Raw genomic sequence first — 55,212 nt, 5'->3', positions numbered from 1 at the left:
CCGAGGGGCACCTGCGCCGCCGCGAGCGCGGCGTCCGCCACCCGGTCGAGGACTTCCTGTTCGAGTACTACAGCCACCGCCCGGCCCGGCTGCGCCGCTGGCACCCGGGCGCCGGCACGGTGCTGCTCGGTCCCGAGGCCGCCGAGCGGGCGGGCTGGCGCTGGCACCGCACGGTGTCGGTGCCGGACCGCGGCGGCGGGCCGGCCACCGGGGTCGCCCTCGACGTGCCGGCCTTCCTCGCCGACCGCGGGCGCACCGTGGAGTTCGTCGCGGCGCTGCTCGCGGCGACGGCCGGCCGCCCCGGGCACTTCGGCTGCTTCGGCCTGCACGAGTGGGCGATGGTCTACCGGCTGCCCGCGGAGGAGGTGCGGCACGGGTCGCTGCCGCTGCGGCTCGGGGCCGCGGGGACCGACGCCGTGGTCGAGAGCCACCACGTCCGGTGCTCGCACTTCGACGCCTACCGGTTCTTCACCCCGGCCGCGCGGCCCCGCAACCAGCTGCGCCCCGAGCGGTCCCGGCAGGCCGAACTGGAGCAGCCCGGCTGCCTGCACGCCAACATGGACCTGTACAAGTGGGCCTACAAGCTCGAACCCGCTGTGCCCGGCGACCTCGTGGCCGACTGCTTCGAACTCGCCCGCGACGTGCGGGTCCTCGACATGCGCGCCTCTCCCTACGATCTCAGCGGGTACGGCTATGCGCCGGTCCGCGTCGAGACCGCGGCGGGCAAGGCCGAGTACGTCGCCGCGCAGCGGGCCTTCGCCGAGCGCGCGCGGCCGCTGCGTGAGCGGCTGCTCGGCGTCTGCCGCCGGCTGCTCGGCGCGGATCCCCGCTGACCTCCGCCGCGGCGCGGCGGGACGCGGAATCCGACCGGGTCGCCGGCCGTCGTACACTGAGGCAGCGAATCCGCAGGTCTTCATCGTCGCTTCCGGCAGCCGGCAGTTCCCTGCCCGCCTCAGCGCCCGGGTCACCGGAACCGTCCCCATGACAGACCCCGCAGTTGGAACACCGCCTTTCGGAGGACCCTGTGCGTACGCCTCGTTCCTGGCGTGGAGTGATCGACGAGTACCGCGATCGGCTCCCCGTCACGGACACGACTCCCGCCGTCACCCTGCTGGAGGGCGGGACACCGCTGGTACCGGCGCCCCGGGTGTCGCAGCTGACCGGCTGCGAGGTCCTCCTCAAGGTCGAGGGCCTCAACCCCACCGGGTCCTTCAAGGACCGCGGTATGACCATGGCCATCACGAAGGCCGCCGAGGACGGCGCGAAGGCGGTCATCTGCGCCTCCACCGGCAACACCAGCGCGAGCGCGGCCGCCTACGCCGTGCGCGCCGGCATGACCTGCGCGGTCCTGGTGCCGCGCGGCAAGATCGCCATGGGCAAGCTCGCGCAGGCGCTCGTGCACGGCGCCCGACTGCTCCAGGTGGACGGCAACTTCGACGACTGCCTGGAACTCGCCCGCAAGCTCTCGGTCGACTACCCCGTCGCGCTGGTCAACTCGGTCAACCCCTACCGGCTCCAGGGGCAGAAGACCGCGTCCTTCGAGATCGTCGACACACTCGGCGACGCCCCCGACGTGCACTGCCTGCCCGTGGGCAACGCCGGGAACATCTCGGCGTACTGGATGGGCTACCAGGAGTACGCCGCCGACGGCGTCGCCTCGCGCACCCCGCGGATGTTCGGCTTCCAGGCCAGCGGCGCGGCGCCGATCGCCAACGGCGCGCCGGTCGCCCAGCCCCGCACCATCGCCACCGCGATCCGGATCGGCAACCCCGCCTCCTGGAAGCTGGCCGAGCGCGCCCGCGACGAGTCGGACGGCCGGATCGACGCCGTCACCGACCGCCAGATCCTGGCGGCCTACCGGCTGCTCGCGGCGGAGGAGGGCGTGTTCGTGGAGCTCGCCTCGGCGGCCAGCGTCGCCGGCCTGCTCCAGTCGGTGGCGGCCGGGCACGTCGAGCGCGGCAGCCGCGTGGTGTGCACCGTCACCGGCAACGGCCTGAAGGACCCCGACTGGGCCCTCGCCGGCGCCTCCTCGGCGACCACGGTCCCGGTCGACGCGCACGCCGCGGCCACCGCGCTCAACCTGGCCTGACCCCCTGCCCGCCTGACGTCGAAAGTCCCTTCCATGCCACAGACGCGCCGTTCGGCGGTGCACGTCCGCACCCCCGCGACCAGCGCGAACCTCGGCCCCGGCTTCGACGCGCTCGGGCTGGCCCTGGCGCTGCACGACGAGGTGACCGTCCGGGTCCGCGACGACGACCGCGTCACGGTCCGCGTCGAGGGGGAGGGCGCCGGGGAACTGCCGGCGGACGCCTCCCACCTCGTCGTCCGCGCCGCGCGCGCGGCCTTCGAGGCGGCGGGGGAGCGGCCGCCGGGCCTGGACCTGCACTGCCGCAACCGCATCCCGCACGGCCGCGGCCTCGGCTCGTCGGCCTCCGCGATCGTCGCCGGCGTCAGCGCGGCCACCGCGCTGCTCGGCGGCGACCCGGCCGCCGGCGACCGCGACCGGGTCTTCGAGCTGGCCGCCGACATCGAGGGGCACCCCGACAACGTCGCCCCGTGCGTCTACGGCGGCTTCACCGTCGCCTGGCGCGGCGCCGGCGGCTGGCGGGCGCTGTCCATGGCGGCGTCGCCGCTGCTGCGGCCGGTGGCGTGCGTCCCCGACCAGCGGCTGTCGACCGAGCGCGCCCGCGGCCTGCTGCCGCCGACGGTGCCGCACGCCGACGCCGCGTTCACCGCGGGCCGCGCCGCGCTGCTCGTCGCGGCGGTGACCGCGCGCCCGGAGCTGCTGCTGGAGGCCACGGAGGACCGGCTGCACGAGTCCTACCGCGCCGCCGCCATGCCGGCCAGTGCCGAGCTGGTCCGGCGGCTCCGCGAACGTGACGGAGTCCCCGCGGTGATATCGGGCGCCGGACCCACCGTGCTCGTGCTCGGGCGGGCTCCGGAGACCGGCTCACCAGGCGCGGAGGGCGGCGCCGCGCCGGATCTCACGCAAATCAGTGCCGGGCCGGCGGATTCAATTGGCGAGCGAGCGGGTACTGGTTGGCACATACGCCCCTTAAGAATCGATCCGGCAGGGGTATGTATCAGTTCTCCCCGTTCATAGACTTGTGTCGAGGAATAGCTGTGGGCTCCGGTGATGTTAGGCTAGGTGAGGCACCAGATGCCCCAATGCGGGGCGTGTGCTCATCCGCCGCAGTGTCTTCCGCGCCTTCCGCACAAGTGGCCTCTTCCACGCGCGCGCTGTGCACGGTCGGCACTGTGTCGAGTTCACGGCGCTCCCGTGGCACTGCCCACTTCACTTCAATCCCGCATTCCGCACACAGGAACGACAGGATGATCCGCGGGCAGCACCAGCGAGCCCAACGCCCCGACGTCTGGTTGTACCCAGAGCCCGCCGCGATTGGGTAGGGAACCGCTCGTTCGACGGTTCCCGGCATCCACGTGGGGCAAGCCCGACCCGGCCCCTGCCGGTTCGCACCACCGGGCTGGCCGTTCAGCCATGATGACGGCCCCAGCCCGCTCCTTGGGAAGGACCCTTAGTGAGCGACACGACCGAACTCCACACGGACGCGGCGGTCAGCACGCAGAACACGACCGTGTCCGGTGAGGCCGGCGACGCCGCGCCCCCCGGCAAGAGCGCGCCCGCGCGGTCCCGGAGCCGTTCCGGCGGTACCGGCCTGGCCGCCCTGAAGCTGACCGAGCTTCAGCGTCTGGCGTCGAGTCTCGGTATCACGGGTACGGGGCGCATGCGCAAGAACGACATCATCACGGCCATCGAGGCCAAGGGCGGCCCGGTCGACGCGCCGCAGGCCGCGAAATCGGCGAAGTCCGCCGATGCCGCCGGCGCAGCCGGTAAGGTCGACGCCACCGACGGTTCGTCCTCGAGCCGGCGTTCCGTCAGGAAGGTCTCCGCGAAGAACGGCGAGGCCGTGCGGAACGCGACTACGGGCGAGGCCGGGGTGGCCACCGAGGCCCCCAGCGCGCCGAGCGAGGGGGCGGCGGACCAGGCCGAGCGCTCTGAGAAGCCCACCCGGGGCCGTCGGTCGTCCCGCAAGCGTGGGGACGAGCCCGGCGACCAGCAGGCGCCGTCCGACGGCACCGATTCCTCTACCTCCGCGAGCAGCGTGACCAAGACATCCAACACTTCGCAGACCAGCGGCGCCGAGTCCGGCCAGAACGGCCAGGGCGGGCGGGAGCGCCAGCGCAACCGCCGCAACCGCGACGAGCGCCGCACCAACCGCGACGACGGCTCCGGCGCCGACCAGCAGCCGCAGAGCGGCCACCAGCAGGGCGGCGGCCAGGGCCGGAACAAGCAGCAGGACGACGACGACGACTTCGGCGGCGGCCGCCGGCGCGGCCGGCGGCGCGACCGCCGGGACCGCCGCGGCGGACGCGACCGGCAGGACACCGAGCCGGTGATCAACGACGACGACGTCCTCCTGCCGGTGGCCGGCATCCTGGACATCCTCGACAACTACGCCTTCGTGCGCACCACCGGCTACCTGCCCGGCGCGAACGACGTGTACGTGTCGCTGGCCCAGGTCCGCAAGAACGGCCTCCGCAAGGGCGACGCCATCACCGGCGCGGTCCGCCAGCCCCGCGAGGGCGAGCGCCGGGAGAAGTTCAACGCGCTCGTCCGGCTCGACACCATCAACGGGATGGCCCCCGAGCAGGCCCGCCACCGTCCGGAGTTCTCCAAGCTCGTCCCGCTGTACCCGCAGGAGCGGCTGCGGCTGGAGAGCGAGCCGAACATCCTGACCACCCGGATCATCGACCTGATCGCGCCCATCGGCAAGGGCCAGCGCGGCCTCATCGTCTCGCCGCCCAAGGCGGGCAAGACCATGGTGCTGCAGTCCATCGCCAACGCGATCACCGAGAACAACCCCGAGTGCCACCTCATGGTCGTCCTCGTCGACGAGCGGCCGGAAGAGGTCACCGACATGCAGCGCACGGTCAAGGGCGAGGTGATCCACTCGACCTTCGACCGTCCGGCCGAGGACCACACCACGGTCGCGGAGCTCGCCATCGAGCGGGCCAAGCGGCTGGTGGAGATGGGCCTGGACGTCGTGGTGCTGCTCGACTCCATCACCCGGCTCGGCCGCGCCTACAACCTCTCCGCTCCGGCGAGCGGGCGCATCCTGTCCGGTGGTGTCGACTCCACCGCGCTGTACCCGCCGAAGCGGTTCTTCGGCGCGGCGCGCAACATCGAGAACGGCGGCTCCCTGACGATACTGGCCACCGCGCTGGTCGAGACCGGCTCCCGGATGGACGAGGTCATCTTCGAGGAGTTCAAGGGCACCGGCAACATGGAGCTCAAGCTCAACCGCCAGCTCGCCGACAAGCGCATCTTCCCGGCGGTCGACGTCGTGGCCTCCAGCACGCGGAAGGAGGAGATCCTGATGTCCGGCGAGGAGCTGAGCATCATCTGGAAGCTCCGCCGCGTGCTGCACGCCCTCGACACCCAGCAGGCGCTGGAGCTGCTGCTGGACAAGATGAAGGAGAGCAAGAGCAACACCGAGTTCCTGCTCCAGGTGCAGCAGACGACGGTGGGTCCGAACGACCGCTGATCGAGGTCGTGATCGGGGTCCGTTGCCCTTCCGCTTCAGGGTGGAAGGGCAACGGACCCGATTTTTTTACGCGCTCCGCCGCCACGGGGTAGCACCGGCGGCGATAATGCAGGAGGCGTCCCTCCCCACCTTCACTGGGGAGGGACGCCTCGGCTCGAGCGATCAGACCTGCTTGATGACCGCGTCCGGATAGAGTTTCCGGATGTCCTCGGGGTCAGAGGTCAGCACCGGCCACCCGGTTTCGCGGGCGATCAGGCTGACGTGGGCGTCGACGACGTCGGACGTCCCGGCATGGCGGAGGATTCGGCCGATCCGCCGTCCCACCTGGTAGTCGAGCGGGGCGACCTCGGTGGTCTTCAGCTTGAGCAACGAGTTGATCGCGGCCTGCTGCGGTGTCCCACGCCAGACCTGTGCGAACACCCCGGCCGGGATCACCAGCGGGCGGTTTTTGCGATGCGCATCGTCCATGACCCCGATGATGAAGTCCTGCCGTCGTTCCAGTGCGATGAGCGCCCCGGCGTCAAGCACGAATCCGATCACGCCGCGCCCGCCTCGCAGGAGCGTCCCTCAAGGCGCCGCTCCAGCTCGTCCACCCCGGCGAGGAAGTCGTCCAGTTCCGCCTGGACCTCGGGGGAGCGCCTGGCCTGGGACTCCGCCACCATGTCCATCCAGAGCCGGTCGCCTCGCTGCTCTTCGAGGCGCCGCTCAAGCAGCTCTGCCACCCAGCTGGAGACCGACTGATCGCCGGCCGCCTCCTTGATCTTCTCCATGAGCTCCTCCGGAATGCTGATGGTGAGCCGCTTGATCGCCATGCCTCAATCATAACGGCGTATGCATGACTGTCGAGGTGTGGTGACCTGCGGCTCCGTGCGGGATCAATCTAACGCGTAATTTCGTGGCTACTGACCGTGCTGACGCGTTCGAGTGGGGCGAACGGGGGTGAAGCGCGGCTTATAGGCAACGACGAGTGCCCCGCAAATCCGGACTTCCGGGCGGGAATGTGCCCTGAGTCACGATCACGTCTTTACGGCGCCCCCGTCACCGGTTTACCTTTCAACCAGTAACCAGCCGTGCACTCCCACCCCCAGGAGGCCGCCGGATGGACAACCTCGCCCTGCTCAGTCTGTGCGCGCTCGCGCCCATCCTCGTCGTGGGGGTGCTGCTCGTCGGGCTGCGCTGGCCGGCGAAGTACGCCATGCCGGTCGGGTACCTCGTCGTCGTGGCGGTGGCCGCGCTGGTCTGGCGGGTCGACTGGCTGGTGATCGCGGCCTCGACCCTCCAGGGGCTCATCCTCGCCGGCGGCCTGCTCTACATCATCTTCGGAGCCCTGCTGCTGCTCGCCACCCTCACCAAGAGCGGCGCCATCCAGACCATCCGGGCCACCTTCACCGGCATCAGTCCCGACCGGCGGGTACAGGCGGTCGTCATCGGCTGGCTGTTCGGCGGCTTCATCGAGGGCGCCTCCGGCTTCGGCACCCCGGCGGCCGTCGTGGCGCCGCTGCTGCTCGCGCTCGGCTTCCCCGCCATGGCCGCGGTCATGGTCGGCCTGGTCATCCAGAGCACGCCGGTGAGTTTCGGCGCGGTCGGCACACCGATCCTCGTCGGAGTGGCCGGCGGCCTGGAGGGATCGCCCGAGGTCGCCGCCCGCGCCGCCGAACTCGGCGTGACCGTGCCGGGGCTGGTGGACGGGATCGGCCTGCAGACCGTGCTGCTGCACGCGGTGTGCGGTTCCCTCGTCCCGGTCTTCCTGTGCTGCATGCTGTGCGGCTACTACGGCGGCCCGGGCGGGGTCGCGGAAGGGTTGCGCGTCTGGCCGTTCGCGCTGTTCTCCGCCTTCGCGCTGACCGTGCCCTCGGTCCTGTACAACGCCTTCCTGGGCGTGGAGTTCACCTCCCTGCTGGGCGCGCTGACCGGCCTGCTGATCGTGGTCGCCGCGGCGCGCCGCGGCTTCCTGCTGCCCCGGACCACGTGGGACTTCCCGCCGCGGGAGCGGTGGCCGGCGCGGTGGAGCGGCGGCCTGGACCCGGGGAGCGAGGACGTCGCCGTGGCCGACGACCGCCGGATGGGCCTGCTCCGCGCCTGGGCGCCCTACCTGCTGGTCGCCGCGCTGCTGGTGGCCACCCGGATGGTGCCACCGCTCACGGACGCGCTGACCGCCGTGCGGGTCGGCGCCGACGACATCTTCGGCACCGCCATCGGCGACGCCGTCCAGCCGCTGTACTCCCCGGGCGGCGTCTTCATCCTCGTGAGCCTCGCCACCTACGCGCTGCACCGGATGAGCCGCGAGCGGATCGCCGCCTCGTGGCGCATGGCGGGCGGCCAGATCGCCGGCGCCGCGGTGGCACTGCTGTTCGCGGTCCCGCTGGTGCGGGTCTTCATCAACAGCGGCGCGGAGTTCGGCGACACCGACCTCGCCAGCATGCCGCTCACCCTGGCCGAGGGCGCGGCCTCGATGGCCGGCGGCGCCTGGCCGGTGTTCGCCCCGTGGATCGGCGCGCTCGGCGCGTTCGTCGCGGGCAGCAACACCGTCTCCAACCTGATGTTCGCGCTGTTCCAGTTCGCCACGGGGGAGCGGATCGGGGTGCCGCCGGAGACCATGGTGGCGGCGCAGGCGGTCGGCGGGGCCGCCGGCAACATGGTCACGGTGCACAACGTGGTGGCCGCGTCAGCGGTGGTCGGGCTGGTCGGCCGCGAGGGCGACATGATCCGGCAGACCCTGGTCCCGCTCTGCTACTACCTGGTCCTCGCCGGTGCCGTGACCTACCTCGCCGTCTACGGTGCGGGGGCCAACCTGGGCACCCTCCTGGCGATCGCCCTCGCGGCGGTGCTCGCCGCGGTCGCGGTGCTCGTCCGCCGGGCCGGGCGGCGCCGCGCGGACGGGGGCCACTAGTTTCCCGCCGCGCCCGGTTTCACACCTCGCTCGGCCGTGAATCTGGTCACTCCCGCAGCCGATGCGGCGGTGTCCGAAACCGGCGGCACCGGGCGGCGCCGCCGCCCGGCAGCGCGCGGCCACGCCCCTGGGCAGCGGCGGGACCCGCCACCGGCCCCGCCAGCTGGCCGCGGCGGAGTCCGGGACCGCCTGCGCCGCCGGCCTTCGCGCGGTCCCGCGGTGTTCGCCAAATCGGGGGTTCCGTGCTTCGATTCCAGCGATGGTCACCAAACGAGGGGCCGTAGTCGCGGGCGTGGCCGCGGCGGCCGTCGGACTGGCGATCCTGACCCCGGCCCTCCATCCCCTGGAGTGGATCGAGCCCGGATCCGCCTCAGAAGCCACGCGGACACCGGCCGCACCGGAGACGACACCACCCCCGCCCCGGATCTCCGCGGCGGAGCGCGTCCGGCTGCAGCGGGCGCTCAACACGGTCGTCGCCGAGGGGTCCAGCGGCGCGGTCGCCGAGCTGGTCGAGACCAACGAGGGCGGCAGCGACACCTGGAACGGCGTCGCCGGTGTCGCCGACCGCACCACCGGCGAGCCGGTCGACCCGGAGGCGCACTTCCGGATCGCCAGCCTGTCCAAGCCGTTCGCGGCGGCGGCGCTGCTCCAGCTCGTGGGTGAGGGGAAGGCCGGGCTCGACGACCCCGTCGAGCGGCACCTGCCCGGCGTGGTCGAGGGCGGCGACGCCATCACGCTGCGGATGCTGCTGAGCCACACCAGCGGTCTGTTCAGCTTCAACCGCGCCATGCCCAGCGTGCTCGACGACCGCGACCGCGTATGGCGGCCCGAGGAGCTGGTGCGGGTCGCCAACGAGCAGGGGCCGGTGTTCGAGCCGGGGACCGACGTCGCCTACTCCAACACCAACTACGTCCTGGTCGCGATGGTCATCGAGGCGATCACCGGGCAGCCCTACGACGAGGTCGTACGGCAGCGCATCCTGGAACCGCTGGACCTGACCGAGACCTACATCCCCCGCGACTCCGCGATGCCCGAGCCGGCCATGCACGCCTACCTGGCGGTGCGCCCCTACGCGGGCGCCGAACGCCAGCCGGTCGACATCACCGAGTTCAACCCCACCCGGTGGTACGGCACCGCGCAGCTCGTCTCCACCGTCAGCGACGTCAACCGGTTCTACTCGGCGCTGTTCGGCGGGCAGGTCCTCGACGACGAGATGCTTACCGAGATGCTCGAGATCCAGGCCACCGACGACGAGGGCGTGGGGTACGGGCTCGGTCCGCGGCACTACACCCTCACCTGCGGGGTGAAGGTGTGGATGCACTCCGGCAACATCCCCGGGTACCGCAACTGGACGGTGCACAGCGAGACCCGGCACTTCACCATGTTCCAGGCCCGCTACGTGGCCAACCCCGACCCGCCGGCGTGGAGCGCCATCGAGACGGTGATGTGCCCGGACCCGGCCGCGCCGCAGACCGAACCGACGCCGACCGACTTCCCCAGCGAGCAGGTCACCGGGCCGGAGATGGAGCAGGGCGCGGGTTGACCCCTGCGTGGCGGGACGCGGGGTGCGTCTGCGTGGCGGAACGCATGGCACGTCTGCGTGGCGGAACGGACCCCGGGGAATACCAGCTGGACACGGGAGGTTTCAAGGTCTGGCAAACTGGTATATCGACCGCCGCGGTACCGGTTCGCGCATGCCCGAACACAGCAGCCACGCCTTTCGTGCTGCGCGTGCGTCCGGCGACCGCCACCAGCGAGGAGATCCACATGAAGGCCGACATCCACCCCGAGTACGTCGTGACCCAGGTGACCTGCACCTGCGGCAACACGTTCGTCACCCGCAGCACCGCGCAGGGCGGCAGCATCCGCGCCGACGTGTGCTCGGCCTGCCACCCGTTCTACACGGGCAAGCAGAAGATCCTGGACACCGGCGGCCGGGTCGCCCGCTTCGAGAAGCGCTTCGGCAAGCGCCAGTAGCGTCCTGCCCTCGGCGGCGCCGGCCACGGACACCGCGTGTGTCCGGTGGTCGGCGCCGCCGCAGTAGGCGGTTGACCACGGGGTCAGCGCGGCACGGCCGCGCGCCCGCTCGGCGAGCCGGGCGATCCGACGCTATCGACGGGACTGAGACGTGAAGCTGGACGACCTTCTGGGCGAGTACTACGAGCTGGAACAGCGCCTCGCCGATCCCACCGTGCACGCCGACCAGTCGCTGGCCCGCAGACTGGGGCGCCGGTACTCCCAGCTCACGCCGATCATCGCGGCCTACCGCGAGCTGCGGCAGGTCGAGAGCGACATCGAGGCCGCTGAGGAGCTCGCGGCCGAGGACTCCTCGTTCGCCGAGGAGGCCAAGCAGCTCGCCGTGCAGCGCGACGAACTGGTCGAACGGCTGCGCCGGCTGCTCATCCCGCGCGACCCCAACGACGACAAGGACGTCATCCTGGAGGTCAAGGCCGGGGAGGGCGGTGAGGAGTCCGCGCTGTTCGCCAGCGACCTGGTGCGCATGTACCTGCGCTACGCCGAGCGCCAGGGCTGGAAGACGGAGGTCATCGACGCCACCCACTCCGACCTGGGCGGCTACAAGGACATCACCATCGCCTTCAAGGCCAAGGCCGGCGCCGAACCCGGCCGGGGCGTCTGGACGCAGCTGAAGTTCGAGGGCGGCGTGCACCGCGTGCAGCGGGTCCCGGTGACCGAGTCGCAGGGCCGCATCCACACCTCCGCGGCGGGGGTGCTGGTGGTGCCCGAGGCCGAGGAGGTCGACGTCGAGGTCCACGACAACGACCTGCGCATCGACGTGTTCCGCTCCTCGGGGCCCGGCGGGCAGAGCGTCAACACCACCGACTCCGCGGTCCGCATCACGCACCTGCCGACCGGCATCGTGGTGTCCTGCCAGAACGAGAAGAGCCAGCTGCAGAACAAGGAGCAGGCTCTGCGCATCCTGCGGTCCCGGCTGCTGGCCGAGGCGCAGGCCGCCGCCGACGCGGAGGCGCAGGCGGAGCGCAAGAACCAGGTGCGTACCGTCGACCGCTCCGAACGGGTCCGGACCTACAATTTCCCCGAGAACCGCATCTCCGACCACCGGGTCGGCTACAAGGCCTACAACCTCGACCAGGTCCTCGACGGCGACCTGAGCGGTGTGCTCCAGGCCCTGATCGACGCGGACACCAAGGAAAGGCTGGAGCAGGCGTCGCAATGAACTTCCTGCTCGACGAGGTCGCGCGGGCCACGCTTCGGTTGGCCGAGGCGGGGGTCGCGTCGCCGCGCGCCGACGCCGAGGAACTCGCGGCGTTCGTGCACGGCGTTCGTCGAGGGGAGCTGCACAGCGTCGCCGACGGCGACTTCGACGCGCTCTACTGGGAGTGCGTCGCCCGCCGCGCCGCCCGCGAGCCGCTCCAGCACATCACCGGACGCGCCTACTTCCGCTACCTGGAGCTGAGCGTCGGGCCCGGGGTCTTCGTCCCGCGGCCCGAGACCGAGATCATGGTCGGCTGGGCCATCGAGACGCTGCGGGCCATGGACGTCGCCGACCCGCTGGTGGTGGACCTCGGCACCGGCTCCGGGGCCATCGCCATCTCCATCGCGCAGGAGGTGCCCCGCTCCCGGGTGCACGCCGTCGAACTCGACCCGGACGCGCTCGCCTGGGCGCGGCGCAACATCGACGCCAGCGGCCACGCCGACCGCGTCACCGCGCACCACGCCGACATGCGCACGGCGCTGCCGGCGCTCGGCGGCCGCGTGGACCTCCTGATCAGCAACCCGCCCTACGTCCCGACCGAGGACGCCCACCGGATCCCGCCCGAGGTGCGCAACTTCGACCCCGCGCCGGCGCTGTGGTCGGGCGGCGACGGACTGGACATGATCCGGGAACTGGAGCACGTCGGCCGCCGGCTGCTGCGCCCCGGCGGCGCCATGGCGATCGAGCACGGGGACGGCCAGGGCATCGACATCCCGCGGCTGTTCCCCGAGGAACTGGGCTGGCGCGACGTCCGCAACCGCAAGGACCTCGCGCACCGGGACCGCTTCGTCGTCATGCGGCGGGCCGACGACTAGGGAGCGCCGTTCGGACGCTCCGGGAGACCGCGATGACGCGAGGGACACGGCGCGCGCCGCCGGCGGGCCGGCCGGCTGCCAAGAGCCGGCGCGTCCGCACGGCGGGCCGCCGCGCCCGCGCGCAACGACCAGCCAGGAGGAGTGAGTTCGCGTGAGCCGCAGTTACGACTGTGCCGACGAAGAGGAGCGCACGAAGGGCATCGCCGACGCCGCCTCCACGGTGCGCCGCGGTGAGCTCGTCGTGCTGCCCACCGACACCGTCTACGGGATCGGCGCCGACGCCTTCAGCCCCGCCGCGGTGTCCGGGCTGCTCGGCGCCAAGGGGCGCGGGCGGGACATGCCGCCGCCGGTCCTCGTCGGATCGGTCCGGGCCGCGCAGGCCCTGATCGAGGACCTCGGGACGCGCGGCCAGGACCTGATCGAGGAGTTCTGGCCCGGGCCGCTGACGATCGTCTGCGCCGCGACGCCCAGCCTGTCCTGGGACCTCGGCGACACCAAGGGGACGGTGGCGGTGCGGATGCCGATGCACCCGGTGGCCCTGGAGCTGCTCAAGGAGGTCGGCCCGATGGCGGTGAGCAGCGCCAACCTCTCGGGGAGCCCGGCCGCCACGACCGCCGAGCAGGCCGCGGAACAGCTCGGCGACCGCGTCTCGGTCTACCTCGACGGCGGCCCCTGCGCCGACTCAGTGCCGTCCACTATCGTCGACCTCACCTACGCGGTACCCCGCGTGCTGCGGGCCGGCGCCATCCCGGTGGACCGGCTGCGCGCGGTGTGCGGCACCGTCATCGGCCTGTCCCGGCCCGTGGGCCGACCGGAGCCGTCGTCGGAGGAGGCGGCGGCCGAGCCGGGGGAGGACGGCACCGCCGTGCCGCCCACCAGCCCGCAGGCGGGCGCCGAAGGCGCCGCCCCGGCGGAAACGGGGAGCGGCGAAGGCGCCCGCGGCACCGAGGAGCGGAGGAAGCCGGGCGAGGGGTAGCCGTCCCCGGCACCGCCCGCGGTCCGGACCAGCGACGCGGGTCCGCGGCGGGGTGGTGGAGGGGGCTCCGACCCCGCCGTACCGGCCCGCAGGCCGGACGTGGCAGGCGCTCCGCCCCGCGCCCGCGGTGCGGGGCGCTCGCGGACCGGCTGCCGCGCGGCGCCACGGCGGCCGCGGGGACGGCCAGGGTTGGGGCAGACCGCGGCGCGGCCGCGTCCGCCGCGCAGAACCCGCACGGCGCCCTCGCAGAGTGGCTCCGCCACAGGAGCGGACGCCTCGGCGCCGCCGCCCGCGGACGGGGGACCGGCCGGCGGGCGGGATCGCCGATGAAGGACGCCGGTTCTCCTGCTCGCTGGTCGTGCACCCGGTCCATGGCCGCCGGACCGGAGCTCCGGTCAGCCGGTCGCGCCCGGTCGCGCCCGGTCGCGGTGCCGAGTGCCGCGGTCCGCTGGTGGAAGCGGACCCGCGGCCACCGCTCACGCGTGCGACGCGGCATCTCCGGCTCCAGCTGGTTCTCCGGCGTCGGAGCAGCGGTCCCGGACCTCCGGCACGGCCAGGAGAACACCGCGGCCCGGGGCCGAGGCCGTGCTGGCGGGCAGGCCGGGGCGGCAGAGGCCCGGGCCGGCAGCGGCGGGCTCGATCCCCGTCCCGGCAAGAGCCCCTGTCCTCCCCGGTCGCGGACGGCTCCGGCGCTGTCCGGCGTTGTCCGACGCAGTTGGAGCAGGCGCCCGGCCGGGCTCGGGCCGCCTTCGGCGCGTTGCCCGGGGGGGACATGGCCGTCGAGAGGAACGCGGAGCGCGGTGGGAAGGACGTCGGGGCTGGTCGTCCCACAGTCCTGGAATGCCCTTCGCCATGGGGGCGGCTGGTTCGGCGAACCGCCGGCGGCCCGGGTGGTGTACGGTTCCATGATCGGCGGCCGCGCCTCGGACCTGCCGCAGGCGGCTGCCTGCCCGGGGTCGGGTCCCGGCCTCCGGCCGCACCCGCCCTGGCGCTCCGGGGAGGCGGGCCGGAGCCCTCCCGTGGACAGCCGCACCGCGCGGGCCCCGGCGGGCCGCCGCGGCGGCCACCCCGTGACGGGCCCGGGCGCCGCTGCGCCGGGGAGCCGCCCTCGGCGGTGGTACACCCTTGCGGTCACGACCGGCGTGCGATTCCGCTTCCCTTGATCGTCGATCACGCGGAAAACGGAGTGGAGTAGTGCTAGCGTCGTTCCCATCCTCAGATCCGTCCCGCGTCGGCGTGCCCGATCGGCGCGGAAGGCCCATGGAAGGCTCCTGGAAAAGCCGTGCGTGAGTACGCGCTGACGTTCATCATCGCCGTGGCGGTCACCTACCTGCTGACCCCCTTCGTGCGGCGGGCCGCGATCGCCTTCGGGGCGGTGCCCCCGGTCCGCGACCGGGACGTGCACACCGAACCCATCCCGCGGCTCGGCGGTGTCGCCATGTACGGGGGGTTCGCGGCCGCGCTGCTCATCTCCGCGCAGCTGCCGCACCTCCAGGAGGTCTTCCTCGGCCCCACATGGCGGGGCCTGCTGATGGCGGGCGGGCTCATCACGGTCATCGGCATCATCGACGACCGCTGGGGCATGGGCCCCATCCCCAAGCTGGCCGGCCAGATCGCCGCCGCGGGCATCCTGGTCTGGCAGGGGGTGCAGCTGCTGTGGCTGCCATTGCCGGGGACCACTCTGCTGCTCGGCCAGGAGCTGGGGACCGTGCTGTCGGTCCTGATGATCGTCGTCACCATCAACGCGGTGAACTTCGCCGACGGCCTCGACGGGCTGGCGGCGGGCATCGTCGCCATCTCGGCGTTCGCGTTCTTCGCCTACTACTACGTGGTGGCCGTGGACCGGGGCTTCGACCGGCAGTCCTACCCGGCGATGATCGGGATCATCCTGGCCGGCGTCTGCGTCGGCTTCCTGTTCCACAACTTCAACCCGGCCCGGGTGTTCATGGGCGACACCGGGTCGATGCTGATCGGCCTGCTGCTCGCCTCGATCACGATCACGGTCACCGGCCAGTTCGACGCCAACGCCTCGCGTGACTTCAACGCCGGCGGCCTGGTGGTGTTCCTGCCCATCCTGCTCCCGCTGCTGGTGCTCGCGCTGCCGCTCGCCGACCTCGTGCTCGCGGTGGTCCGCCGGACGCTCGCCGGGAAGTCGCCGTTCGCCCCGGACAAGAAGCACCTGCACCACCGCCTGCTCGAACTCGGCCACTCGCACGCCCGCGCGGTGCTGCTCATGTACCTGTGGGCGGCGATCATCGCGTTCGCGTCGGTGGCGCTGTCGATCTTCAACGCCCCGTTCACGGTGCTGACCGTGACCGTCATGGTGGCGATCTGCGCGGTGGGACTCATCACGCTGCCGCGGTTGCGGCGCCGCCGGGAGCTCGCACGGGCGAAGGCCGCCGCGGGGGAGGTCGCATCGGATCGCACGTCCGCCGGCTGACCGCCGGGCCGCCCCCGGCCGGCCGCACCAACCGCCGAGACGCCGCCCACGCGCGGTGACATAACCGACAATGGTCACCAAAATCGCTGCTGTACGGGCCTTCACCTCCCCGGTAAGAGCGGGATAAAGCGCACCCTGGATCCGGGCCGAAAATCCTTGTGATAGCTTTCACGAGCAGGCACCCCACCGAACAGCACCGGAGCTTCTTCATGCAGGAACACGACGCCCGGATCCTCCGCGGCGCCGCGATTCCGACCGCCGTCGTCGGCGTGATCGCCACGGTCGTGGCGTTCGCGACGGCCGGTGTCCACGGGCTCACCGGCGCGGTTGCGGGCACGGTTCTGGTCATCCTCTTCTTCGCCGTATCCGCGATCGTCATCGCCTGGGTCGGCAAGAACTGGCCGCCCCTGGTCCTCATGGCCGGCCTGGCCACCTACACCGTCAAGGTCGCGGTCCTCGGCATCGTGCTGGTCCTCTTCGGAGGAACCACGGTGTTCGACGGGAACGCGTTCGCTCTCACCGCCGCCGTGTGCGTCGTGACCTGGCTGACCGGCCACTCCATCGGCAGCATGAAGGTGCGCCGGCTCTACGTCGAGCCCGAAGACTCCGCGGAGCGGGACGCCGATCCCGCGCCGACGGGCGGGGCCGATGCCGTCGAGGACAGACGGTGAGCCGGCGAGCTCTTCCCTTCCCCGCCGCGGAGGCGGTTCGGGGTGATGTGCGAACGGTGTTCACCTACTGCTATCTTCCGGAGCGAGATGAACGATCGTCCAGGCGCCGACGGGAAACCGGAGTCGCGCGCCGATGGAATGACGGTTGTCTCGTACCTGCTGGGAGGGCTGGCCGTCTGGGGCGGCGCGGGCTGGTTGGCGGACTGGGCGCTCGGGTTCGAGACGCCGGTGTTCCTGCCCATTGGTCTGATCCTGGGGCTGGTCGGCGCGATCTATCTGATCGTCACCCAGTACGTCCGGTCCTGACCGTCAACCCCGGTGCCGCGCGGCTCCCGCAAGAGCGGCGCGCCACCGCCCAAAACATCGAGGATTGAGTTGCGTCACGACGAAAGGGTTCGCCGTGAGTGCTGACGTGCGCACTGTGGTGGCCGCCGCGGCGGACGGCTGCGAGGACCCGCATATCTTCAACGACTTCGGATGCGGCTTCGAGGCCCCCACCACGAGCCTCTTCTTCCCGACGCCGTGGCTCGACTTCGGCCTTCCGGCCACCTCCGGGATCACGAAGTACACGGCGCTGCTGGTCGTGTCGGTACTCATCGTCATCGGCTTCTGGTTCTTCACCACGCGGCGGGCGAAGGTCGTCCCCGGCCGCGGGCAGAGCGTGGCCGAGATGCTGGTCGTCTTCATCCGCGACCAGATGGTCCGTCCCGGCATGGGCAAGCGGGGGGACGCCTACCTGCCGCTCATGGTCACGCTGTTCCTGTTCATCCTGACGATGAACGTCATGGGGATCATCCCCGGAGCACAGCTCCCGGTGACCAGCAACCTCGCCTTCCCGGCGGTGCTCGCGCTGAGCATCTACCTGCTGTGGAACATCATCGGCATCCGCGAGCACGGCTTCGCGGGCCACTTCAAGGGCAAGCTGGTCCCCGGCGGGGCTCCCGCCTGGATCCTGCCGGTCCTGGTGCCGATCGAGTTCATCTCCAACTTCGTCTTCCGTCCGGTGACGCACGCGGTCCGGCTCTTCGCGACGATGTTCGCCGGCCACATGCTGCTGGCCGTGTTCGCCGCCGCCGGCTTCTACCTGTTCAACCCGGACGCCGGCGGCATCCTCGGTGTGATCTCGGTGGGCTACTCCGGCATGGCGCTGGTCGGCTTCCTGGTGTTCACCGCCTTCGAGCTGTTCATCATGGGCCTGCAGGCCTATGTGTTCGTCCTACTGGCCTCCTTCTACATCGGTGAGGCCATCGAGGGTGCGCACTGACCCGTCGGTGCACGCCCCCTGTTGACCCCAGTCCGGTAATCCACGTCAGTTCGACGGCACCAATCGGCCCGTCGGCGCGTTTGATGTCAAAAAAGTAAAGGATCAATCGAAATGACCGGTACCCTCGCCACCATCGGTTACGGCCTCGCCTGCATCGGCCCCGGCATCGGCGTCGGCATCATCTTCGGTCTCGGTGTGCAGGCCATCGCCCGTCAGCCGGAGGCCCGCGGCATCCTGCAGGGTCAGATGATCCTCGGTATGGCCGTCATCGAGGCGCTCGCCATCCTCGGCTTCGTCCTGGCCTTCATCCAGGCGGGCTGATCGCACCCAGTCCGAAGTAGTACGAGCGCGAAGGGATGCCAGCCATGATCACTATGGCAGCCGAGCAGGAGAACATCCTGCGGATTCACTGGGATGAATTCACCTTCGGCCTCATCGCCTTCCTCCTCATCCTCGGTGTCGTCACCAAGATGTGGCCGCGGATGACGAAGGCGCTGGACGAGCGTGCCAACCAGATCGAGGGTGGCATCGAGCGTGCGAAGAAGGCCGAGGCGGAGGCCGAGGAGATTCGGCAGCAGTACCGCGAGAAGCTCGAGGAGGCGCACCGCGAGTACGCCCGCGAGCTGGAGAAGGCCAAGGAGCAGCGCGCCGCCATCATCGCGGAGGCGCGTGAGGAGGCCCAGACCGAGGCCCGCCGCATCCTGGACGCGGCGCATGCCCAGATCGAGGCCGACCGCCAGCAGGCTCTCGTCCAGCTGCGGGCCGAGATCGGGTCGCTGTCCACGGACCTCGCCGGCCGGATCGTCGGTGAGACGCTCAGCGACAGCGCCGCGCAGAGCCGGGTGATCGACCGGTTCCTCGCGGAGCTGGAGCAGGGCGAGAGCGCCGCGCAGCAAGCCGAGGTGCGCTGATGCGCGGTGTCAGCCGAGCTTCGCTGGACGAGGTGACGCGGCGCCTCGACGCCCTGCTGCCGTCGGCCAACGCCGCCACGCTGGGACACGAGCTCTTCGAGGTCGTGGCGCTCCTGGAGCAGGAGCACTCCCTGCGGCGGTGGCTGGCCGACCAGGCGAACGCCGCGGAGAGCAAGTCCGGGCTGATCGGCCACCTGCTGGAGTCGAAGGTGTCGCCGGCCACGGTCCTCGTGGTCAGCGACATCGTCCAGGCCAGGTGGTCGAACGCCCGCGACCTCGTCGACGCGGCCGAGCGGACGGCCGTCTACGCGACGGCCGCCGCCGCCGAGGGCGACCAGCGCCTCGGTGAGCTGGAGGACGACCTCTTCCGGTTCGGGCGGATCGTCGCCGCCGAGCCGGAGCTGCGCGCGGCGCTCACCGCCGAGGGCGTCGCCGTGGAGCACAAGCGGACCCTGGTGGAGAACCTGCTGTCCGGCAAGGTCGACGCCGCCACGTTGTGCCTCGTCACCGAGGCCGTGACCCGGCCGCGGGGACGTACCCTGGAACAGGGCCTGGACCACTTCGGTCAGCTGGTCGCCGAGCGCGCGAAGCGCTACGTGGCCGTGGTGCGCACCGCCGTGCCGCTGAGCGAGGCCCAGCAGACGCGACTGGAGGCCGTGCTGACCCGGGTGTACGGGCGGGCCATCCACCTGAACATCGAGATCGCCCCCGAGGTCGTGGGTGGGCTGTCCATCCGCGTGGGCGACGAGGTCATCGACGGCACCGTCGCCGGGCGGATCGCGGAGGTCCGGCGGCGCCTGGCCGGCTGACGCGACGAACCACGCAACCGACAGACGCACGGCGCCGGGGAACGCGGCGCCAACGAGAGCAAGGACATACGTGAGATGGCGGAGCTGACCATCCGGCCGGACGAGATCCGGGACGCGCTGCAGCGCTTCGTCCAGTCGTACGAGCCTGACGCCGCCGCACGCGAGGAGATCGGAACCGTCACCTACTCCGGTGACGGCATCGCCCGCGTCGGTGGCCTCCCCTCGGCGATGGCGAACGAGCTGCTGGAATTCGAGGACGGAACCCTGGGCCTGGCCCAGAACCTGGAGATCGGCGAGATCGGCGTCGTCGTCCTGGGTGACTTCACCAGCATCGAGGAGGGCCAGCCGGTGCGCCGCACCGGCCAGGTGCTCTCGGTGCCGGTCGGCGACGGCTTCCTGGGCCGCGTGGTCGACCCGCTGGGCCGCCCGATCGACGGCCAGGGCGAGATCGAGACCACCGAGCGCCGCGAGCTGGAGCTGCAGGCCCCCACCGTCATGCAGCGCAAGCCGGTGCACGAGCCGCTGCAGACCGGTATCAAGGCGATCGACGCGATGACCCCGATCGGCCGGGGCCAGCGTCAGCTGATCATCGGCGACCGGCAGACCGGCAAGACCGCGGTCTGCATCGACACGATCATCAACCAGAAGGCCAACTGGGACTCCGGCGACCCGGAGAAGCAGGTCCGCTGCATCTACGTCGCGGTCGGCCAGAAGGGCTCCACCATCGCCGGCGTGCGCGGTGCTCTGGAGGAGGCCGGCGCGATGGAGTACACCACCATCGTGGCCGCTCCCGCCTCCGACCCGGCCGGCTTCAAGTACATCGCCCCCTACACCGGCTCGGCCATCGGCCAGCACTGGATGTACCAGGGCAAGCACGTCCTGATCGTCTTCGACGACCTGACCAAGCAGGCCGAGGCCTACCGCGCGGTGTCGCTGCTGCTGCGCCGCCCGCCGGGCCGCGAGGCCTACCCCGGTGACGTGTTCTACCTGCACTCCCGGCTGCTGGAGCGCTGCGCCAAGCTCTCCGACGACATGGGCGCGGGCTCGATGACCGGCCTGCCGATCATCGAGACCAAGGCGGGCGACGTCTCCGCCTACATCCCGACCAACGTCATCTCCATCACCGACGGCCAGGTCTTCCTGGAGGCCGACCTGTTCAACCAGGGGCAGCGGCCGGCCATCAACGTCGGTGTGTCGGTGTCGCGTGTCGGCGGTGCCGCGCAGACCAAGGCCATGCGCAAGGTCGTGGGCTCGCTCCGCGTGGGCCTGGCCCAGTACCGCGACCTGGAGGCGTTCGCCGCCTTCGGATCCGACCTCGACGCCGCGTCCAAGGCGCAGCTGGAGCGCGGCTCCCGGCTCATGGAGCTGCTCAAGCAGGGCCAGTACAGCCCGTTCCCGGTGGAGCGCGAGGTCGTCTCGATCTGGGCCGGCACCACCGGCCAGCTCGACGAGGTCCCGGTGGAGGACGTGCGCCGCTTCGAGGAGGGGTTCCTGGACTTCCTCGGCCGCGAGCACGGCAAGATCCTCGACAACATCCGCGAGAGCGGCAAGTTCGAGGACGAGACCGCCGAGGCGCTGAAGGAGGCCATCACCGACTTCAAGCGGACCTTCCAGACCAGCTCCGGCAGCATCCTCGGCTCCGAGGAGGAGGCCGAGGCGCTGGAGGAGGAGCAGGTCGGCCAGGAGACCATCAAGGTAGCCAAGACCGGCGGGAAGTAGTCCATGGGAGCACAGCTTCGCGTCTATCGCCGGAGGATCCGCTCGACCAAGTCGATGGCGAAGATCACCCGCGCGATGGAGCTGATCGCCGCCACCCGGATCACGAAGGCGCAGCGGGCGGCCGAGGCCGCCGGGCCCTATGCCCGGGAGATCACCCGGGCGGTCTCGGCGCTCGCCAGCCGGGTCAGCGACCACCCGCTGCTGACCGAGGCCGCCAACCCCACCCGGGCCGCGATCCTCGTCGTGACCTCCGACAAGGGCCTCGCGGGCGCCTACTCGACCAACGCCATCAAGGAGGCCGAGAGCCTGACCCAGCTCCTGCGCGAGCAGGGCAAGGAGGTCCTCACCTACATGGTGGGGCGCAAGGGCGTGGCCTTCTACCGGTTCCGCGAGCGGCCTCTGGAGCTCAGCTGGGAGGGCATCACCGAGCGCCCGACCTACGCTGACGCCAAGGAGGTCGGCGCGACCCTGATGGAGAGGTTCACCCAGGACAGCGCCGAGGGCGGTGTGGACGAGATCCACATCGTCTCCACCGAGTTCGTGTCCATGCTGACCCAGCGCGCGGCCGCCCACCGGGCACTGCCGATGGAGCTGGAGGAGGTGGACGCCGCGGAGCTCGTGGACGACAAGGGCCGCGCCCTGCCGCTCTACGAGTTCGAGCCGTCCGCCGAGGAGGCGCTGGACCGGCTGCTGCCGCAGTACGTGACGAACCGGATCTACTTCGCACTCCTGGAGTCGGCGGCCTCCCAGTGGGCGTCGCGTAGGGCGGCCATGAAGGCGGCCACCGACAACGCCGAGGAACTTGTCAAGAACCTGACCCGCCAGGCCAACCAGGCCCGCCAGGCGGAGATCACCAACGAGATCAGTGAGATCGTCGGCGGGGCCGACGCCCTCGCTGCTGCCAGCGCGGGAAGTGAGTAGAGAAGTGACTGCGACTGTTGAAGGGACGGCCGCGCCTGGCACCGCCACCGGCCGTATCGCCCGGGTCACCGGCCCGGTCGTCGACGTGGAGTTCCCGGCGGACTCGCTGCCGGCGATCTACAACGCCCTCAAGACCGAGGTGACCATCGGGGGCCAGACCTCGACGGTGACCCTTGAGGTCGCCCAGCACCTCGGCGACAACCTGGTCCGCACCATCAGCCTCCAGCCGCAGGACGGCCTCGTCCGCGGCGCCGAGGTGCGCGACACCGGCGAGCCGATCAGCGTCCCGGTCGGTGACGTCGTCAAGGGGCACGTGTTCAACACGCTCGGCGAGGCGCTGGACGTGCCCACCGCGGACCTGAAGGTCACCGAGCGCTGGCCGATCCACCGCTCCGCCCCGGCCTTCGACCAGCTTGAGTCGAAGACCGAGATGATGGTGACCGGCATCAAGGTCATCGACCTGCTGACCCCCTACGTGCGCGGCGGCAAGATCGGCCTGTTCGGCGGCGCGGGTGTCGGCAAGACCGTCCTCATCCAGGAGATGATCACCCGTATCGCCCGCAACTTCGGTGGCGTGTCGGTCTTCGCGGGTGTGGGGGAGCGGACCCGTGAGGGCACCGACCTCTTCCTGGAGATGGACGAGATGGAGGTGCTCCAGGACACCGCCCTGGTGTTCGGCCAGATGGACGAGCCCCCGGGCACCCGTCTGCGGGTGGCGCTGTCCGCGCTCACCATGGCGGAGTACTTCCGCGACGTCCAGAAGCAGGACGTGCTGCTGTTCATCGACAACATCTTCCGGTTCACCCAGGCCGGTTCCGAGGTCTCCACCCTGCTGGGCCGCATGCCCTCCGCGGTGGGCTACCAGCCGAACCTGGCCGACGAGATGGGTCTGCTCCAGGAGCGGATCACCTCGACCCGGGGCCACTCGATCACCTCGATGCAGGCGATCTACGTTCCGGCGGACGACTACACCGACCCTGCGCCGGCCACCACGTTCGCCCACCTGGACGCGACGACCGAGCTCTCCCGGCCGATCTCGCAGAAGGGTATCTACCCGGCGGTGGACCCGCTGGCCTCCACCTCGCGCATCCTCGACCCGCAGTACGTGGGCCAGGAGCACTACGACGTGGCCCAGCGCGTGATCCAGATCCTGCAGCGCAACAACGACCTGCAGGATCAGATCGCGATCCTCGGTATCGACGAGCTGTCCGAAGAGGACAAGATCATCGTCCAGCGCGCCCGCCGCGTGGAGCGGTTCCTCTCGCAGAACATGTTCGTCGCCGAGAAGTTCACCGGCAACCCGGGTGTGTTCGTGCCGCTGGAGGAGACCATCGCCTCCTTCAAGGCGCTGTGCGAGGGCGAGTACGACCACCTGCCCGAGCAGGCGTTCCTCGACGTCGGCAACATCGAGATGGCCGTCGAGAAGGCCAAGACGCTGCAGGGCTAGTCAGGGCTGGGGACGGGGCCCGGGACGGCCGCCGGCGCGGCCGCCGGGTCCCGCTCTCCCGGTTCCCGCCCCCTACCAGAGGAGTTTGTGGCAGTGTCGAAGAAGCTTTTCGTCGAGCTCGTCTCGCCCGAGCGCGAGCTGTGGGCGGGCGAGGGCGACATGGTGATCGCCAAGACGGTCGACGGCGAGATCGGCATCCAGCCCGGTCACATTCCGGTGCTGGCGCTGCTGGCGCCGGGGGCGGTCGTGCGGGTGCTCGGCGGCCGGGAGAACGGTGAGGTCCGTGCCGCGGTGCACGGCGGGTTCATCTCCGTCTCCGAGCACAACCGGGTCTCGATCCTCGCCGAGATCGCCGAGCTGGCCGAGGACATCGACGTCGCCCGTGCCAAGGACGCGCTGACCCGGGTCGAGGCCGAGGGCATCAGCGCGGAGGACGTCGAGGCGCAGGAGCGCGCCGCGCGGGCGCGCAGCCGGCTCGAGGCGGCCGGGGAGGCCGCGCGGGCCTAGCCCGACCGAACGTGAGAGTGGGGGAGCCGCTGTCCAGCGCAACGTGGGTGCCGGTCGCCGAATGGCTGCTGTGCGCACTGCTCGTCCTGGTGCTGCTGGCCCTCGGCTCCGTGATCGTGCGGAGGTTCGTGCTGCAGCGCGGAGGCGGGGCCGTCGAGTGCTATCTGCGCTCCGGCGCCGCCGGGCGGCACGTCTGGCGGATCGGATGTGCGCGTTACGGCACCGAGGAGTTGCGCTGGTATCGGATCTTCTCCCTCTGGCCGCGGCCGACAGCAGAGCTGTCGCGCCGCGGTCTCGTCGTTATGGGCCGGCGCACCCCCACGGCCGAGGACCTGCGCGAGCTGACCCCCGATCTCGTCGTGATCCAGGTGGGGTGGGTGTCAGGCCGGGCGGCAGCGGAGCTGGAGCCGGCCCGGGCGGCCGGGGGGCCGGATGCGGCCCGGGCGGGTGTGGAGCGGCCGGCCTACGAGCTCGCCATGACGGAGGGGGCGCTGACCGGCTTCCTGTCCTGGCTGGAGTCCATGCCGCCGGGGACCATCTGGCAGTCCTGAGCGGCCGGCTCGCGCCGCGCCGGCCCCGCCGTGGTGCGGCCCGGGCCCGCCCCCCTAGGCTGGGCGCATGATCGTGGCATTCTCCGTGAGTCCGATGGGCGTCGGCGAGTCAGTGGCTCCGGCGGTCGCCCGCGCCGTCCGGGTGGTCCGTGAGAGCGGACTGCCGAACCGCACCGACGCCATGTTCACCACCGTCGAAGGCGAGTGGGACGAGGTCATGGACGTCGTGAAGCGCGCCGTCGCGGCCGCCGGCGAGGGTGCGGGACGGGTCAGCCTGGTGCTCAAGGCCGATATCCGCGAGGGCGTCACCGACGGCATCACCGCCAAGGTGGCGGCGGTGGAGGCCGAACTGGCCCGCGAGGACGGCTCCGGGTGAGCGCGGTGCGGCCGGAGGCGGCCGCACCGGCCGGCTCGGGCCCCGGCCGCCGGGCAACGACGGGGCCGTGCGGGGTCAGCGCTCGCCGCCCGGCTTCCAGAGCACCTCGCCGGTGCCCCGGGCCACCACCCGGCACAGGATGAAGAGCAGGTCGGACAGGCGGTTGAGGTAGCGCGCGGTCACCGGGTTGACGGTGTCGCCGTGCGCCTCGATCGCGGCCCACGTGCTGCGCTCCGCGCGGCGGGCCACCACCCGGGCCTGGTGCAGCAGTGCGGTGGTGGGGCTGCCGCCGGGCAGGACGAAGCTGCGCAGGGTGGGCAGGTCGGCGTTGTAGGTGTCGCAGGCTCCCTCCAGCCGGCGCACGTAGTCGTCGTCGATCCGCAGCGGGGGGAACTCCGGATCGGAAGCCGCGGGTGCCACCGGGCAGCACAGGTCGGCCCCGACGTCGAAGAGGTCGTTCTGGATCCGACCGAGCAGCGCGCGCACGTCGTCGGGCGGGTCGCCGAGGGCGAGCGCGGTTCCGATCGCCGCGTTGGCCTCCTCCACGTCGGCGTAGGCGGCCAGCCGGGGGTCGGTCTTGGCGGTCCGGGTGCCGTCGCCGAGTGCGGTGCTGCCGTCGTCGCCGACCCGCGTGTAGATCCGGGACAGCACGACCGGCTTGTCGGGGTCGCGGTTGCTCATGGCAGCAAGCCTAGAACGCGGGCCGTGCGGTGTCCTGCCCGGCCGCCGACCAGCTGCCGCCCGGTGCCCGGATAACCGTTGCGTATCGACGCGTGAAACAGATTCACGCCGCTGATACGGTGTGGAGTCATCGAGCTACGTTCCGTAGTGCTTCCAGGTGGAAGCGGCTGTGTCGGCGCTCCGGATGACGCGACGGGGGCCGTCCGAAGCGCACTCGACGCCGGTCGGGCACGGCCGCGGGACGCGGCTCGACGGGGGGCGATGCGGTGGGGGGCTGCGTCGCCCGCCCGGCGGAGGGGTCGCGGCGGTGCCGCCGCGACCCCTCCGGGGCGAGGCGGGTTCACGGGGTGGGCGGGCTGACCGCCGAGACCAGCAGCAGGTGGGCGCGCATGGCGTCGGCCGCGCGCTGCGGGTCGCCGGCCCGGATCGCGGCGGCGATCCGCTCATGGCCGGCCAGCGATGCGCTCGGCCGGTCGGGCTGGGACAGCGACTCCACCCGGGTCTCGGTGATCATGGGGGAGATCTCCGCCATCATGCGCCCGAGCAGCCGGGAGCGCGCCGCGTGCGTCACCGCGGCGTGGAAGCGCTCGTCACCGCTGACACCGCGGTCGCCGCCGCGGATCTCGGCGCGCATCTGCTCCAGTGCGGCGTCGATCTCGGCGAGGTCGGCCTCGGTGCGGCGCTCGGCGGCGAGCTCGGCGAGCTTGACCTCCAGCGCCTGACGGGCTTCGATGATCTCGGTCCGGCGGTTGTCGCGGTCGCGGAGCAGTGCGAGCACCTGCTCCTCGGCGACGGTGCGGCGGACGATGGCGCCGTCGCCGTGCCGCACCTCGATGACCCCCTGGACCTCCAGTGCGACGAGTGCCTGGCTCAGCGACGCCCGGCTCACGCCGAGGGTCACGGCCAGTTCCCGCTCGGGCGGCAGGCGGTCGCCGGGGGCCAAGCGGGCATCCCGGATGTACTCGCACAGCCGTTCCACCAGCCGCTCGTACAGGCGCGGGCGGGTGAGGGGGCGCGGGCGGGGCGTCGGCTTGGCGTGCATGGACGGCGTAGTCTCCTCTACCGGGGACATTCCGGGCTGAGTATTGACAAACGGGGCAACAGGCATATTGGCTAGGCCACCGAGTCACTTGATCTTGCTCACACTCAGTGGTGACTCTACTCGCCCTGCCTCTCAGTCACTGATCGGTCCGCTATGTCACCGGAAATCATCTCGATTCTCGCGCTGGTGGCCATGTTCGTGGTCGCCACGGTATTGCCCATCAACATGGGCGCGCTAGCGTTCGTCGCCGCGTTCCTGGTCGGCACGCTGGCCCTGGGAATGGACACGGACGCCATCCTCTCGGGCTTCCCCGGAGACCTGTTCCTCACCCTGGTCGGTATCACCTACCTGTTCGCGATCGCCCAGAACAACGGGACGGTGGACCTGCTGGTCCGCGGCGCCGTGCGGCTGGTCGGTGGCTACGTCGCCGCCATCCCGTGGGTCATGTTCGGCATCACCGCGGCGCTCACGGCGGTCGGTGCCCTCAGTCCGGCGGCTGTGGCGATCATCGCCCCCATCGCACTGGGGTTCGCCGCCAAGTACAAGATCAACCCCCTCCTCATGGGCATGATGGTGGTGCACGGTGCGCAGGGCGGCGGCTTCTCGCCCATCAGCATCTACGGCGCCACCGTGAACGGCATCGTCGCGGGCACCGATCTGGCGGCCTCCCCCACCACGCTGTTCTTCGCGAGCCTGCTGTTCAACCTCGGCATCTCCCTCATCCTGTTCTTCGCGCTGGGCGGGCGCCGGCTGATCGGCGTGCACGCCAGCGAGTTCGAGCAGGTGGCGGTCGGCGCGCACGAGGAGGGAGCCGAACGCGTCCCGGTGAGCGGGCACGGCTCGTCGGCCTACCAGGCCGCGGAGCCCGGGACGGAGCCGCGCCAGGGCGGCTTCCGCTTCGACCAGGCGGCGACGATCATCGGCCTGATCGTCCTGGGCGTGCTCGCGCTCGGCTTCAAGCTCGACGTCGGCTTCGTCGCGATCAGCGTCACCGTGGTGCTCGCCATCCTGTCCCCGAAGGCGCAGAAGGGCGCGGTCAACAAGGTCAGCTGGTCCACCGTGCTGCTGCTCGGCGGCGTGCTCACCTTCGTCGGCGTCATGGAGGAGGCCGGCACGATCGAGTACGTCGGCAACAGCGTGGCGGGAATCGGCGCCCCGCTCCTGGTGGCGGTGCTGCTCTGCTACATCGGCGGCGTGGTGTCGGCGTTCGCCTCCTCCACCGCGATCCTCGGCGTCACCATCCCGCTGGCGGTGCCGTTCCTGCTGGCCGGCGACATCGGCGCGATCGGCATGATCGCCGCGCTCGCGGTGTCCTCCACCATCGTCGACGTCAGCCCGTTCTCCACCAACGGTGCGCTCGTGCTGGCCAACGCCAAGAACGTCGACCCCGAGCGGTTCTACCGCCAGATGCTGGTCTACAGCGGCCTCGTGGTCGCGATCGGCCCGCTGATCGCCTGGGCGGTCATGGTGCTGCCCGGCTGGCTGTGATCCCGGGCCCGGCCGCATCCCCCCGGCCGGGCCCGTCCGCCGGGACGGCGGGGTAGCCAGAACGGTACGGATATTGACAGATCGCCCGGTGGCTTATTGGCTAGGCCAATAAGCCACCGAGTTCGAGGGGGAGACGCGGATGCCATCTCGGTACAGCGCGCGCGAGCTACTGGACCGCACCCTGGACGCCGGTTCCTTCGTCAGCTGGGACACGGCTCCGATCGACGTCGGACCCGGCGCCCAGTACGCGGCGGAGCTCGCCGCGGCACGGGAGCGCAGCGGCTGCGACGAGGCGGTGGTCACCGGCGAGGGGCGGCTGCGCGGGCGCCGGGTCGCCGTCATCGCGTGCGAGTTCTCCTTCCTCGCCGGTTCGATCGGGGTGGCGGCCGCCGAACGCCTGGTCGTCGCCATCGAGCGCGCCACCGCCGAGGGACTTCCGCTGCTCGGCGCCCCGGCGTCCGGTGGAACCCGCATGCAGGAGGGGACCGTGGCGTTCCTCGCCATGGTGAAGATCTCCGCCGCGATCGCCGCGCACAAGGCCGCCGGGCTGCCCTACCTGGTGTACCTGCGCCATCCGACCACCGGCGGCGTGCTGGCCTCCTGGGGGTCGCAGGGGCACGTCACCGTCGCCGAACCGGGCGCGCTCATCGGCTTCCTCGGACCGCGCGTGTACGAGGCGCTGTACGAGCGCCCCTTCCCCGAAGGCGTGCAGGTGGCCGAGAACCTGTACCGGTCCGGCCTCGTCGACGCGGTCCTGGAGCCCGAGGACGTGCCCGCCATCGCCGAGCGGGCCTTCAACGTGCTGCTCGCGCACGGGGAGGGGCTGCCCCCCGCGCCCGAACCCGCCGCCGCCGAGATCCCCGACGTGCCGGCCTGGGAGTCCATCACCCGGTCCCGGCGCCCCGACCGGCCGGGCGTGCGCCGGCTGCTCCGCCACGCGGCCACCGACGTCGTGCGGCTGAACGGCACCGGTGACGGTGAGACCGATCCCGGACTGCTGCTGGCACTCGCCCGGTTCGGCGGTGCCCCGTGCGTGCTGCTCGGGCAGGACCGCGCCCGCCAGACGGTGGAGCGCCCGCTCGGGCCGGCCGCGCTCCGCGAGGCGCGCCGCGGCATGCGCATGGCGCGCGAACTGCGGCTCCCGCTCGTCACCGTGATCGACACCCCGGGCGCGGCGCTGTCCAAGGACGCGGAGGAGCGCGGCATGGCCGGCCAGATCGCGCGCTGCCTCGCCGAACTCGTCACCCTGGAGGCGCCCACCGTATCCGTGCTGCTCGGCCAGGGCACCGGCGGCGGGGCGCTCGCGCTGGTACCGGCCGACCGCGTGATCTCGGCCCAGCACGGCTGGCTCTCGCCGCTGCCGCCCGAGGGGGCGAGCGCGATCGTGTACCGCACCACCAAGCGCGCCGCCGAACTGGCCGAGCGGCAGGGGGTGCGCAGCGCCGAACTGCACGCCAACGGCATCGTCGACCGGATCGTGCCGGAACTCCCGGACGCCGCCGACGAGCCGGTGGCCTTCTGCGAGCGCATGGGCGCGGCGCTGCGCTACGAGCTCACCGCGCTGCTGGCCGCCGACCCCGCCGACCGGCGGGCCGCCCGCCACGGCCGGTACCGCCGGCTCGGGCTGTGACGCGCGGCCGGCACGCGAAAGGCGCCCGCGGCGGGGGGATCCCCCGCCCCGGGCGCCCGGGTACGCGGTGGGACGGTCACCGCACCCAGAGATCGGCCCGTCGGTCGAAGGCGCTTCGCTCCTGGGTCTGCTGCGTCCGGAGCACGCCGTTCACCGGCAGCGTGCTGTCGGCGTAGGTCTCGACCGCGAACGCGATGGCGTCGCTCATCTGGTCGACGCTGGTCCAGTTGATGTTGTCCAGGTCGTCGCGCGGAGTGTGGTAGTTCGGGTCGAAGTCCTCGCCGGCGGTTCCGCCGTAGTACTCGACCTGCTGCTCGGTCTTGACGCCGTCACCGCCGCTGAAGAGGCCGCCCGACGGGATGCCCGCCTCGATGAACGGGCCGTAGTCCGACCGGCCGTTGAAGGCGGTGGGCTCGCTGACCAGGTCCCGGCCGGCGAAGTAGTCCTCGAACAGCTTCTGGATCGCCGCGGACCCGGACGGCGGGGTCGCGGAGTCGGGCAGCTGGCCGCGGCCGTCGTAGACGAAGCGCCCGAAGTTCGGCGAGCCGATCATGTCGAAGTTGAGGTAGAGCGCGATGCGGTCCCGCTCGCGCTGGCTGAGACCGGTGACGTACTCGGTCGAGCCGACGAGGCCCTCCTCCTCCGTGCCCCAGAACGCGAAGCGCACCCGGTTCTCGACGCCGTCCAGCTTGGGCAGCTGGCGGGCGACCTCCAGAACGGCCGCGGTGCCGCTGCCGTTGTCGTTGATGCCGGGCCCCTCCGGGACGCCGTCGAGGTGGGCGCCCACGACGACGACGTTGTCGCGGTTGCCGCCCTTCGTCTCGGCGATGATGTTGTAGGAGGTCTCGGTGCGGACCTCGGCGTCGACCGCCAGCGACAGCTCCAGCCCCTCGCCGGCCTCGACCAGCGCCGCGCCGACCTCCGGCGTGGTGCCGACCACCGGGATGCTGGAGAGGGTGTTCAGCGTGCCGTTGATGGGGCCGGTGTCGGCGGGGTCGCTCGTCGCGCCGTGGTTGAAGACCACGAGGGCGCTGGCGCCCGCCTCGGTGGCGTTGTCCGCCTTCTGCTCGAACGTGCAGGTGCCGCGCCGGACGATGGCGACCGCGCCCTCGGGGAAGTCGGCGAAGTCGCCGGCCTCGCAGCCGCTGGCCGCGCTCGCCGGGTTCACCGGCACGCCGGCGCCGGTCACCTCGCCGGCTCCGGAGTAGCTCATCGTGCGGAAGTCGGTGTCGTGCGCGAACTCGCGCGCCTCGGGCGCGGTTTGCGCCAGCACGGGGGTCGCGTTCTCGACCCAGCGGTCGAACTCGTACTCGTCCTTGCGCGGCTGGTAGCCGGCCCTCCGCAGCTGGTCGATGACGTAGCGCGCGGCGACGTCGTACCCCGCGGTGCCGTGTGCGCGGTTGCCGCCGTTGTACTCGGCGATGGTCTGGAGGTTCTCCAGGTGGGAGCGCACGTTGCCGACCGTCACGAGCGCGGGCAGCACGGCCTCGTCGGCCTGGGCGGCGGGCGCGGCGCCCAGACTGAGCGCCATGAGCACCGCGGCGCCGGCGGCCGCTGCTCTCCGGCGGTTTCGGGAGGGGGGAATCGGGGATCGTCGGGGTCTGCTGCGCACGGTCGTCCTCTCAACCGGAGCGTCCGATACCTGGGGTAACGGCATGGACGCGAGCTGTGCGAAGTTCAGAGCAGCTTGTCACCCGGTGATGCCCCGGAGCAAGGTGCGACGCGGCACCTTGCCACAATCAGCCAACCGGCTACCAGCGTGGTGCGGTGCCGTGATCTGATGGAAGATTCCAGGACATTTCGGATGCTGCCCGTGCGGCCGCGCAACAGAAGGACCGCCCGGCGGCCCCGGGCGCGGGTGCCGCCGGACGGTCCGGGCGTCGGGTTCAGAACAGGCGGGGGATGTCCGGTTCGATGCCGCGGAGGGCGTCGTAGTCCAGCGTGACGCAGGAGATGCCCCGGTCGGTCGCGAGGACCCGCGCCTGCGGCTTGATCTCCTGGGCGGCGAACACGCCCCGCACCGGCTTGAGCGCGGGGTCGCGGTTGAGGAGTTCGAGGTAGCGGGTCAGCTGCTCGACACCGTCGATCTCGCCGCGCCGCTTGATCTCCACGGCGACCGCGCCGCCGTCGGCGTCCCGGCACAGGATGTCCACCGGGCCGATCGCGGTGGGGTACTCGCGGCGGACCAGGGTGTAGCCGTCCCCGAGAGTGGTGATGTGCTCGGCCAGCAGCTCCTGCAGGTGCGCCTCGACGCCGTCCTTGCGCAGCCCCGGGTCGACGCCGAGCTCGTGCGAACTGTCGTGCGCGATCTCCTCGATCGTCAGCACCAGCTTCTCCCCGGACTTGCCGTGGGTGACCGTCCAGACGGCGCCGCCGTCGTCGGTGGCCGTCTCCCGGACGGTGCACGGCGGATTCATCCAGTTCAGCGGCTTGAACGCGCGGTCGTCGGCGTGGATGGACACCGAGCCGTCGGCCTTCATGAGGATCAGCCGCGGGGCCATGGGCAGATGGGCGGTCAGTCGGCCGACGTAGTCGACGCTGCAGCGGGCAATGACGAGACGCACGGAGGCCAGCCTACGGGTCCCCGGGGAGTCCGGCCGCCGATCCGGGGCGGGCACCGCCCGGTACCGCCGGCGGCGGGGGCGGGGACGCGGCGGCCGCAATGGCAATGAAACCCATTGTTCCCTTACGTGAGCGACAGGGATCTCTGTCCCCGCCGTGCCGTGACGGCACCGGAAACCGGATCTAACGTCACAACAGGTTCGTAAGTTCGCACCAGACAACGGTGGTACCGCCTCGGGCCGCCCGGTGGCCCGGCACCATGGGAAGGACCTTCATGTCGCTCACGGTTTCCCCCGAACTCCTCGACAAGGCCCAGCGCGGTCCGGTCACCGACGACGACTTCGTCGCCTGCATCCGGGAGTCGCTGCCCTACGCGTGGAGCGTGGTCAGCGGCCTGGCCGAGCGCACCCGGACCAGCGGCGCCGACTTCGAGGCCAACGAGGTGCCGCCGCCGGGCGAGGCCGAGCGCGGCCAGCTGCTGCGGCTGCTCGCGAGCGACGCCATGCGGGGGGCCGTGGAGCGGCACTTCGGCCTGCGGCTGGCCTTCCAGAACTGCCACCGGGTCGCGCTCTTCCGGCCGGAGGCCGACACCGCCTACCAGGAGTTCGTCACCCCGCGCGCCCAGCTGCTCAACCAGTCGCCGGAACTCGTCGACTGCTAGCCGGTGCGGCGGTGGCGGGGTGCGGCCGCCCCGCCACCGCATGGTGCCGGAGCGCCGCTCAGGCCAGTGCGGCGCGCACCCCGGGCAGCACCTCGGCACCGAGCCGGGCGATGTTGTCCAGGGTGGCGGTGTGCTCGCCGGCCGCCTCGACCATGAGGATGAGCTCCGCGGCGCCCGAGGTCCGAGCCTGCTCCACCAGCCGCTCGACGCACCCCTCGGGGGTGTCCACCGCGTGGGTGTCGCACAGGAACCGGGCGTACTCGCGCGGGTCCTTCGGCACGCGGGGCCGGCCGTCCACCGGGACGTACCCGGCCAGTCCCGGGCCGAGCCAGCGCGGCAGCGCCTCCAGCACCGCCTCGCGCGCCCGCCCGCGGGAGTCCGCGACGTGCGCCAGCGCGGCCACCACGTGCCCGGCCGGGCCGTTGCCCGCGGCCGCGGCGGCGCGGTCGTAGGCCGCGATCCGGGCGGCGTGCTCCGCGGGAACGCGGTCCATCCCGAGCAGCATCGGCAGGCCGAGCCGCGCCGCCAGCTCCAGGGTGGGCTCCGACGTCGCCGCCACCACCACGGGCAGGTGCGGCCGGGTGCGCGGCCCCGGCACGATCTCGACCTCGCGGAAGCCGAAGGTCGCGCCGTCGGCGCGCATCCGGCCGCCGCGCAGCGCCGCCAGCAGCACCTCCATCGATTCCGGGAAACCGCGCTCGTAGCGCTCCAGCCCGGTGCCGAACACCTCCAGGTCCACCCACGGACCGCCCCGGCCGACTCCCAGCCGGAACCGGCCGCCGGACAGCTGGTCGAGCAGGTTGGCCTGCTCCGCCAGTGCCACCGGGTGCTGGGTGCTCAGCACGCTGGTGGCCGTGCCGACCCCGATCCGCCGCGTCCGGCCGAGGACGAACCCGGCCATCGTCACGGCGGACGGGCACACGCCGTAGGACATGAAGTGGTGCTCGGCGAGCCAGACGTCGTCGAACCCGGCCGTCTCGGCCGCGACGGCGGCGGCCAGCGCCGACTCCAGGACTGACGTGTGATCCCGCCCTGGGAACTGGGCGGCCAGCAGGAAGGCACCGATGCGCATCCCCATATTGTGGTCATCCCGGCGGCCCGGTGGGTGGAAACGACCGGATCGGCGGGCGGCGGCGCGCATCCGCGCGGTCCGCGCCCGTGCCGGCCGACGGATCGGGACACGCGCCGCACTTACCCGGCAGTAGGCGAGCGCGGCCGCGGGGTCTAGGCTGGGGAGCCATGGTGCAGGAATTCCAGACGGTCGGCGTGGTCGGACTCGGGACGATGGGCGCCGGTATCGCCGAGGTGTTCGCCGGGGCCGGCTTCACGGTCGTCGGCGTCGAGATCGACGGGGCGGCGCTCGACCGCGGCCGCGCCCACCTGGAGTCGTCGCTGGACCGCTCGGTCGGCAAGGGGCGGCTCACCGAGCAGGAGCGCCGCGACATCCTGGCGCGCATCTCCTTCAGCACCGCGCGCGACGACCTGCGCGACGCCGACTTCGTGGTCGAGGCCGTGCCGGAGCGCATCGACCTCAAACGCGACGTCTTCACCGACCTCGACCGGGTGTGCCCGCCCGGGACCATCCTCGCGACGAACACCTCCTCCCTGTCGGTGACCGAGATCGCGGCGCTGACCCGGCGGCCCGGCAAGGTCGTGGGCCTGCACTTCTTCAACCCCGCGCCGGCGATGAAGCTGGTCGAGGTGGTGCGCACCGTGCTCACCGAGCCGGGCGCCGCCGAGATCGCCACCGAGGTCGCCAAGCGGCTGGGCAAGACCCCGATCGGCGTCACGGACCGCGCCGGGTTCGTCGCCAACGCGCTGCTGGTGCCCTACCTCAATGACGCCGTGCGCGTCTACGAGCGGCGGATCGCCTCCCGGGAGGAGATCGACGCCGCCGTCACCGCCGCCGCCGGGCTGCCCATGGGGCCGCTCACCCTCCTCGACCTCGTCGGGCTGGACGTCTCCCTCGCCGTCATGGACGTGCTGTGGGAGGAGTTCCGCCAGCCCCGCTACGCCGCCGCCCCGCTGCTGCGCCGCATGGTCGCCGCGGGCCTGCTCGGCCGCAAGAGCGGCCGCGGCTTCTACGACCACTCCGGAGCCGGCGATCCGGCCGAGGCGCTGCCCACCGGCCCCGTCGCCGAGGTCGTGCGCGACCAGGTGCACCGCTTCGACCTCGCCGACCTGCTGCTCGTCCCGCACATCGACGACGCGCTGCGGATGGTCGGCGACGGCTACGCCACCGCCGACGACGTCGACACCGCGATGCGGCTCGGCTGCGGATACCCCAAGGGCCCCTTCGAGATGCTGGCCGAACGCGGCGCCGACGCGGTCGCCAACGTGCTGGGCGGCATGGCCGACGCGGGGCTGACACCCGGGTACGCGCCGCCGCCGCTGCTCGCCGCCGATCTCGTCGCGGGCGGCCGGATCCTCCGATAGCGCCGTGCCCGGCGGTCCCGGCGGTCCCGGTGCAAGGCCGGCGCCGGCGCCGCGCGCCCGAGCACGCCGTGCGGCCGGCCGCCGCCGGGACCGCCCCGCGGCCGCGGCACAGCCGCCGCCCTCCTACCCTGGATGCGTGAGTCCGCGCCGTAACGTCCCGCGCCGCAAGGCGGCCCAGCGCCCGGAGAGCGCCGAGGAGTCGCTGATCCTGCGTGTCACCGGTGCCGAGCACCGCGAGACCGGACCCGACGGCGAGTGGGTGCTGCGCCGGATCACCGGAGCCGCCGCTGCCAAGGTCTACCGCTGCCCGGGCTGCCAGCAGGACATCCCGCCCGGTATGGCGCACGTCGTCGCCTGGCGCCCCTACGGCGACGGCGAGGACCGCCGGCACTGGCACTCCTCCTGCTGGCAGCGGCGTACGCACCGCTCCGCGCGCCCGCCGCGCCGCTGAGGCGCGCCCGCCGCGTCCCCGTCCCGCGCCGGCCCGACCCCGTCACCCCAGAGGAGCCATGGACATCCGCGCCAGTACGGTGCTCCCGGCCGAGCGCCGGCCCGTCACCCTGCACACCGCCGACGGACTCCGGCTCGTCGGTGAACTCGCCCTGCCGCCGGGAACCGAGCCCGTGGCGACCCTGGTCTGCCTGCACCCGCTGCCCACCGCCGAGGGCATGATGGACAGCCACGTGCTCCGCAAGGCCTCGTTCCGGCTGCCCGCGCTCGCCGGCGTGGCGGTGCTGCGGTTCAACACCCGCGGTACCACCTCGCGGCACGGGACGAGCGAGGGGGCGTTCGGGGAGGGCGAGTCCGAGCGGCACGATGTGGCCGCCGCCATCGAGTTCGCCGAGTTCGAGGGGCTGCCCCGCCCCTGGCTGCTGGGATGGTCCTTCGGCACCGAACTGGCCCTGAAATGGGGCTGCGATCCCGAGGTGGAGGGCGCGATCCTGCTGTCGCCGCCGCTGCACCGCGCCACCGACGCCGACCTCGACGTGTGGGCGGGCTCGGGCAAGCCCCTCGTCGCGCTGGTGCCGGAGTTCGACGACTACCTGCGCCCCGCCGAGGCCCGTGAGCGGTTCGCCCGGGTGCCGCAGGCGGAGGTGATCGGGGTCGACGGTGCCAAGCACCTGTGGGTGGGCGAGCCCTACGTCCGCGTCGTGCTGGACGAGGTGGCCCGGCGGGTGGCGCCGGACGCCCACCCGCTGCCGACCGAGTGGGACGGCCCCTACGAGAAGGACGTGCTGTGAGGGCGGTCCAGCGGGCCTGGCGGCCGCCCGGCCCCGCCGCGCGTTCCGGCCGCCACTCGCGCGTTTCCCGCTGCCCCCGTTGGGGGCGCCGCGGACGCGACCTTGGTCGATAAAGTTCACATAAAGGTAGAAACTACGCAGAGATAGTGTCGCAGCGCCATGAGTGACGCATTCGTGACGCAATCGCCGTGACGTGTGAGCTTGCACACCCCTACTCTTCTGTGATGCCCGCCATAGCGGCTAGGGCGGGTCGTCGGTAAACCGCGAGAGAGGGGCTCCCATGACCACCGCCTCCCGAGGATCGCCCGAACACGGCGGGTCGCCCGAGGCCGACTTCGCCCGCCGGTCCGTGGCGATGCACAGCGACCCGAGATTCGTCGAGCTCAGGAGACGCCTCCGGGTCTTCGTCTTCCCCATGAGCGCCGCGTTCCTCGCGTGGTACCTGCTCTACGTCCTGATGTCGGCCTACGCCCGCGACGTGATGTCGATCGTGCTGTTCGGCCACGTCAACGTGGCCCTGCTCTTCGGCCTCCTCCAGTTCGTGACCACGTTCGGCATCGCGATCCTGTACGCGCGCTACGCCGGGCGGCGGCTGGACCCGCTCGCGGAGCAGATCCACGACGAGCTCGACGCCGGTTCCGCCGCCGCGCCGGCCGCCGCGCCGGCCGCCGACCGGACCGGCGCCGGCGACGAGAAGGGAGCCGGCGCGTGATCCTCGCAGCCGAAGCCGCGGGCGCGGGCAGCCGCGCCCTCACCATGACCCTGTTCCTGGTGCTCGTCGCCGCGACGCTGGGCATCACCATCTGGGCCAGCCGGCGGACCAAGACGGCCACCGACTTCTACGCCGGCGGCCGGGGCTTCTCCGGCGTGCAGAACGGCCTCGCCATCGGCGGCGACTACATGTCCGCCGCGTCGTTCCTCGGCATCGCCGGGATGATCGCGCTGTTCGGCTACGACGGCTTCCTCTACTCCATCGGCTTCCTGGTGGCGTGGCTGGTCGCCCTGCTGCTCGTCGCCGAGCTGCTGCGCAACTCCGGCCGGTTCACCATGGCCGACGTGGTCTCCTACCGGATGCGCCAGCGGCCGGTGCGCACGGCCGCGGCGTTCTCCACCATCACCGTCTCGATCTTCTACCTGCTGGCCCAGATGGTCGGGGCGGGGGCGCTCATCGCGCTGCTGCTCGGTATCCAGGACGGGGAGACCTTCCTCGGCCTGACCGCCGACCAGGCGAAGATCGTCACGATCGTGCTCGTCGGCATCCTCATGATCGTCTACGTCACCTTCGGCGGGATGAAGGGCACCACCTGGGTGCAGATCGTCAAGGCCGTCCTGCTGATGACCGGTGCGGGACTGCTGTCCGTCCTGGTGCTCGCCGCCTACGGCTTCAACTTCGGCGCGCTGCTGGAGGACGCGGCCCGGGCCAGCGGGCAGGAGGGCACCCGGTTCCTGGAGCCCGGCCTGCGCTACGGGGTCGAGGTCGCCGGCGACCCGCTCGCCACCCTGTGGAGCAAACTCGACCTCATCAGCCTGGGCATCGCCCTGGTGCTCGGCACGGCCGGCCTGCCGCACATCCTCATCCGCTTCTACACTGTGCCCAACTCTCGGGCGGCACGGACCTCGGTCAACTGGGCGATCGGCCTCATCGGCACGTTCTACCTGCTGACCCTGGTCCTCGGCTTCGGCGCCGCGGCGCTCGTGGGCCGGGAGGCGATCCTCGCGCAGGACGCGGCCGGCAACGCCGCGGCACCGCAGCTCGCCGAGGAGGTCGGGCAGAGCCTGGGCGGCGACGCCCTCGGCGCGGTGATGCTGGCGCTTATCGCGTCGGTCGCCTTCGCCACGATCCTCGCGGTCGTCGCCGGACTCACCCTGGCCTCGTCGTCGTCCATCGCGCACGACTTCTACGCCCAGGTCGTGCGGCGCGGCAAGGCCACCGACAAGGAGGAGGTCCGGGTCGCACGGCTCTCCGCGCTGGGGATCGGGGCGGTCTCCATCGTCCTCGCGGTCTTCGCGCAGGGCCTGAACGTGGCGTTCCTCGTGGCGCTGGCCTTCGCGGTCGCCGCCTCGGCCAACCTGCCCGCCCTGCTGCTCTCGCTGTTCTGGAAGAGGTTCAACACCGCGGGCGCGGTCGCCGGCATCTACGGCGGGCTCGTCTCCGCGGTCGGGCTGGTGTTCTTCTCGCCGGTGGTCTCCGGCAAGGTCGACCCCGAGACGGGCAACAGCCTGTCGCTCTTCCCGGCGGGCGTCGACTTCGCCTGGTTCCCGCTGGAGAACCCCGGCCTGGTGTCCATCCCGGTCGGCTTCCTGTGCGCCGTGGTCGGCACGCTGCTGTCGAAGGAGCGCGACCCCGACAAGCACGCCGAGCTGGAGGTCCGCGCGCTGACCGGCGCCGGCGCCCACTAGTCCGGGGCCGCCGCGGGCACCGCCCGGGCGCCGACAGCGGCGGGGGCCCGGTCCACCAGGACCGGGCCCCCGTCTCCGTGTGCGGTCACGTCCGCCGCGCGGTGGACCTGCCGGACGCTACTCCTGCCACCAGTCCTCGTCGTCGCCCTTGCCGCTCTTCGCGGCGACTGGGCGCTTCGGGGCGCTGCCCGCCCCGGACGTCGCCTCGATGGCGGCCGGCTCCTCGCCGCCCGACGCGACCGCCGGCGCGGGGGCCGGCGGGGCCGAGAAGCTCGCCCCGGCGCCGCCGCCCAGCAGCTGGCGCAGCTGCTGCAGGTGCGACTGGATGCTGTCCCGCTGGCGGGTGAGCTCGTCGACCTTCTGCTGCGCGGCCGTCATGATGCGGTCGGCCTCGGACTTCGCGTCGCTGACCAGGTGCTCGGCCTTGGACTTGGCCTCGGTGGTCACCTGCTCGGCGTTCTTCTTGGCGTTCGCGACGAGCTGCTTGGCGTGCTGCTCGGCGTCGCGGCGGGTCTGCTCCGCCTGCGCGCTGGCCTTGGTGGCCCGCTGCTCGGCGCTGGCGGCGCGCTCCTCGGCCTCGGCGACCAGCTTCTGCGTGGCCGCCTGGGCGGCGGCGAGCCGCTCGGCGTCCTGGCGCTCGGCCTCCTCGCGGCGGTTCGCGAGCTGGATCTCGAACTCGGCCTCGTCCTGGGCGCGCTTGGCCTCGCTCTCCTCGAGGGTGCGCTGCGCCTGGGCCCGCATCTCGTCGGCCTGGCGCTTGGCCGCCTGGATCGTCTCGTCGCGCTCCCGCTTCGCCGACGCGCGCGCCTGGGCGCACTCGCGCTCGGTGGTCGTGCGCAGCTTCGCGATCTCGCCCTCGAAGGTGGCGCGCTTCTCCGCGATCTCGTGGTCGACCGCGGAGCGCTTCTTCTGCACCTCGCGCTCGGTGGTCGAGGTGAGGTCGTCGGCCTCGCGCCGGGCCGTGGTCCGGATCTCCTCGGCCTCGCTCTCCGCAGAGGAGCGCATCTCGTCGGCGTCGCGCTGCGCCGTCGTGCGCAGGTCCGTCGCCTCGTTCTCAGCGGCGGCGCGCATCTCGGCGGCCTCGATCTTGGCGGCGGCCTTGATGTCGTTGGCCTCGGCACGCGCTGCCTGCACCAGTTCGGTGGCCTGCTCCTCGGCGAGCCGCAGCAGCTGCTCGATGCGGGCGCCAAGCCCCGAGTAGGTGGGGCGCTCCTGCTCCTGCAGCTGGCGCTTGGCGTCGGCGAGTTCGTTGCGGGCCTTCTGCGCCTCCTCCTTGGCGGAGCGCAGGTCGGCGTCGAGCTGACCGATGTAGTTGTCGACCTGGTGCCGGTCGAAGCCGCGCAGCACCACATCGAACTCGCGGGGTTGAGGGCTTTCCTCGAAGAAGTTGCTGAGCTGGGCGTCAATATCGGACGACATGTGGCGGAATCCTGAACGTGGTGACGGGACGGCTACATTACGGAAGTTGGGTTCGAGTCGGGCACGAGCGTCACGGCGTCCGGCCGAGGCCACTTCACACGCCTCAATCCGGTAGTCACTGCTACGGGAGCGTACTCCGGCACTACCAATAGCGTGGTCAAGTTCACCCCATTGATATGGAGTTCGTGACGCTCAGGAGCGGACGTCGTGCACGGCTAACCCGAATCGCGGGCCTGAACCAGTGGGACAGGAGCTGCGTCCAAGAGAGACCTTGGTGGATAGCAGACTTTACCAAGTCCGCGCGCACGCGGAAGGGTTTCCGGGGGCCGAAGGCGGAATTTCGGTCGACTCCCTCATGTCCGGACGTAGTCGGACCGCAACGGTGACCAACGCGTTACCACCAGATGGTGGGCTTATTGACCTGCTTATTCGTCCGGCTCGGATTCCGTCCGCGCGTCCTGTTGCGCCGACTGCACCAGTTCGGTCAGGACTCCGCCGCAATCCTTCGGGTGCAGAAACGTGATGCGCGACCCCATGCTGCCGGGCCGCGGCCCGCCGAGCACGCGCACCCCCCGCCCGCCGATCGCGTCCGCCGCGCCGGCGACGTCGCCGGTGCCGAACGCGACGTGGTGCACTCCCTCGCCGTGCCGCGCCAGGAACCGCGCCACCGGGGAGTCCGCGCGGATGGGTTCCAGCAGCTGGATGTAGCTCGCCGCGCCGTCGTCGGTGCCGTTCGTGCGCAGCATCGCCTCGCGGACGCCCTGCTCCTCGTTGACCTCCTCGTGGGTCACCTCGAAGCCGAGGACGCGGCGGTAGAACTCTGCCGTCGCGTCGAGGTCGTGGCAGGCGATTCCCACGTGGTCGATGCGGGTGAACACGGTGTGCGACCTCCGGTCGGAGCGGGCGGCGGGCGTGTATGTATGGTGGCAGACCAGGTGCGCTGAATCACAATGGGAGGCTGGCAATGCCCGGTTCCGTCATCGTCAGTGGAGCCCGGACCCCGATCGGACGCCTGCTCGGAGCGCTGGCCGGCTTCTCGGCGGTCGACCTTGGCGCCATCGCCGTCCGCGCGGCCCTGGAGCGCGCGGGCATCACCGGGGACCAGGTCGACTACGTGGTCCTCGGCCAGGTGCTCCAGGCCGGCCAGGGCCAGATCCCCTCGCGGCAGGCGGCCGTCCGCGCCGGCGTCCCCATGAACGTGCCGTCGCTGACGATCAACAAGGTGTGCCTGTCGGGGCTCGACGCCATCGCGCTGGCCGACCAGCTGATCGCCGCCGGCGAGTTCGACGTCGTGGTCGCCGGAGGCATGGAGTCCATGACCAACGCGCCGCACCTGCTGCCCAAGTCGCGGCACGGCTACAAGTACGGGTCCATCGAGGTGCTGGACGCGACCGCCCACGACGGACTCACCGACGCCTTCGACGCGGAGTCCATGGGTGCCTCGACCGAGCGGCACAACGCACGTCTGGGCATCACGCGCGAGGAGCAGGACGCGTTCGCCGCGCGCTCCCACCAGCGCGCCGCCGCGGCCGTCAAGGACGGGCGGTTCGACGCCGAGATCGTCCCGGTCTCCATCCCGCAGCGGCGGGGCGAGCCGCGGCTGTTCACCGAGGACGAGGGCGTGCGCGCCGACACCACGGTCGAGACCCTGGGGCGGCTGCGCCCGGCCTTCGCCGAGGACGGCACCATCACCGCCGGCTCCTCCTCGCAGATCTCCGACGGCGCGTGCGCCGTCGTCGTGATGAGCCGGCGCCGCGCCGAGGAGCTGGGGTGCCCGGTGCTCGCCGAGATCGGCGCGCACGGCAACGTCGCGGGGCCCGACAACTCGCTGCAGTCGCAGCCCTCCAACGCGATCAACCACGCGCTCGGCAAGGCCGGCGCGCGGGTCGGCGACCTGGACCTCATCGAGATCAACGAGGCGTTCGCCAGCGTCGCCGTGCAGTCCGTCCGCGACCTCGGCGTGTCCGAGGACATCGTCAACGTCAACGGCGGCGCCATCGCGCTGGGCCACCCCATCGGTGCCTCCGGCGCCCGCCTCGCGCTGCACCTCGTCCACGAGCTGCGCCGGCGCGGCGGCGGGCTCGGCGCGGCGGCCCTCTGCGGCGGTGGCGGCCAGGGGGACGCGCTGCTGCTGCGCGTGCCGGCGAGCTGACCCGCGGCCGGCGGGGCGCTCGGCGGCCCCGCCGGCGGGGCCGCCCTCCGGCCGCGCCACGGGCACGGACCCCCGCGGGTGGCGCTTCCCGCCCACCGCGGGATGCTGCCTCCCCAGGGGCGGTGCTGCCTCCTCGCGGGGCGGTGCTTCCTCCTCGCGGGATGCTGCCTCTCCAGGGGCGGTGCTTCCTCCTCACCTCCACCTCCCGCCGGCGCCGCGCCGGGTGTGAAGGAGCTGCATGGACGTCTCCGATCTCGTCGCCCGGGTGGTGCGCGGGGAACCCCGCGCGGTCGCCCGGGCCATCTCGCTGGTCGAGGACGCCGCGCCGCAGTTGCGCGCCGTCATGGCGGCGCTGGCGCCGCACACCGGGCGGGCGCGGGTGGTCGGCCTCACCGGCGCCCCAGGCGTGGGCAAGTCGACGTGCACGGACGCGCTCGTCGCGGCGCTGCGCGAGCGGGACGCGCGGGTGGCCGTGCTGGCGGTCGACCCGTCCTCGCCGTTCACCGGCGGCGCGCTGCTCGGCGACCGGGTGCGCATGCAGCGGCACGCCTCCGACACCGGCGTCTTCATCCGCTCCATGGCCAGCCGCGGCCACCTCGGGGGGCTGTCCTGGGCCACGCCGCACGCGCTGCGGGTGCTGGACGCGGCCGGGTTCGACGCCATCCTGGTGGAGACCGTCGGGGTCGGCCAGGCCGAGGTCGACATCGCGGCGCACGCTGACAGCACCCTCGTCCTGGTCGCGCCGGGCATGGGCGACAGCGTGCAGGCCGCGAAGGCCGGCGTACTGGAGATCGCCGACGTCTTCGTGGTGAACAAGGCCGACCGCGACGGCGCGCGGGTGGCCGTGCGCGAGTTGCGCCAGACGGTCGCGCAGACACCCCGGGAACCGCAGGGGTGGCGGCCGCCCGTCGTCAGCACTGTGGCGGTCAGCGGGGAGGGGATCGGCGAGCTCGTCGAGCGGCTGGACGCGCACGAGCGGCACCTGCGCGGGTCGGGCGAGTGGCGGCGCCGCCGGCACGCGCGCGCCCGGGAGGAGGTCGAGGCCATCGTCCTGCACACCCTGCGGGAGCGTTTCGGCGGGCTGTCCGGCCGCGCCGACCTCGACCGGCTCGCCACCGAGGTCGCCGCCGGGAGGCTGGACCCCTACGGCGCCGCCGACACGCTGCTGGCCGAGCTCGCCGGCGCCTGAGCGCGAGCTCCCCGGCGCCGCCCGGACCGGGACCGGCCGACCGGCGCGCACCCCGCCGCACGGGCCGTGAGCGGGCAGGACGCCGGTCGGCCACCCCGCGCGCCGTACGCGATCGCTACAGTGTTGCGTGTGGGAAATCCGCTGAACCTCCCGTTCGACCCGATCGAGCGCGCCCATGAGAACTGGACCCGACGGTGGGGCGCGTCGCCGGCCATGGCCGCCGTCACCTCGATCATGCGGGCGCAGCAGATCCTCATCGGCCAGCTCGACGCCACCCTCAAACCGCACGAGCTGACGTTCGCGCGCTACGAGGCGCTGGTGCTCCTGACGTTCAGCTCCACCGGCGCGCTGCCGCTGGGCAAGATCGGCGAACGGCTCATGGTGCACCCGACGAGCGTCACCAACACCATCGACCGGCTGGAGCGCCAGGGCCTGGTGCGCCGCCGCCCCAACCCCAGCGACGGCCGCGGCACCCTCGCGGAGATCACCGACGCGGGCCGCCGGGTCGTGGAGGAGGCCACGACCGACCTGCTGGCCATGGACTTCGGACTCGACTGCTACTCCGACGAGGAGCTGTGGGAGATCCACCGGCGGTTCCGGAGCCTGCGGGTGGGGTACGGGGACTTCCCCGACGACGCCGCGCCGCGCCGCTGACCGGACCCCGCGGGCCGGCCCGGCCCCGGGGTGCCGTGCGGGTCCCGCGTGATCCGGCTGTTCCGGCTTTCCCCGGCGATGCCCTACCGAGAATTACTAGGAAGTCCTACTATCGGAGGTATGGCCGAGGACATCGAGGCGGGACGCGCCCGCTGGCAGGCACGCTACGACGCGGCGCGCAAGCGCGACGCCGACTTCAGCACGCTCTCGGGGCAGCAGGTCGAGCCGGTCTACGGGCCGCCGCCGGGCGCCCGCGTACCGGGCTTCGAACGCATCGGCTGGCCGGGGGAGTACCCCTTCACCCGGGGGCTGCACCCCACCGGCTACCGGGGGCGGACCTGGACGATCCGGCAGTTCGCCGGGTTCGGCAACGCCGTCCAGACCAACGAGCGCTACAAGATGATCCTCGCCTCCGGAGGCGGCGGCCTCTCCGTCGCCTTCGACATGCCCACCCTCATGGGGCGCGACTCCGACGACCCGCACTCCCTCGGCGAGGTCGGGCACTGCGGGGTGGCGGTCGACTCCGCGGCCGACATGGACGTCCTGTTCGACGGCATCCCGCTCGGCGACATCACCACGTCCATGACCATCAGCGGGCCGGCCATCCCGATCTTCTGCATGTACCTCGTCGCCGCCGAGCGCCAGGGCGCGGACATCCGCACCCTGAACGGCACGCTGCAGACCGACATCTTCAAGGAGTACATCGCGCAGAAGGAGTGGCTGTACCCGCCCGAGCCGCACCTGCGCCTCATCGGCGACCTCATGGAGTACTGCGCCGAGAACATCCCCGCGTTCAAGCCGCTCTCGGTCTCCGGCTACCACATCCGCGAGGCCGGCGCCACGGCCGCGCAGGAGCTCGCGTTCACGCTCGCCGACGGGTTCGGCTACGTCGAACTCGGCCTCTCCCGCGGGCTGGACGTCAACACGTTCGCCCCCGGGCTGTCGTTCTTCTTCGACGCGCACATCGACTTCTTCGAGGAGGTCGCGAAGTTCCGGGCCGCCCGCCGCATCTGGGCGCGCTGGATGCGCGACCACTTCGGCGCCACCAGCGAGAAGGCGCAGTGGCTGCGCTTCCACACCCAGACCGCCGGGGTCTCGCTCACGGCGCAGCAGCCCTACAACAACGTGGTGCGCACCGCCGTCGAGGCGCTCTCGGCGGTGCTCGGCGGCACCAACTCCCTGCACACCAACGCGCTGGACGAGACGCTCGCGCTGCCCACCGAGCAGGCCGCCGAGATCGCGCTGCGGACCCAGCAGGTGATCATGGAGGAGACCGGCGTCACCAACGTGGTCGACCCGCTCGGCGGGTCCTGGTTCGTCGAGGCCCTCACCGACCGGATGGAGGAGGAGGCCGAGCGGATCTTCGAGCACATCCTGCGCATGGGAGCCGCCGCCGAGCACACCATCGGCCCCGTCACCTCCGGGATCCTGGCGGGCATCGAGAGCGGGTGGTTCAGCTCCGAGATCGCGGAGTCGGCGTTCAGCTACCAGCGGGCACTGGAGAAGGACGACAAGCGGATCGTCGGCGTCAACCGCCACACCGCCACGGTCTCCGGCGAACTGGAGATCCTGCGGGTGGGACACGAGGTCGAGCACGAGCAGCGGCGGGCGCTCGCCGCGCGGCGCGCCGCGCGGGACCAGGCGGCCGTCGACGCGGCGCTCGCCGACCTGCTCGCGGCCGTCCGCGACCCGGCCTCCGGCAACCTCATCCCGCTCATCCTCCAGGCGGCGCGCGCCGAGGCCACGCTCGGTGAGATCTGCGGCACCATGGGCCAGGAGTTCGGCGAGTACACGGAGGACCCGCGGTTCTGAGGCGCCCGCGCGGGAGCGGCGCCCGCCCCGGCGCTCCGGACCGCGTGCCGTCCCGGCATGTCGTCCGCGGCGGGGTTCCACGCGGCCGTGCGGGATACGGCAGGATGGAATACATGCAGCCTTCGGACTTCTCCATGCAGAGCGCGGTCGACCTCGGAGCTCGCAAGGCGGCCTTGGAACGCGAGGCCAAACGGCAGGCCGAGGCGTCCTCCGGCACCGCGAATCCCTACGCCATCGACATCACCGAGGAGAACTTTCAGAGCGAGGTCCTCGAACGGTCGCTGCGCGCGCCCGTGGTCCTCGCGGTGCTCGCGGCCTGGTCCGAGCAGGCCAAGCAGGTCGAGACGGCCCTCGACCGGCTCGCCGCCCAGGCCGGCGGGCAGTGGTTCCTCGCCAAGATCGACACCGACGCCACCCCGCAGCTCGCCCAGGCGCTGCGCGCCCCCACCGTTCCGATGGTGGCCATGGTCATCGGCGGCCAGGTCGTGCCCGGCCCCACCGGCGGGGCCACCGAGCCGCAGCTGCGCGACTGGCTGACCCAGATCTTCGACGGACTGCGCCAGCAGGGCGTGCTGCCCGAGGACTACACCGGATTCGGCCCGGCGCCCGCCGAGCCCGAGGAGGCGCAGCCCGAGCGCAGCCCGGTGCAGGAGGAGGCCGCCGCCGCCATCCAGCGCGGCGACTACGCGGCCGCGGAGGCCGCCTACGCCAAGGTGCTCGAAGCCGACCCCGGCGACGAGGCCGCCAAGGTGGGACTCGCCCAGGTGCGGCTCGTCTCCCGGGTCCGCGAGCTCGACGCCAACGCCGTCCGCAAGACCGCGGCCGAGAACCCCGACGATGTCGACGCCCAGTGCAAGGTCGCCGACATCGACATGTACGGCGGGAAGTTCGAGGACGCGTTCGACCGGCTGGTGGGGACCGTCCGGCGCACCCGCGACGAGGACCGCGACCAGGCGCGCCGGCACCTGCTCGGCCTCTTCGAGGTGCTGCCCCCCGGCGACCCCCGCGTCGCCAAGGCCCGCCGCGCGCTGACCTCCGCGCTGTTCTAGCGTCCGGGCCGCTCCGGTCTGCGGCGCGGACGTGATCCGGCGGGCCGCTCCGGCCGCCCCCTCCAGGTGCGGCGGCCGGTTCGCGGCACCCGCGCCGGCCCGGCGCGGTCGCGCCCGCCGGAGGGAGTCACGCGCCGCCACACGGGTACGAACGGACTACACAGCTGTCCGGCCCAAGGCAGGCGGTGCCCCATGACGCATCCCAGCAGCCACGTGGTGACGATCTCGGCGACCTACGGAGCGGGCGGCAGCGTGATCGGCCCGACGGTCGCCCGGCGGCTCGGTGTCCCGTTCGTCGACCGCGCCATCCCCGGCGCGGTGGCGCACCGGATCGGCTGCTCACTGGAGGACGCCCTCGAACACGACGACCGCGCACCCATCGGGCTGGAGCGCCTCCTGGCGAGCGCGGCGCGGATGCCCAGCGTGACCCTCGGCAGCATCGACACCACCTTCATCGGCGCGACCGACTCCGAGGGCCGGCTGCTCTACGACAAGGAGTTCGTCGAGCACACCGAACGCGTCATCGCGCAGGCCGGCCGCACCGGCGGCGTCGTCCTCGGCCGGGCCGGCGCGGTGGTGCTCGCCGACCACGCGACCGCCCTGCACGTGCGCCTCGACGGTCCCAAGCGGCGCCGGCTGGCCCGCGCCGCGGCCATGCGCGAGGAGTCCCGCGGCGAGGCACTGCGCCGCGGCGACGAGGAGGCCGAGCAGTGGCGCCCGCCCACCATGCGGGAACTGGAGGACAACGACCGCGCCCGCGCCGCCTACGTCCGCCGGTTCTACCGGGCCGACGCCGCCGACCCTCGGCTGTACCACCTGGTCGTCGACTCCACCGCCATCGGGCTGGCGGCCTGCGTGGACGCCATCGAGCGGCTCGCCCGCGACCGGGCCGCCGCCCGAGCGGGCTGACCAGGGGATGTGGCACGTCTCACCCGCGCGACCGGGGCGGACGCGCAACGCGCCTGGACATCCGTGCCGCCGGGCCGGGGTGCCGCCCCCGCGGTGATCCCGCTACCGTTGGCCGGCGCGCAGGTCAGCCGCCGGCGGTGGCACCATGAGGAATGCGCCTGCGCGCGGAACATCGGTGACAATGAGGAGCTTCACGTGGCCACCCTTCCCAGCGTTTCCTACTCGATCACGGTCCGTCTGGAGCTTGACGGCCACGGCAGCGCGGTCGGCAGCCTGACCAACGCCGTCGAGCACGTGGGGGGCGTCATCACGGCTCTCGACGTGACCTCCGCGGGACACGAGCGCATCCGCATCGACGTGACCTGCGCGGCCCGCGACACCGACCACGCCAAGGCGATCGTCGACGCGCTCGGCGCGATCGAGGGCGTCACCGTGCACAAGGTCAGCGACCGCACCTTCCTCATGCACCTGGGCGGCAAGATCGAGATCAAGTCCAAGGTGCCGCTGCGCAACAGAGACGAGCTCTCCATGGCCTACACGCCGGGCGTGGCCCGCGTGTCCTCCGCCATCGCGGCCAACCCCGACGACGCCCGCCGCCTGACCATCAAGCGCAACAGCGTCGCGGTCGTCACCGACGGCTCCGCCGTGCTCGGGCTCGGCAACATCGGCCCCGAGGCGTCCATGCCGGTCATGGAGGGCAAGGCGGCGCTGTTCAAACGCTTCGCCGACATCGACGCCTGGCCCATCGCGCTCGACACCCAGGACGTCGACGAGATCGTGCGCACCGTCCAGGTGATCGCCCCCGGGTTCGGCGGCATCAACCTGGAGGACATCTCCGCTCCCCGCTGCTTCGAGGTCGAGGCGCGGCTGCGCGAGCTCCTCGACATCCCGGTGTTCCACGACGACCAGCACGGCACCGCCATCGTGGTGCTCGCCGCCCTCAAGAACGCCCTGCGCGTGGTCGGCAAGGAGCTCGGCGAGGTGCGTGTCGCGATGTCCGGCGCCGGGGCGGCCGGCACCGCCATCCTCAAGCTCCTCATGCACGCCGGCGCGAAGGACGTCATCGTCTGCGACGTGCACGGCGCCGTCCACCCGGGGCGCGACAACCTCGACCACAACCTGGAGTGGATCGCCGCCAACACCAACCCCGGGGGCTACGCCGGGGACCTCGGGGGCGCGGTCCGCGGCGCCGACGTCTTCATCGGGGTCTCCGCACCGAACCTGCTCGACGGCGACGACGTGGCCGAGATGAACGACGACGCCATCATCTTCGCGCTGGCCAACCCCGACCCGGAGATCGACCCCGACATCGCGCAGCTGCACGCCGCCGTTGTCGCGACCGGCCGCAGCGACTACCCCAACCAGATCAACAACGTGCTCGTCTTCCCGGGCGTCTTCCGCGGCCTGCTGGACGCGCAGAGCCGCACGGTCAACTCCGACATGATGGTGGCCGCCGCCGACGCGCTCGCCTCCGTCGTCACCGACGACGAGCTGGGCCCGCACTACATCATCCCGAGCGTCTTCCACGCGGGGCTCTCGCAGCGGGTCGCCGAGGCGGTCCGCGAGGTCGCCGTCCGCGAGGGCCAGGCGCAGATCTAGGCGCGCCCCCTGGTGGGGTGGCCCCCGCGCCGCCGGGTAAAAGGTGGGATATGGACCAGCCGAGACTGACCGGCCGCCTCCTGGTGGCCACGCCGATGCTGGACGACCCGAACTTCCGGCGATCCGTCGTGTTCGTGATCGACGATGACGCCGACGAAGGTACCCTCGGCGTCATCGTCAACCGCCCCTCCGACCTGCCGGTGACCGACGTGCTCGCCGACTGGGGCTGCTACGCCAGCGAACCGGGCGTGATGTTCGCCGGCGGCCCGGTGGGCACCGGGGCGGGCCTGGCGCTCGGTGAGCCCGGCGGCGACGACGCGCCGCTGGGTTGGCGGCCGCTGGCGAATCCGGTGGCCGGCTCCTCGGTGGCACGGTTGGGCACCATCGACCTGGACACCCCGCCGGAGATCCTCGGCGGCGCGCTCGGGCGCCTGCGGGTCTTCGCCGGCTACGCCGGCTGGAGCGAGGGACAGGTGGCGGAGGAGATCGGGGAGGGCGCGTGGTACGTGCTTCCGGCGACGGCCGACGACGTGTTCTCGACCGACCCCGACGCCCTGTGGGCCCGGGTGCTGCGGCGGCAGGGCGGCGACCTCGCCCTGGTGTCGACCTTCCCGGACGACCCGACGCTGAACTGACCGCGCCGCGCGGCGCGGATAACGTGAGACGAGACGCAGGAGGTGTGAGGCCCGGATGTCGATGGACGTTGTGAACAAGGTGCTCCCCGAGAGCGAGACACGGCCGGATATTTCCCACGACGACGGGGACCGGGAGCGGTTCGCGCACTACGTGCAGAAGGACAAGATCACCGAGAGCGCCGTCACCGGCAACCCGGTGATCGCGCTCTGCGGCAAGGTGTGGGTGCCCAACCGCGACCCCAACAAGTTCCCGGTCTGCCCGGAGTGCAAGAAGATCTACGAGGAGCTCATGGGCTGACGCGGGTCCGGTACCCGCCGCGGCCGGCGTCGAGGGGCCGGACGGACCAGCGTCCGTCCGGCCCCTTACGCGCGCCTGGATGGCCCGATCCGGTCACCCGGGCCGGGGCCGCGCCGCGTGGGCTGCGCCGTGCGGTGCGCCGTTTCGGCCCGGCCGGGGTTTCGCGGCTGCCCGGGCGGTCCGAGTCGCGATACCCTCCGGAGGACAGATCGCGGCAAATGGCGGATCGGCGGAGGTTCGTTCGCCTCGCGGGGGTTGGACAGGGTCCCGCGATGGGCCGGACACGGTCCGGGGAGCGGCACGTTCCCGGCGGCCGGGCCGGTCCCGCGCGGACGACCGGACGCGCACGGGCACGGCCCCGCGCCGCACGGAGGTGCACCCCCGCTCCGCGCGGCCGCGTCCTCGTGCGGGCCGGCGGACCCGGCCGCTCGCCGGCCGCCGCGGTCGCGTGTCCGGGAGCATGAGCGGTAACCACAGGTAGGGTCACATGACTTCCACAACCGAACGACAGCCGTCCGGCCGGCGCCGGGCCCGGCCCGGCAGCAGGCACGCCCGGCGCCGCCGCGGTGCGCCCACCGGCGGCGACGTCGTGCGGGGCACGTTCCGGACCATCGGCGAACTGCTGTTCACGGCCGGCGTGGTCATGCTGTTCTTCGCCGCCTACCAGGTCTACGGCAAGCAGGCGCAGACCGACAACGAGCAGAGCCGCCTGGACCAGGCGGTGGCGGAGCAGTGGGAGGCAGGCGCCCAGGGACCGGACTCCGAGCCGCTCCCGGGTACGGCGAACAGCCGGCTCTACATCCCGAAGCTGGACCAGAAGTGGGTCGTGGTCAACGGTGTCGGGCCGGAGGACATCCGCTACGGGCCCGGCCACTACCCGGGCACCGCGGAGGCGGGGCAGGTCGGCAACTACTCGGTGGCGGGGCACCGCGTCGCGGCCGTCTTCTGGGACCTGGACCTGCTCGGCGACGGTGACGAGATCGTCCTGGAGGACCGGGACAACTTCTACACGTACCGGGTCATCGAGACCGAGGTCGTCACGCCCGACCAGGTACGCGTGGTCGCTCCCGACCCCTTCGACCCCGAGGCGGAGCCGACCCGGTCGCTGCTGACCCTCACGACGTGCCACCCCAAGCTGCAGAACGCGCACCGGCTGGTCATCCACGCCGAGCTGAGCGAGACGCGGCCCAAGTCCGACGGCATGCCGGAGAACATCGCCGACATGGCCCCCGAGCAGGCGGAGTGAGGAAACCGTGTACGGTCTGATCTGGCGTGTGCTGCCCGGTCCGGCGTTCGTGAAGCTGCTGCTCACGCTGGCCCTGCTCGGCGGCGCGGCGGCGCTGCTCTGGTACGTCGTGTTCCCCTGGGCCGACCCCTACCTGCCGTTCAACGACGTGACCGTGGAGGGCGGCGAGGGCACCACGGCCCCCGCCGGGGAGAGCGGTGGCGGCGAGGGCATCATCGGTGTGGACGTGCCGGTCGGCGGTCCGTCCGCCGCGCCGTCCGAGCCGGGGGCCGGCGGCACGGCGGACTGAGCCCTCCGATGCCCGGAGGCGGGCGGGTGACCGACGCACCATCCGTCCCTCACCGTCCCGGTGCCCGGCTCCGGATACCCTCATCCACGTGAGTATCCCGGGATTCACACGATGACCCTCGCCCAGACCGACACCACGGAACGACTGCGGAGCCTGCGCGCCTGGCAGCGCGAGGCGTTCGAAGAGTACTTCCGGCGGGAACCGCGCGACTTCCTCGCCGTCGCGACTCCGGGGGCCGGCAAGACCACGTTCGCGCTGACGCTCGCCAGTGAACTGCTCGCGCGGCACCGGGTGCGCGCGATCACCGTCGTCTGCCCCACCGAGCACCTGAAGAAGCAGTGGGCGGAGGCGGCCGCGCGGTTCGGCATCGCCCTCGACCCCGAGTTCCGCAACGGCCAGGGCGCGCTGGGCCGGCAGTACATCGGTGCCGCCGTGACCTACGCGCAGGTGGCGGCGCACCCCATGCTGCACCGCAACCGCACGGAGGCGCGCCGCACCCTCGTGATCTTCGACGAGGTGCACCACGCCGGCGACGCGCTGTCGTGGGGCGACGCCGCCCGCGAGGCGTTCGACCCCGCCGCGCGGCGGCTCGCGCTGACCGGGACGCCGTTCCGCTCCGACGTCAACCCGATCCCGTTCGTCGACTACGTGCAGGACCACAACGGCGTCCGGCGCTGCTCGTGGGACTACAGCTACGGCTACGCGCCGGCGCTGGCCGACGGAGTCGTGCGGCCGGTCATCTTCATGGCCTACTCGGGCGAGATGCGCTGGCGCACCAAGGCCGGCGACGAACTGGCGGCCCGCCTGGGCGAACCGCTCACCCAGGACGCGCTGTCGCAGGCGTGGCGGGCGGCGCTGGACCCCAAGGGCGACTGGATCAAGAAGGTGCTCGCGGCGGCGGACCGCCGGCTCACCGAGGTACGCAACAGCACGCCGGACGCCGGCGGGCTGGTCATCGCCACCGACCACGAGAACGCCCGCGCCTACGCGCGCATCCTGCGGCAGATCACCGGGGCCGGGGCCACCGTGGTGCTCTCCGACGACCCCACGGCCAGCCGCAAGATCAAGCAGTTCGCGGAGTCCGACGACCGCTGGATGGTCGCGGTGCGCATGGTCTCCGAGGGGGTGGACGTGCCCCGGCTGATGGTGGGCGTCTACGCCACCTCCACCAGCACGCCGCTGTTCTTCGCCCAGGCGGTCGGCCGGTTCGTGCGGGTGCGGCGCCGGGGCGAGATCGCGTCGGTCTTCCTGCCCTCGGTGCCCACACTGCTGGAGTTCGCCGGTGAGATGGAGCGGGAGCGGGACCACGCCCTCGACCGGCCGATCAAGGAGGGGGACTTCAACCCCGAGCAGGACCTCATCGACGAGGCCCGCCGCAAACGCGACACGGCCGACGTCGGCGAGGAGCTGCCGTTCGAGACCATGGAGGCGTCGGCGGAGTTCGACCGCGCCCTCTACGACGGCGGCGAGTTCGGCGGCGGGGCGCCGGGGTCCCCCGAGGAGGAGGACTTCCTCGGTCTGCCCGGCCTGCTGGAGCCCGACCAGGTGGCCGCACTGCTGCGCAAGCGCAAGGCCGAGCAGCGGGCGCAGGAGCTGCGGGCCCCCCAGGAGGAGCCGAAGGAGGCGGCCCAGCACGAGGTGCTGGCCGACCTGCGACGTGAGCTCAACGGCCTGGTGGGCGCGTGGCACCGGCGCACGGGGCAGCCGCACGGCATGATCCACAGCGAGCTGCGGCGCACGTGCGGGGGGCCGCCGATCGCGCAGGCCACCGCCGAGGAGATCCGCAGCCGGATCGCCAAGATCCGCAGCTGGGCCACCGGCGGGTCCTGATGAGGCCGCGCCGGCCGCCGACCCGGCTCCGCTCCGGCGGCCGGCGCGGTCCCGGCGCTCCCTGAAACGCCTGCGCCGACGGCGTTCGCGCATCCGGCTCACCGATGGCGCCGTCGCGGACCGGTGGCGCCGCCAGAGGTAAAAGCTCCGCAATCCGGACGCGTTCCCCGCAACACCGCGCACACCGACGACTACAGTACGTCATCATGGGCAGTGCGGGAATTGGACGACGGTTGCGCGGCGCGGGGACATGGGGCGGACTGGCGGTGAGCGCGATCGCCCTCGCCGGCATTGTCGCGATGACGGCCGAACCCGGGACCACGCAGCGTGCGTCCGAGCCCCGCGCCACCGCGGCCCAGGCGGCAGACTGCCCGCCCCAGGCCGCCTCCTCCCGCCTCGCCGACCCCGGCGTGCGCGACCCGCACGCGGTCTCCCCGGAGCGCGCCGCCGAACTCGACCGCCGGCTCCGCCAGGCCTCCGCCGGCCTGCGCGTGCCGAACGCCGCCGCGCGGGTGACGATCCCCGTCGTCGTGCACGTCATCTCCGCGCAGGACGGCACCGGGAACGTGCCGAAGCAGATGGTCGAGGACCAGATCGCCGGGATGAACAAGGCGTTCAGCGGAGGGTACGGCGGCGCCGACACCGGTATCCGCTTCGCGCTGCGCCGTGTCACCCGCACCGCCCACGACGCATGGTTCCGCGACCCCATGGGCAACGATGAGGCGATCAAGCGCGGGCTGCGGCGCGGTGACGCCGGAACGCTCAACCTCTACACCGTCGACATGGGACGCGGCGTCCTCGGCCGCTCCACCTTCCCGCAGGACTACGACGCCGACTCCTGGGCCGACGGCGTCACCGTCGACTACCGGACCCTCCCCGGAGGCGGCCGGG

General features: G+C 72.3%; 52 protein-coding genes and 1 pseudogene. 44 read left to right on the top strand and 9 right to left on the bottom strand.

Features of this window, described 5'->3' with window-relative positions:
• Window positions 1-11 precede the first annotated feature (11 nt).
• From DEF28_RS04380 to rho, 4 genes are all read left to right on the top strand, one after another.
• Window positions 12-833: a 3-methyladenine DNA glycosylase gene (locus tag DEF28_RS04380; RefSeq protein WP_114397965.1), complete on the top strand. Its 822-nt coding sequence runs from the start codon at window positions 12-14 to the stop codon at window positions 831-833.
• A gap of 191 nt (window positions 834-1,024) precedes the next feature.
• Window positions 1,025-2,089 carry a threonine synthase gene (thrC, locus tag DEF28_RS04375; protein ID WP_114397966.1) on the top strand — a complete coding sequence of 355 codons (1,065 nt, stop codon included), beginning with the start codon at window positions 1,025-1,027 and terminating at the stop codon, window positions 2,087-2,089.
• A gap of 33 nt (window positions 2,090-2,122) precedes the next feature.
• Entirely contained in the window at window positions 2,123-3,103 is a 981-nt protein-coding gene (thrB, locus tag DEF28_RS04370; RefSeq protein WP_114397967.1) for a homoserine kinase, read from the top strand.
• Between the two features lie 436 nt (window positions 3,104-3,539).
• Window positions 3,540-5,567 carry a transcription termination factor Rho gene (gene rho, locus DEF28_RS04365; protein ID WP_114397968.1) on the top strand — a complete coding sequence of 676 codons (2,028 nt, stop codon included), beginning with the start codon at window positions 3,540-3,542 and terminating at the stop codon, window positions 5,565-5,567.
• A gap of 162 nt (window positions 5,568-5,729) precedes the next feature.
• Here the strand turns inward: rho and DEF28_RS04360 are convergent, their stop codons facing one another.
• Window positions 5,730-6,107, bottom strand: coding sequence for a PIN domain-containing protein (locus DEF28_RS04360; protein WP_114397969.1), 378 nt, complete (start codon window positions 6,105-6,107; stop codon window positions 5,730-5,732).
• Window positions 6,104-6,379, bottom strand: coding sequence for a hypothetical protein (locus DEF28_RS04355; RefSeq protein ID WP_114397970.1), 276 nt, complete (start codon window positions 6,377-6,379; stop codon window positions 6,104-6,106). The genes DEF28_RS04360 and DEF28_RS04355 overlap by 4 nt, the downstream gene beginning before the upstream one ends.
• Before the next feature lie 287 nt (window positions 6,380-6,666).
• Between DEF28_RS04355 and DEF28_RS04350 the strand changes: the two genes are divergently transcribed.
• From DEF28_RS04350 to DEF28_RS04260, 19 genes are all read left to right on the top strand, one after another.
• Window positions 6,667-8,457 (top strand): L-lactate permease, encoded by a 1,791-nt coding sequence (locus tag DEF28_RS04350; protein WP_114397971.1) that lies wholly within the window; start codon window positions 6,667-6,669, stop codon window positions 8,455-8,457.
• A gap of 259 nt (window positions 8,458-8,716) precedes the next feature.
• Window positions 8,717-10,000 carry a serine hydrolase domain-containing protein gene (locus DEF28_RS04345; RefSeq protein WP_114397972.1) on the top strand — a complete coding sequence of 428 codons (1,284 nt, stop codon included), beginning with the start codon at window positions 8,717-8,719 and terminating at the stop codon, window positions 9,998-10,000.
• 224 nt (window positions 10,001-10,224) lie between these two features.
• Window positions 10,225-10,434, top strand: a complete 210-nt coding sequence (gene rpmE, locus DEF28_RS04340; RefSeq protein ID WP_114397996.1) for a 50S ribosomal protein L31 — start codon at window positions 10,225-10,227, stop codon at window positions 10,432-10,434.
• Between the two features lie 151 nt (window positions 10,435-10,585).
• Window positions 10,586-11,653: a peptide chain release factor 1 gene (gene prfA / locus DEF28_RS04335; RefSeq protein ID WP_114397973.1), complete on the top strand. Its 1,068-nt coding sequence runs from the start codon at window positions 10,586-10,588 to the stop codon at window positions 11,651-11,653.
• The gene (prmC, locus tag DEF28_RS04330) at window positions 11,650-12,507 is read left to right on the top strand and encodes a peptide chain release factor N(5)-glutamine methyltransferase (protein ID WP_114397974.1); all 858 of its coding nucleotides are present in this window, start codon (window positions 11,650-11,652) and stop codon (window positions 12,505-12,507) included. Before prfA ends, prmC begins: the two co-directional genes overlap by 4 nt.
• 151 nt (window positions 12,508-12,658) lie before the next feature.
• Window positions 12,659-13,483, top strand: coding sequence for an L-threonylcarbamoyladenylate synthase (locus DEF28_RS04325; protein WP_114397975.1), 825 nt, complete (start codon window positions 12,659-12,661; stop codon window positions 13,481-13,483).
• 1,282 nt (window positions 13,484-14,765) lie between these two features.
• The gene (locus DEF28_RS04320) at window positions 14,766-15,923 is read left to right on the top strand and encodes a glycosyltransferase family 4 protein (RefSeq protein WP_114397976.1); all 1,158 of its coding nucleotides are present in this window, start codon (window positions 14,766-14,768) and stop codon (window positions 15,921-15,923) included.
• 209 nt (window positions 15,924-16,132) lie between these two features.
• Entirely contained in the window at window positions 16,133-16,594 is a 462-nt protein-coding gene (locus tag DEF28_RS04315) for a hypothetical protein (protein ID WP_114397977.1), read from the top strand.
• 87 nt (window positions 16,595-16,681) lie between these two features.
• Window positions 16,682-16,900 carry an AtpZ/AtpI family protein gene (locus DEF28_RS04310; protein WP_114397978.1) on the top strand — a complete coding sequence of 73 codons (219 nt, stop codon included), beginning with the start codon at window positions 16,682-16,684 and terminating at the stop codon, window positions 16,898-16,900.
• Between the two features lie 94 nt (window positions 16,901-16,994).
• Complete coding sequence (gene atpB / locus DEF28_RS04305) at window positions 16,995-17,858, top strand: F0F1 ATP synthase subunit A (protein ID WP_114397979.1); 864 nt, start codon at window positions 16,995-16,997, stop codon at window positions 17,856-17,858.
• A gap of 111 nt (window positions 17,859-17,969) precedes the next feature.
• On the top strand, window positions 17,970-18,179 hold the full coding sequence (atpE, locus tag DEF28_RS04300) for an ATP synthase F0 subunit C (RefSeq protein WP_181874303.1): 210 nt from the start codon (window positions 17,970-17,972) through the stop codon (window positions 18,177-18,179).
• Between the two features lie 44 nt (window positions 18,180-18,223).
• Complete coding sequence (locus DEF28_RS04295) at window positions 18,224-18,769, top strand: F0F1 ATP synthase subunit B (RefSeq protein ID WP_114397981.1); 546 nt, start codon at window positions 18,224-18,226, stop codon at window positions 18,767-18,769.
• Window positions 18,769-19,578: a F0F1 ATP synthase subunit delta gene (locus DEF28_RS04290; RefSeq protein ID WP_114397982.1), complete on the top strand. Its 810-nt coding sequence runs from the start codon at window positions 18,769-18,771 to the stop codon at window positions 19,576-19,578. Before DEF28_RS04295 ends, DEF28_RS04290 begins: the two co-directional genes overlap by 1 nt.
• Before the next feature lie 75 nt (window positions 19,579-19,653).
• Window positions 19,654-21,297, top strand: a complete 1,644-nt coding sequence (gene atpA / locus DEF28_RS04285) for a F0F1 ATP synthase subunit alpha (protein ID WP_114397983.1) — start codon at window positions 19,654-19,656, stop codon at window positions 21,295-21,297.
• Window positions 21,298-21,300: 3 nt separating this feature from the next.
• A complete protein-coding gene (locus DEF28_RS04280) occupies window positions 21,301-22,218 on the top strand; it encodes a F0F1 ATP synthase subunit gamma (RefSeq protein ID WP_114397984.1) in 918 nt (305 codons plus the stop codon).
• Window positions 22,219-22,222: 4 nt separating this feature from the next.
• Entirely contained in the window at window positions 22,223-23,665 is a 1,443-nt protein-coding gene (atpD, locus tag DEF28_RS04275) for a F0F1 ATP synthase subunit beta (RefSeq protein WP_114397985.1), read from the top strand.
• A gap of 93 nt (window positions 23,666-23,758) precedes the next feature.
• Window positions 23,759-24,172, top strand: a complete 414-nt coding sequence (locus DEF28_RS04270; RefSeq protein WP_114397986.1) for a F0F1 ATP synthase subunit epsilon — start codon at window positions 23,759-23,761, stop codon at window positions 24,170-24,172.
• Window positions 24,173-24,189: 17 nt separating this feature from the next.
• Window positions 24,190-24,723 carry a DUF2550 domain-containing protein gene (locus tag DEF28_RS04265; protein ID WP_114397987.1) on the top strand — a complete coding sequence of 178 codons (534 nt, stop codon included), beginning with the start codon at window positions 24,190-24,192 and terminating at the stop codon, window positions 24,721-24,723.
• A 67-nt stretch (window positions 24,724-24,790) separates the two neighbouring features.
• Window positions 24,791-25,099 (top strand): MTH1187 family thiamine-binding protein, encoded by a 309-nt coding sequence (locus tag DEF28_RS04260; RefSeq protein WP_114397988.1) that lies wholly within the window; start codon window positions 24,791-24,793, stop codon window positions 25,097-25,099.
• 75 nt (window positions 25,100-25,174) lie between these two features.
• Here DEF28_RS04260 and DEF28_RS04255 read toward each other — a convergent pair whose 3' ends face one another.
• Complete coding sequence (locus DEF28_RS04255; protein WP_114397989.1) at window positions 25,175-25,780, bottom strand: cob(I)yrinic acid a,c-diamide adenosyltransferase; 606 nt, start codon at window positions 25,778-25,780, stop codon at window positions 25,175-25,177.
• A 340-nt stretch (window positions 25,781-26,120) separates the two neighbouring features.
• Window positions 26,121-26,822, bottom strand: a complete 702-nt coding sequence (locus DEF28_RS04250) for a FadR/GntR family transcriptional regulator (protein WP_114433204.1) — start codon at window positions 26,820-26,822, stop codon at window positions 26,121-26,123.
• Window positions 26,823-26,975: 153 nt separating this feature from the next.
• On the opposite strand from DEF28_RS04250, the gene DEF28_RS04245 reads away from it, so the two are divergent.
• A complete protein-coding gene (locus DEF28_RS04245; protein WP_114399332.1) occupies window positions 26,976-28,310 on the top strand; it encodes an SLC13 family permease in 1,335 nt (444 codons plus the stop codon).
• A 139-nt stretch (window positions 28,311-28,449) separates the two neighbouring features.
• Window positions 28,450-29,940, top strand: coding sequence for a carboxyl transferase domain-containing protein (locus tag DEF28_RS04240; RefSeq protein WP_114399331.1), 1,491 nt, complete (start codon window positions 28,450-28,452; stop codon window positions 29,938-29,940).
• A gap of 76 nt (window positions 29,941-30,016) precedes the next feature.
• Here DEF28_RS04240 and DEF28_RS04235 read toward each other — a convergent pair whose 3' ends face one another.
• Window positions 30,017-31,471, bottom strand: coding sequence for a M20/M25/M40 family metallo-hydrolase (locus DEF28_RS04235; RefSeq protein ID WP_233515082.1), 1,455 nt, complete (start codon window positions 31,469-31,471; stop codon window positions 30,017-30,019).
• A gap of 355 nt (window positions 31,472-31,826) precedes the next feature.
• Entirely contained in the window at window positions 31,827-32,504 is a 678-nt protein-coding gene (nucS, locus tag DEF28_RS04230; protein WP_114399329.1) for an endonuclease NucS, read from the bottom strand.
• Between the two features lie 272 nt (window positions 32,505-32,776).
• Between nucS and DEF28_RS04225 the strand changes: the two genes are divergently transcribed.
• A complete protein-coding gene (locus tag DEF28_RS04225; RefSeq protein WP_114399328.1) occupies window positions 32,777-33,163 on the top strand; it encodes an SCO5389 family protein in 387 nt (128 codons plus the stop codon).
• Window positions 33,164-33,221: 58 nt separating this feature from the next.
• Here the strand turns inward: DEF28_RS04225 and DEF28_RS04220 are convergent, their stop codons facing one another.
• Window positions 33,222-34,235: an LLM class flavin-dependent oxidoreductase gene (locus tag DEF28_RS04220; protein WP_114399337.1), complete on the bottom strand. Its 1,014-nt coding sequence runs from the start codon at window positions 34,233-34,235 to the stop codon at window positions 33,222-33,224.
• A 167-nt stretch (window positions 34,236-34,402) separates the two neighbouring features.
• Here DEF28_RS04220 and DEF28_RS04215 point away from each other — a divergent pair, with 167 nt between their 5' ends.
• From DEF28_RS04215 to DEF28_RS04195, 5 genes are all read left to right on the top strand, one after another.
• Window positions 34,403-35,599 (top strand): 3-hydroxyacyl-CoA dehydrogenase, encoded by a 1,197-nt coding sequence (locus tag DEF28_RS04215; protein WP_114399327.1) that lies wholly within the window; start codon window positions 34,403-34,405, stop codon window positions 35,597-35,599.
• Between the two features lie 136 nt (window positions 35,600-35,735).
• Entirely contained in the window at window positions 35,736-36,050 is a 315-nt protein-coding gene (locus tag DEF28_RS04210; RefSeq protein ID WP_181874377.1) for an ATP/GTP-binding protein, read from the top strand.
• Window positions 36,051-36,108: 58 nt separating this feature from the next.
• A complete protein-coding gene (locus tag DEF28_RS04205) occupies window positions 36,109-36,840 on the top strand; it encodes an alpha/beta hydrolase (protein WP_114399326.1) in 732 nt (243 codons plus the stop codon).
• Between the two features lie 280 nt (window positions 36,841-37,120).
• Window positions 37,121-37,552 (top strand): DUF485 domain-containing protein, encoded by a 432-nt coding sequence (locus tag DEF28_RS04200; RefSeq protein ID WP_233515081.1) that lies wholly within the window; start codon window positions 37,121-37,123, stop codon window positions 37,550-37,552.
• On the top strand, window positions 37,549-39,240 hold the full coding sequence (locus DEF28_RS04195) for a solute symporter family protein (protein ID WP_114399325.1): 1,692 nt from the start codon (window positions 37,549-37,551) through the stop codon (window positions 39,238-39,240). The genes DEF28_RS04200 and DEF28_RS04195 overlap by 4 nt, the downstream gene beginning before the upstream one ends.
• A gap of 117 nt (window positions 39,241-39,357) precedes the next feature.
• Here the strand turns inward: DEF28_RS04195 and DEF28_RS04190 are convergent, their stop codons facing one another.
• Window positions 39,358-40,659, bottom strand: a complete 1,302-nt coding sequence (locus DEF28_RS04190; RefSeq protein ID WP_114399324.1) for a DivIVA domain-containing protein — start codon at window positions 40,657-40,659, stop codon at window positions 39,358-39,360.
• A 425-nt stretch (window positions 40,660-41,084) separates the two neighbouring features.
• Entirely contained in the window at window positions 41,085-41,537 is a 453-nt protein-coding gene (gene mce / locus DEF28_RS04185) for a methylmalonyl-CoA epimerase (RefSeq protein WP_114399323.1), read from the bottom strand.
• An 86-nt stretch (window positions 41,538-41,623) separates the two neighbouring features.
• On the opposite strand from mce, the gene DEF28_RS04180 reads away from it, so the two are divergent.
• The 13 genes and pseudogenes from DEF28_RS04180 to DEF28_RS04120 all read left to right on the top strand — a co-directional run.
• Complete coding sequence (locus DEF28_RS04180; protein ID WP_114433203.1) at window positions 41,624-42,811, top strand: acetyl-CoA C-acetyltransferase; 1,188 nt, start codon at window positions 41,624-41,626, stop codon at window positions 42,809-42,811.
• Between the two features lie 238 nt (window positions 42,812-43,049).
• A complete protein-coding gene (meaB, locus tag DEF28_RS04175; RefSeq protein ID WP_114399322.1) occupies window positions 43,050-44,000 on the top strand; it encodes a methylmalonyl Co-A mutase-associated GTPase MeaB in 951 nt (316 codons plus the stop codon).
• A 129-nt stretch (window positions 44,001-44,129) separates the two neighbouring features.
• Window positions 44,130-44,654: a MarR family winged helix-turn-helix transcriptional regulator gene (locus DEF28_RS04170; protein WP_114399321.1), complete on the top strand. Its 525-nt coding sequence runs from the start codon at window positions 44,130-44,132 to the stop codon at window positions 44,652-44,654.
• A 120-nt stretch (window positions 44,655-44,774) separates the two neighbouring features.
• Entirely contained in the window at window positions 44,775-46,466 is a 1,692-nt protein-coding gene (locus DEF28_RS04165; protein WP_181874376.1) for an acyl-CoA mutase large subunit family protein, read from the top strand.
• A 113-nt stretch (window positions 46,467-46,579) separates the two neighbouring features.
• Complete coding sequence (locus DEF28_RS04160) at window positions 46,580-47,515, top strand: tetratricopeptide repeat protein (protein WP_114399320.1); 936 nt, start codon at window positions 46,580-46,582, stop codon at window positions 47,513-47,515.
• A 192-nt stretch (window positions 47,516-47,707) separates the two neighbouring features.
• Window positions 47,708-48,424 carry a cytidylate kinase-like family protein gene (locus tag DEF28_RS04155; RefSeq protein WP_114399319.1) on the top strand — a complete coding sequence of 239 codons (717 nt, stop codon included), beginning with the start codon at window positions 47,708-47,710 and terminating at the stop codon, window positions 48,422-48,424.
• Between the two features lie 195 nt (window positions 48,425-48,619).
• Window positions 48,620-50,023, top strand: coding sequence for an NAD-dependent malic enzyme (locus DEF28_RS04150; RefSeq protein WP_114399318.1), 1,404 nt, complete (start codon window positions 48,620-48,622; stop codon window positions 50,021-50,023).
• Window positions 50,024-50,073: 50 nt separating this feature from the next.
• Window positions 50,074-50,658, top strand: a complete 585-nt coding sequence (locus DEF28_RS04145; RefSeq protein ID WP_114399317.1) for a YqgE/AlgH family protein — start codon at window positions 50,074-50,076, stop codon at window positions 50,656-50,658.
• A gap of 55 nt (window positions 50,659-50,713) precedes the next feature.
• Window positions 50,714-50,956 (top strand): DUF3039 domain-containing protein, encoded by a 243-nt coding sequence (locus DEF28_RS04140; RefSeq protein WP_114399316.1) that lies wholly within the window; start codon window positions 50,714-50,716, stop codon window positions 50,954-50,956.
• 487 nt (window positions 50,957-51,443) lie between these two features.
• Window positions 51,444-52,202 (top strand): class E sortase, encoded by a 759-nt coding sequence (locus tag DEF28_RS04135; RefSeq protein WP_114399315.1) that lies wholly within the window; start codon window positions 51,444-51,446, stop codon window positions 52,200-52,202.
• Between the two features lie 7 nt (window positions 52,203-52,209).
• Complete coding sequence (locus DEF28_RS04130) at window positions 52,210-52,491, top strand: hypothetical protein (RefSeq protein WP_114399314.1); 282 nt, start codon at window positions 52,210-52,212, stop codon at window positions 52,489-52,491.
• A gap of 111 nt (window positions 52,492-52,602) precedes the next feature.
• Window positions 52,603-54,321: a DEAD/DEAH box helicase gene (locus DEF28_RS04125; protein ID WP_114399313.1), complete on the top strand. Its 1,719-nt coding sequence runs from the start codon at window positions 52,603-52,605 to the stop codon at window positions 54,319-54,321.
• Between the two features lie 206 nt (window positions 54,322-54,527).
• Window positions 54,528-55,212, top strand: a pseudogene (locus tag DEF28_RS04120) (zinc metalloprotease); the annotation flags it as partial.

This window comes from Marinitenerispora sediminis (assembly GCF_003336425.1).
Lineage (GTDB): Bacteria > Actinomycetota > Actinomycetes > Streptosporangiales > Streptosporangiaceae > Marinitenerispora > Marinitenerispora sediminis.
This window is presented reverse-complemented; position numbering and strand designations above follow the sequence as displayed.

Excerpts from the sequence above, each read along its gene's own strand:
- DEF28_RS04245 (WP_114399332.1), top strand. The coding sequence starts at position 26,976 with ATGTCACCGGAAATCATCTCGATTCTCGCGCTGGTGGCCATGTTCGTG.
- meaB (WP_114399322.1), top strand. The coding sequence starts at position 43,050 with ATGGACGTCTCCGATCTCGTCGCCCGGGTGGTGCGCGGGGAACCCCGC.
- DEF28_RS04345 (WP_114397972.1), top strand. The coding sequence starts at position 8,717 with ATGGTCACCAAACGAGGGGCCGTAGTCGCGGGCGTGGCCGCGGCGGCC.
- DEF28_RS04255 (WP_114397989.1), bottom strand. The coding sequence starts at position 25,780 with ATGAGCAACCGCGACCCCGACAAGCCGGTCGTGCTGTCCCGGATCTAC.
- DEF28_RS04260 (WP_114397988.1), top strand. The coding sequence starts at position 24,791 with ATGATCGTGGCATTCTCCGTGAGTCCGATGGGCGTCGGCGAGTCAGTG.
- prmC (WP_114397974.1), top strand. The coding sequence starts at position 11,650 with ATGAACTTCCTGCTCGACGAGGTCGCGCGGGCCACGCTTCGGTTGGCC.
- DEF28_RS04295 (WP_114397981.1), top strand. The coding sequence starts at position 18,224 with ATGATCACTATGGCAGCCGAGCAGGAGAACATCCTGCGGATTCACTGG.
- DEF28_RS04200 (WP_233515081.1), top strand. The coding sequence starts at position 37,121 with ATGACCACCGCCTCCCGAGGATCGCCCGAACACGGCGGGTCGCCCGAG.
- DEF28_RS04315 (WP_114397977.1), top strand. The coding sequence starts at position 16,133 with ATGCAGGAACACGACGCCCGGATCCTCCGCGGCGCCGCGATTCCGACC.
- DEF28_RS04215 (WP_114399327.1), top strand. The coding sequence starts at position 34,403 with ATGGTGCAGGAATTCCAGACGGTCGGCGTGGTCGGACTCGGGACGATG.
- DEF28_RS04145 (WP_114399317.1), top strand. The coding sequence starts at position 50,074 with ATGGACCAGCCGAGACTGACCGGCCGCCTCCTGGTGGCCACGCCGATG.
- DEF28_RS04135 (WP_114399315.1), top strand. The coding sequence starts at position 51,444 with ATGACTTCCACAACCGAACGACAGCCGTCCGGCCGGCGCCGGGCCCGG.
- DEF28_RS04220 (WP_114399337.1), bottom strand. The coding sequence starts at position 34,235 with ATGCGCATCGGTGCCTTCCTGCTGGCCGCCCAGTTCCCAGGGCGGGAT.
- DEF28_RS04180 (WP_114433203.1), top strand. The coding sequence starts at position 41,624 with ATGCCCGGTTCCGTCATCGTCAGTGGAGCCCGGACCCCGATCGGACGC.
- DEF28_RS04225 (WP_114399328.1), top strand. The coding sequence starts at position 32,777 with ATGTCGCTCACGGTTTCCCCCGAACTCCTCGACAAGGCCCAGCGCGGT.
- DEF28_RS04235 (WP_233515082.1), bottom strand. The coding sequence starts at position 31,471 with ATGGCGCTCAGTCTGGGCGCCGCGCCCGCCGCCCAGGCCGACGAGGCC.
- DEF28_RS04290 (WP_114397982.1), top strand. The coding sequence starts at position 18,769 with ATGCGCGGTGTCAGCCGAGCTTCGCTGGACGAGGTGACGCGGCGCCTC.
- DEF28_RS04240 (WP_114399331.1), top strand. The coding sequence starts at position 28,450 with ATGCCATCTCGGTACAGCGCGCGCGAGCTACTGGACCGCACCCTGGAC.
- DEF28_RS04165 (WP_181874376.1), top strand. The coding sequence starts at position 44,775 with ATGGCCGAGGACATCGAGGCGGGACGCGCCCGCTGGCAGGCACGCTAC.
- DEF28_RS04350 (WP_114397971.1), top strand. The coding sequence starts at position 6,667 with ATGGACAACCTCGCCCTGCTCAGTCTGTGCGCGCTCGCGCCCATCCTC.
- DEF28_RS04140 (WP_114399316.1), top strand. The coding sequence starts at position 50,714 with ATGTCGATGGACGTTGTGAACAAGGTGCTCCCCGAGAGCGAGACACGG.
- rpmE (WP_114397996.1), top strand. The coding sequence starts at position 10,225 with ATGAAGGCCGACATCCACCCCGAGTACGTCGTGACCCAGGTGACCTGC.
- DEF28_RS04280 (WP_114397984.1), top strand. The coding sequence starts at position 21,301 with ATGGGAGCACAGCTTCGCGTCTATCGCCGGAGGATCCGCTCGACCAAG.
- DEF28_RS04205 (WP_114399326.1), top strand. The coding sequence starts at position 36,109 with ATGGACATCCGCGCCAGTACGGTGCTCCCGGCCGAGCGCCGGCCCGTC.
- atpE (WP_181874303.1), top strand. The coding sequence starts at position 17,970 with ATGACCGGTACCCTCGCCACCATCGGTTACGGCCTCGCCTGCATCGGC.
- DEF28_RS04310 (WP_114397978.1), top strand. The coding sequence starts at position 16,682 with ATGAACGATCGTCCAGGCGCCGACGGGAAACCGGAGTCGCGCGCCGAT.
- atpA (WP_114397983.1), top strand. The coding sequence starts at position 19,654 with ATGGCGGAGCTGACCATCCGGCCGGACGAGATCCGGGACGCGCTGCAG.
- DEF28_RS04155 (WP_114399319.1), top strand. The coding sequence starts at position 47,708 with ATGACGCATCCCAGCAGCCACGTGGTGACGATCTCGGCGACCTACGGA.
- DEF28_RS04190 (WP_114399324.1), bottom strand. The coding sequence starts at position 40,659 with ATGTCGTCCGATATTGACGCCCAGCTCAGCAACTTCTTCGAGGAAAGC.
- DEF28_RS04125 (WP_114399313.1), top strand. The coding sequence starts at position 52,603 with ATGACCCTCGCCCAGACCGACACCACGGAACGACTGCGGAGCCTGCGC.
- DEF28_RS04250 (WP_114433204.1), bottom strand. The coding sequence starts at position 26,822 with ATGCACGCCAAGCCGACGCCCCGCCCGCGCCCCCTCACCCGCCCGCGC.
- DEF28_RS04160 (WP_114399320.1), top strand. The coding sequence starts at position 46,580 with ATGCAGCCTTCGGACTTCTCCATGCAGAGCGCGGTCGACCTCGGAGCT.
- thrB (WP_114397967.1), top strand. The coding sequence starts at position 2,123 with ATGCCACAGACGCGCCGTTCGGCGGTGCACGTCCGCACCCCCGCGACC.
- DEF28_RS04355 (WP_114397970.1), bottom strand. The coding sequence starts at position 6,379 with ATGGCGATCAAGCGGCTCACCATCAGCATTCCGGAGGAGCTCATGGAG.